The 53679-nt window shown below is 62.8% G+C and carries 44 protein-coding genes and 1 pseudogene; 15 read left to right on the forward strand and 30 right to left on the reverse strand.

The window, feature by feature from the left end; translation table 11 throughout:
• Nucleotides 1–74: 74 nt before the first annotated feature.
• From FS767_RS19970 to FS767_RS19985, 4 genes and pseudogenes are all read right to left on the reverse strand, one after another.
• Nucleotides 75–790: pseudogene (locus FS767_RS19970) on the reverse strand (transposase); the annotation flags it as partial.
• A 592-nt stretch (nucleotides 791–1382) separates the two neighbouring features.
• Nucleotides 1383–1796, reverse strand: a complete 414-nt coding sequence (arfB, locus tag FS767_RS19975; protein WP_058604619.1) for an alternative ribosome rescue aminoacyl-tRNA hydrolase ArfB — start codon at nucleotides 1794–1796, stop codon at nucleotides 1383–1385.
• A 436-nt stretch (nucleotides 1797–2232) separates the two neighbouring features.
• Complete coding sequence (locus tag FS767_RS19980) at nucleotides 2233–4143, reverse strand: AAA family ATPase (RefSeq protein ID WP_144967687.1); 1911 nt, start codon at nucleotides 4141–4143, stop codon at nucleotides 2233–2235.
• 101 nt (nucleotides 4144–4244) lie between these two features.
• Nucleotides 4245–5144, reverse strand: coding sequence for a helix-turn-helix domain-containing protein (locus FS767_RS19985; protein ID WP_144967689.1), 900 nt, complete (start codon nucleotides 5142–5144; stop codon nucleotides 4245–4247).
• 161 nt (nucleotides 5145–5305) lie between these two features.
• On the opposite strand from FS767_RS19985, the gene FS767_RS19990 reads away from it, so the two are divergent.
• The 4 genes from FS767_RS19990 to FS767_RS20005 all read left to right on the forward strand — a co-directional run bounded on the left by FS767_RS19990 (nucleotide 5306) and on the right by FS767_RS20005 (nucleotide 11169).
• Nucleotides 5306–6664 carry a glutamine synthetase family protein gene (locus FS767_RS19990; protein ID WP_144967691.1) on the forward strand — a complete coding sequence of 453 codons (1359 nt, stop codon included), beginning with the start codon at nucleotides 5306–5308 and terminating at the stop codon, nucleotides 6662–6664.
• A gap of 67 nt (nucleotides 6665–6731) precedes the next feature.
• Nucleotides 6732–7820, forward strand: a complete 1089-nt coding sequence (locus FS767_RS19995) for a polyamine ABC transporter substrate-binding protein (RefSeq protein WP_144967693.1) — start codon at nucleotides 6732–6734, stop codon at nucleotides 7818–7820.
• A gap of 13 nt (nucleotides 7821–7833) precedes the next feature.
• On the forward strand, nucleotides 7834–9129 hold the full coding sequence (locus tag FS767_RS20000) for an FAD-binding oxidoreductase (protein ID WP_144967695.1): 1296 nt from the start codon (nucleotides 7834–7836) through the stop codon (nucleotides 9127–9129).
• 120 nt (nucleotides 9130–9249) lie between these two features.
• The gene (locus FS767_RS20005) at nucleotides 9250–11169 is read left to right on the forward strand and encodes an acyltransferase family protein (protein ID WP_144967697.1); all 1920 of its coding nucleotides are present in this window, start codon (nucleotides 9250–9252) and stop codon (nucleotides 11167–11169) included.
• Between the two features lie 12 nt (nucleotides 11170–11181).
• Here the strand turns inward: FS767_RS20005 and FS767_RS20010 are convergent, their stop codons facing one another.
• A complete protein-coding gene (locus tag FS767_RS20010) occupies nucleotides 11182–12558 on the reverse strand; it encodes an L-serine ammonia-lyase (protein ID WP_144967699.1) in 1377 nt (458 codons plus the stop codon).
• 146 nt (nucleotides 12559–12704) lie between these two features.
• Here FS767_RS20010 and FS767_RS20015 point away from each other — a divergent pair, with 146 nt between their 5' ends.
• Complete coding sequence (locus FS767_RS20015; protein WP_144967701.1) at nucleotides 12705–13658, forward strand: LysR substrate-binding domain-containing protein; 954 nt, start codon at nucleotides 12705–12707, stop codon at nucleotides 13656–13658.
• A gap of 32 nt (nucleotides 13659–13690) precedes the next feature.
• Here FS767_RS20015 and FS767_RS20020 read toward each other — a convergent pair whose 3' ends face one another.
• From FS767_RS20020 to FS767_RS20075, 12 genes are all read right to left on the reverse strand, one after another.
• On the reverse strand, nucleotides 13691–15112 hold the full coding sequence (locus FS767_RS20020; protein ID WP_058604629.1) for an undecaprenyl-phosphate glucose phosphotransferase: 1422 nt from the start codon (nucleotides 15110–15112) through the stop codon (nucleotides 13691–13693).
• A gap of 174 nt (nucleotides 15113–15286) precedes the next feature.
• Nucleotides 15287–16045: a WecB/TagA/CpsF family glycosyltransferase gene (locus tag FS767_RS20025; protein ID WP_144967703.1), complete on the reverse strand. Its 759-nt coding sequence runs from the start codon at nucleotides 16043–16045 to the stop codon at nucleotides 15287–15289.
• The gene (locus FS767_RS20030; RefSeq protein WP_144967705.1) at nucleotides 16045–17232 is read right to left on the reverse strand and encodes a glycosyltransferase family 2 protein; all 1188 of its coding nucleotides are present in this window, start codon (nucleotides 17230–17232) and stop codon (nucleotides 16045–16047) included. Before FS767_RS20030 ends, FS767_RS20025 begins: the two co-directional genes overlap by 1 nt.
• Complete coding sequence (locus FS767_RS20035) at nucleotides 17229–18431, reverse strand: glycosyltransferase (protein WP_144967707.1); 1203 nt, start codon at nucleotides 18429–18431, stop codon at nucleotides 17229–17231. The genes FS767_RS20030 and FS767_RS20035 overlap by 4 nt, the downstream gene beginning before the upstream one ends.
• Nucleotides 18432–18480: 49 nt before the next feature.
• Entirely contained in the window at nucleotides 18481–19485 is a 1005-nt protein-coding gene (locus tag FS767_RS20040; protein WP_144967709.1) for a DUF535 family protein, read from the reverse strand.
• 9 nt (nucleotides 19486–19494) lie between these two features.
• Nucleotides 19495–20481: a glycosyltransferase family 2 protein gene (locus tag FS767_RS20045; protein WP_256674293.1), complete on the reverse strand. Its 987-nt coding sequence runs from the start codon at nucleotides 20479–20481 to the stop codon at nucleotides 19495–19497.
• Nucleotides 20478–21002 (reverse strand): serine O-acetyltransferase, encoded by a 525-nt coding sequence (locus FS767_RS20050; protein WP_058639225.1) that lies wholly within the window; start codon nucleotides 21000–21002, stop codon nucleotides 20478–20480. Before FS767_RS20050 ends, FS767_RS20045 begins: the two co-directional genes overlap by 4 nt.
• Before the next feature lie 6 nt (nucleotides 21003–21008).
• A complete protein-coding gene (locus FS767_RS20055) occupies nucleotides 21009–21962 on the reverse strand; it encodes a glycosyltransferase family 2 protein (protein ID WP_144967711.1) in 954 nt (317 codons plus the stop codon).
• The gene (locus tag FS767_RS20060; protein ID WP_027916342.1) at nucleotides 21955–22572 is read right to left on the reverse strand and encodes an acyltransferase; all 618 of its coding nucleotides are present in this window, start codon (nucleotides 22570–22572) and stop codon (nucleotides 21955–21957) included. Before FS767_RS20060 ends, FS767_RS20055 begins: the two co-directional genes overlap by 8 nt.
• A gap of 104 nt (nucleotides 22573–22676) precedes the next feature.
• Nucleotides 22677–24143 (reverse strand): FAD-dependent oxidoreductase, encoded by a 1467-nt coding sequence (locus tag FS767_RS20065; protein ID WP_144967713.1) that lies wholly within the window; start codon nucleotides 24141–24143, stop codon nucleotides 22677–22679.
• Nucleotides 24140–24352: a twin-arginine translocation signal domain-containing protein gene (locus FS767_RS20070; RefSeq protein WP_100852627.1), complete on the reverse strand. Its 213-nt coding sequence runs from the start codon at nucleotides 24350–24352 to the stop codon at nucleotides 24140–24142. Before FS767_RS20070 ends, FS767_RS20065 begins: the two co-directional genes overlap by 4 nt.
• A 40-nt stretch (nucleotides 24353–24392) precedes the next feature.
• Nucleotides 24393–25769: an oligosaccharide flippase family protein gene (locus FS767_RS20075; RefSeq protein WP_144967715.1), complete on the reverse strand. Its 1377-nt coding sequence runs from the start codon at nucleotides 25767–25769 to the stop codon at nucleotides 24393–24395.
• A gap of 95 nt (nucleotides 25770–25864) precedes the next feature.
• On the opposite strand from FS767_RS20075, the gene FS767_RS20080 reads away from it, so the two are divergent.
• The 3 genes from FS767_RS20080 to galE all read left to right on the forward strand — a co-directional run bounded on the left by FS767_RS20080 (nucleotide 25865) and on the right by galE (nucleotide 31078).
• Nucleotides 25865–27400: an O-antigen ligase gene (locus FS767_RS20080; protein ID WP_144967717.1), complete on the forward strand. Its 1536-nt coding sequence runs from the start codon at nucleotides 25865–25867 to the stop codon at nucleotides 27398–27400.
• Nucleotides 27397–29994: a cellulase family glycosylhydrolase gene (locus tag FS767_RS20085; RefSeq protein WP_144967719.1), complete on the forward strand. Its 2598-nt coding sequence runs from the start codon at nucleotides 27397–27399 to the stop codon at nucleotides 29992–29994. The genes FS767_RS20080 and FS767_RS20085 overlap by 4 nt, the downstream gene beginning before the upstream one ends.
• 106 nt (nucleotides 29995–30100) lie before the next feature.
• Entirely contained in the window at nucleotides 30101–31078 is a 978-nt protein-coding gene (galE, locus tag FS767_RS20090; protein WP_144967756.1) for a UDP-glucose 4-epimerase GalE, read from the forward strand.
• A 40-nt stretch (nucleotides 31079–31118) separates the two neighbouring features.
• Here galE and FS767_RS20095 read toward each other — a convergent pair whose 3' ends face one another.
• The 8 genes from FS767_RS20095 to FS767_RS20125 form a co-directional block, all read right to left on the reverse strand.
• A complete protein-coding gene (locus tag FS767_RS20095; RefSeq protein WP_144967721.1) occupies nucleotides 31119–31925 on the reverse strand; it encodes a CpsD/CapB family tyrosine-protein kinase in 807 nt (268 codons plus the stop codon).
• Between the two features lie 10 nt (nucleotides 31926–31935).
• On the reverse strand, nucleotides 31936–33498 hold the full coding sequence (locus FS767_RS20100) for a Wzz/FepE/Etk N-terminal domain-containing protein (protein WP_144967723.1): 1563 nt from the start codon (nucleotides 33496–33498) through the stop codon (nucleotides 31936–31938).
• Nucleotides 33499–33517: 19 nt separating this feature from the next.
• Entirely contained in the window at nucleotides 33518–34633 is a 1116-nt protein-coding gene (locus FS767_RS20105; protein ID WP_144967726.1) for a hypothetical protein, read from the reverse strand.
• A gap of 25 nt (nucleotides 34634–34658) precedes the next feature.
• Nucleotides 34659–35216, reverse strand: coding sequence for a polysaccharide biosynthesis/export family protein (locus tag FS767_RS20110; RefSeq protein WP_144967728.1), 558 nt, complete (start codon nucleotides 35214–35216; stop codon nucleotides 34659–34661).
• A 228-nt stretch (nucleotides 35217–35444) separates the two neighbouring features.
• Nucleotides 35445–35621: an EPS-associated small membrane protein EppA gene (gene eppA, locus FS767_RS22935; RefSeq protein WP_167339149.1), complete on the reverse strand. Its 177-nt coding sequence runs from the start codon at nucleotides 35619–35621 to the stop codon at nucleotides 35445–35447.
• A gap of 321 nt (nucleotides 35622–35942) precedes the next feature.
• Nucleotides 35943–37361 carry a short-chain fatty acid transporter gene (locus FS767_RS20115; protein WP_144967730.1) on the reverse strand — a complete coding sequence of 473 codons (1419 nt, stop codon included), beginning with the start codon at nucleotides 37359–37361 and terminating at the stop codon, nucleotides 35943–35945.
• A gap of 152 nt (nucleotides 37362–37513) precedes the next feature.
• Nucleotides 37514–38170: a CoA transferase subunit B gene (locus FS767_RS20120; RefSeq protein ID WP_023535443.1), complete on the reverse strand. Its 657-nt coding sequence runs from the start codon at nucleotides 38168–38170 to the stop codon at nucleotides 37514–37516.
• 33 nt (nucleotides 38171–38203) lie between these two features.
• A complete protein-coding gene (locus tag FS767_RS20125; protein ID WP_058604647.1) occupies nucleotides 38204–38902 on the reverse strand; it encodes a CoA transferase subunit A in 699 nt (232 codons plus the stop codon).
• A gap of 141 nt (nucleotides 38903–39043) precedes the next feature.
• Here FS767_RS20125 and FS767_RS20130 point away from each other — a divergent pair, with 141 nt between their 5' ends.
• The gene (locus tag FS767_RS20130; protein WP_144967732.1) at nucleotides 39044–39949 is read left to right on the forward strand and encodes a LysR family transcriptional regulator; all 906 of its coding nucleotides are present in this window, start codon (nucleotides 39044–39046) and stop codon (nucleotides 39947–39949) included.
• Nucleotides 39937–40758 (forward strand): aldo/keto reductase, encoded by an 822-nt coding sequence (locus tag FS767_RS20135; protein WP_144967734.1) that lies wholly within the window; start codon nucleotides 39937–39939, stop codon nucleotides 40756–40758. Before FS767_RS20130 ends, FS767_RS20135 begins: the two co-directional genes overlap by 13 nt.
• A 21-nt stretch (nucleotides 40759–40779) precedes the next feature.
• On the opposite strand, the gene FS767_RS20140 is transcribed toward FS767_RS20135, so the two are convergent.
• Genes FS767_RS20140 through lexA form a run of 4 tightly spaced genes read right to left on the reverse strand, consistent with a single transcriptional unit; the run spans nucleotide 40780 to nucleotide 46519 of the window.
• Nucleotides 40780–43860, reverse strand: a complete 3081-nt coding sequence (locus tag FS767_RS20140; protein ID WP_144967736.1) for an error-prone DNA polymerase — start codon at nucleotides 43858–43860, stop codon at nucleotides 40780–40782.
• The gene (locus FS767_RS20145; RefSeq protein WP_144967738.1) at nucleotides 43860–45275 is read right to left on the reverse strand and encodes a DNA polymerase Y family protein; all 1416 of its coding nucleotides are present in this window, start codon (nucleotides 45273–45275) and stop codon (nucleotides 43860–43862) included. Before FS767_RS20145 ends, FS767_RS20140 begins: the two co-directional genes overlap by 1 nt.
• 6 nt (nucleotides 45276–45281) lie before the next feature.
• Nucleotides 45282–45902, reverse strand: a complete 621-nt coding sequence (gene imuA, locus FS767_RS20150; RefSeq protein ID WP_144967740.1) for a translesion DNA synthesis-associated protein ImuA — start codon at nucleotides 45900–45902, stop codon at nucleotides 45282–45284.
• Complete coding sequence (gene lexA / locus FS767_RS20155; RefSeq protein ID WP_178102753.1) at nucleotides 45902–46519, reverse strand: transcriptional repressor LexA; 618 nt, start codon at nucleotides 46517–46519, stop codon at nucleotides 45902–45904. The genes imuA and lexA overlap by 1 nt, the downstream gene beginning before the upstream one ends.
• A 93-nt stretch (nucleotides 46520–46612) precedes the next feature.
• On the opposite strand from lexA, the gene FS767_RS20160 reads away from it, so the two are divergent.
• The 5 genes from FS767_RS20160 (at nucleotide 46613) to FS767_RS20180 (ending at nucleotide 53369) form a co-directional block, all read left to right on the forward strand.
• The gene (locus FS767_RS20160) at nucleotides 46613–47299 is read left to right on the forward strand and encodes an HAD family phosphatase (RefSeq protein WP_144967744.1); all 687 of its coding nucleotides are present in this window, start codon (nucleotides 46613–46615) and stop codon (nucleotides 47297–47299) included.
• Nucleotides 47283–47861, forward strand: coding sequence for a hypothetical protein (locus tag FS767_RS20165; RefSeq protein WP_144967746.1), 579 nt, complete (start codon nucleotides 47283–47285; stop codon nucleotides 47859–47861). Before FS767_RS20160 ends, FS767_RS20165 begins: the two co-directional genes overlap by 17 nt.
• 118 nt (nucleotides 47862–47979) lie before the next feature.
• Nucleotides 47980–50493 carry an excinuclease ABC subunit UvrA gene (gene uvrA, locus FS767_RS20170; RefSeq protein ID WP_144967748.1) on the forward strand — a complete coding sequence of 838 codons (2514 nt, stop codon included), beginning with the start codon at nucleotides 47980–47982 and terminating at the stop codon, nucleotides 50491–50493.
• A 75-nt stretch (nucleotides 50494–50568) separates the two neighbouring features.
• The gene (locus FS767_RS20175) at nucleotides 50569–52218 is read left to right on the forward strand and encodes an MFS transporter (RefSeq protein WP_144967750.1); all 1650 of its coding nucleotides are present in this window, start codon (nucleotides 50569–50571) and stop codon (nucleotides 52216–52218) included.
• Nucleotides 52215–53369 carry an HlyD family secretion protein gene (locus tag FS767_RS20180; protein WP_144967752.1) on the forward strand — a complete coding sequence of 385 codons (1155 nt, stop codon included), beginning with the start codon at nucleotides 52215–52217 and terminating at the stop codon, nucleotides 53367–53369. The genes FS767_RS20175 and FS767_RS20180 overlap by 4 nt, the downstream gene beginning before the upstream one ends.
• Nucleotides 53370–53443: 74 nt before the next feature.
• On the opposite strand, the gene FS767_RS23075 is transcribed toward FS767_RS20180, so the two are convergent.
• On the reverse strand, nucleotides 53444–53679 hold a 236-nt coding region (locus FS767_RS23075), incomplete at its 5' end, for a hypothetical protein (protein WP_218571738.1).

The following is a 53679-nucleotide window of genomic DNA, read 5'->3' on the forward strand; positions in this document are numbered from 1 at the left end:
CAAAAAGTTATGCAGCGATGGTCTCGCTGGCTTGCGGCATGCGGTGTCTGCGACGCCTTATTTCGTACAGTGCCTAAGTCTGCATCCGGCTTCTCTGATAAGGCCCAGCCCACTACTCTGCGTGCGTATAGATCCATGACAACTGCCAGATAATGCCATTTGCCCTGCGCCCCAACGTAAGTGATGTCTCCACACCACACCTGATTTGGCGCTTCGACATCAAACGCTCGGTTCAGGATATTCGGAATATCTGGCCGCTCTACCGTGGCCTTTTTGTAGGCGTGTGATCCCGGCTGCTTGCTGACCAGCGCCGGCTCACGCATCAGACTGCGCACCTTGAACCGCCCGATTTGCTCACCTTCTTCTCGCATCATTGCCTCGATGCTGCGGCTGCCAGGCGCACTTCACCTTTGAGTGAACAACTCATTTACTCGACTGCGCAATCGCAGTCGCTCAACGTCCGGAGTTCGCCGTTTATGACGATGTGCGTAGTAACTTGAGCGAGTGACTTCAAGAGCGCGGTAGCCTTTTTTTAGTATTGATTTCTCGCGTTCAAGGCGCGTGATTCGAGCTCCAACTCTTGGATTTTCTGCTGCTCTGGCGTCAACTCCTTGCTGGCCGGCGTGATACCGCCGCGCTCCTGCTGAAGCTGATTAACCCAGCGGCGCAGGGCTGACTCGACCAAGCCGAGCGAGAGGGCTGCTTCGGCATGACTGTAGCCTTGGTCGAGCACCAGACAGGCTGCTTCGCGCTTGAACTCAGTGGTAAAGGTACGGCGTTGCTTGGTCATCAGACACCTCTTTGGGCGAGCATTCTCGCCTAAATGAGTGTCCGGTTTCGTTAGACCACTACATAGACACGCTCATCACGGTGTGTAACAGAACACTTTGCAGCCCCCTATTGCGACTCAAGGCCGTATCAAGAGTGTGCGATACGCCTTTAAAGACAGGCCTGGTGCACGCCGATCCAAATAACCCATCCAATGGCATCAGTTTGGAGGTCAGCATTTGGTCGAACCAGCCCGAATGGTCAAAGGCTTCAAGCAAGACGAAGAGGTCGTAGTGCTTGGGATCTGGCGCCACTCAGTTTCTGAGTCACCGGATACGCTCGACCCCATTCGTCGAGCTGAAAATTTTGTGAGAATTACGCACAGATTGGTTCAAAAGGCGCTTCAATTAATAAGTGGAAAATCACGAATCTGGAGAAAATAATCGGTGGAAAATCACGATTTATTTTGTTTATTCAGCGGAAAAACCATAAATAATTCCACTAATTTATCGAAGGGATCGATTTGGCCTATGAAATACGAGGCTTTAGGCTTTCCACTTAAATCACGATTGGTGCAGTAGATAAGGCACATCGGAGAGCATCATGGATCCCGGCTAGAACTCCACCTTCCCTCTGCCCGCCTTGATACCGCTACGCCTGGCCTTCCCCTCCAGGCGGCGCGTTTTGGAACCGAGTGTCGGCTTGGTAGGCCGACGCTTCTTTTCAACCTTGCCTGCACTCACGATCAATTCGGTCAGACGCGTCAGCGCGTCAGCCCGGTTCTGCTCCTGGGTACGGTATTGCTGAGCCTTGATGATCAACACACCGTCCCCAGTGATGCGGCTGTCTCGCAATGCCAACAGTCGCCCTTTGTAGAACTCAGGCAATGAAGAAGCGGGAATGTCGAATCGCAAGTGCACGGCACTCGACACCTTGTTGACATTCTGCCCGCCTGCGCCTTGGGCGCGCACGTAGGTCAGTTCGACTTCAGCGTCCGGCAGTTGTACGGAATTGGAGATGGTCAGCATGAAGGGGCCCTTATGATTGACCGCATTATCACAGCAATGGCCGCGCGCCTGAATAACGGTACTTGATTATTCGATGGCTGGCCCTTGTGAAAGGTCAGTCGGGATCTGCCGCCAGGGCTCGTGCCACCTGCCCTTCCAGCGCTCAGTCTGTTTGAGCGCCACGAGAATATCCCTTGCTTGGATCAAGCTGCTCAAGTAGCCGGGCAAGATCGGAAACCAGCGCCAGCCCATTGAGGATTTCCATTTCAAACCAGAGGGTTTGCCAAGCTTCCAGCGCCGCCAGGTCCGGTGGGGTCTGCCAGGAACATTCAGTGGCGCTGACAAATCGATGCCATCGCCTGAAATCACCGCACGCCTCTACCGCGTTTGCCAGTAGGTCTGAACCCCTACACACCTTCACCTCCCTAGCAGCACTGATCCCCTGCTCCACCTGCTATCACCCCCGCCCCTGATCCTTCACCCAGTCGAGCATCCCACCCGGCACGATCAGCTCGTGTCGAGCCCTGGAACAGGCCGTGTACAGCCCCGCCAGCAGCCGGGCGCGCTCGTTGCGGTTGCCTGTCACCTGTTGCGGCACCATCAGCTCAGGCGACACCATCACCCGCGCGAACTCCATGTTCCTCACATCCCGGACCCGTCCCAGGAATAGCTTGGGCGCCTTGTCCCAGCGGTAGCGGCTCTTGGCCTTGGCAAAATGCTGCGAGGTATACCCCTTGCCCAGCATCGAAGCCACGGCGATGAACGCCTTGTCGTCCCCTTTGTGCTCGGCCAGTGCCTGCCAGCTGGCGTACCGGAACAGCATCGGGTGCCGCGGCCGGGTGCCGTGGCGGTACAGCTCGATGCAGTCTTCGACAAACAGCTCGAAGTCCTTGCGTGCCCCGTGCAGCATCACGAACGCAACGCCAAGGTGCGTCAGGCGCTGGAACCAACCGAACAGGCCCCACTCGTCCTCGACGATCAAGGCCGTTGGCTGCTCGGGCACGGTCACGCCGTCGAAGAAACTGACGCGCGTGTAATGCTCAGCACTGCCGCTGAACGCAGCCTGGATGGCAGCCGGATGCGCCTGAATCAACGGGTTGAGCACATTGTCCATGGCCGGCCCGACCCGCAACGAATGGTCGATGTAGCGTTGACGAATGAACCCACCATGATGGGCGCTCAGGCCATTGAGGTTCTGCAGCTCGTCACCCAGCGCAATCACCGATTGCGGGCTGCGGTCGAGCACTTCGAGCATGGGCGCTGACAATTCGTGGGCTTCGTCCACGATGACATGGGTATATCGCGCATCGATCAGGTAGCCGGTCAGGGCAAGCAATTTGACCCGGTGATAATCGCGCAGCGGCAACTGAACGTCCCTGGCCGGGGGGCGGATCAGCGCCTGCCAGTAAAGGCGCGCCTTTTCCAGCAGCACGTGCTGGTCCAGCGGCGTGATACCCGGTACGGACGACGGCAAATGGTGCAAGCCAATCTGCGCGTCGCCACTGTGGCAAAAGGCGCGTACCGCGCGTACGCACACGCCCACCACGTCGACGGCGGCCAGCGGCCCTACGTCGGGCAAGCCGAGCCAGCGCACGATCTGCGCCTCCTGCGGTCGCCAGGACTGCCGGGTGCGGTACGGGTCACGCAATCGCCAGCCGGTGCGGGTCAGGTCGCGGTTCAAGAGCTCATCGGCCAGCTGCCCGAATGTCATGGCCGTGTAGGCCTTGGCATCCTTTACCCGCGCCTGCAGCGCGCGCAGTTGCCCTTCGGTCAGGGCCAGCAGCAAGGTGCGCTGCGGATCGAGCAACCTGGCGAACTGATGAATCAGAAAGGTCTTGCCGGTGCCTGCAAAACCCTGCACAGCCACCGATTCGTCCACCCCGCTGAGAAACTCACGCAACAGACGGTTTTGCTGATCACTGAGTCTAAGATCGCTGGCCAGCGACGGCAGGTGTACGGCATGCAGGGGCGTGACGCGCTGACGGTACAGGTCGGCGAACTGGTAGTTCCACTGCCCCTGATCGTCCAGCAACTCGTCCGGCGAATGAGCAACCTCAGGCGACAACAGCGCAACGCCATTTTCGCCCAGCATGCCCAGGCCCATGGCGAACACTTCGCGGTCGAATTGCTGCTGCACCTGCGCCTGAAAACGCCCGGGCGCTGCCTGCTCGACCTGCTGGGCAATGCGCAGCACCTCGGCGAAGCGCCGCTCCTGGGCGTCGGCCGTGAGCGGCGCCCGTTGACTGGCCAGGCGCTGGACAAACAGCACGGCAGCCGCGTGCAGCACACTGGCAGAAGCAAGTGGATCGGCACAGGTGCCGGCGGCGAGGTTGTCGGCCTGGTCACTGGGCAAAGGCAGGTAGAACATCGGCACCTCAGGTGTTTATCAGGGCGGCACGATAGCAACTTTATCGCCCTGATGCAGGCACCAAGAACCCTTGGATCGTCATGCCGCAATGCGGGGGCTGCTCAACCCTTGGCGCGCCGCAGCGTGTCGCTGAGAAGTTCCTTGAACAAATGCCTGTAACTGTTTGAAAACCTTCCTAAATGCCAGAATGACCACCGCATCGCTATTTCGGCCACCGTGCCGCTGGCCCCATCGAGCAGATCCCGCCGGGCGCCATTCAGGCGTCTTAGCCGCAACCAGTGCGCAGGGGTCATCCCTGTGAAGGCCTTGAATGCCTGTTGCAATTGACGCAGCGAAACGCCTGCAACGCTGGCCAGCTCGACCAGGTTCAGGGTCTGTTCGGGGCAATCGGCGGCCCAGTCACTGACACGGCGCATGATGGCCCTTGCCTCCCCCCGCTGCCCCAGTGCCACGCCCTGCAGGCGCTGGCAGGCGTTATCCAGAATGAACAGGCAATCCTGCAGCAGTTGCTCGGCCAGGGCTTGCCCCTGTACACAACCCTGTGACTGCCCCAAGTGGGTCAGCGTGGCGCTGAGCCAACTGCCAAACAGCGCCGTTTGCCCGCTGCCCAGCGGCACCATGAACAGGCCATCAAGGCGTTCGAGGTCCAGCCCATGGCTGAGCAGGAAGGCCTGCTCGAACACCACGGCCACTTCCTGGTAGTGCTCAGGGGTGATCCAGATGTTGCCGGTATGCTCATTGAGCAGGTACAGGTTGTTCTCGCTTCGGTCGAAGCAGAAGGTCAGCGAGCCCGGAGGCGGTCGAAAGAATTGTTCCACACGGGTGTTGAGCCGCTCTTCGTACACCTGCAGCCCGTCCAGTCCCAGACAGCGAAGCTCGCCGCTGAAATGACCCGGCGACATTTGCCGGTAGTGCTGCTGCCAGCCAGGTGTGACGCGGGTCTGCTCGGTAACATCGTGAGTGTGGTAAGCCTGGACCTGCAAGGCATCTGCGGTATTCACGCGACATCCTTTGTGCACTCTTATGGTGCATTCGACAGCGTAGAAAGTGGATAGATCGTAGCCGGGACTGCGACCAAGATAGTCGCCAGCGCGTCGACTGGGAAGCCAATGCCTGTTCACCTGTGATGCCGCGCACTCACCGATAACCTCAAGAGGTCCGTATGAACGCCCCCTTCGATCAGCTGTCCGCCTGGCTGAAAGAGCACCGCATCACCGAGGTCGAATGCGTCATCAGCGACTTGACCGGCATCGCCCGCGGCAAGATCGCCCCTACCGCCAAGTTCCTGCACGAACGGGGCATGCGCCTGCCCGAGAGCGTACTGTTGCAGACCGTCACCGGCGACTATGTCGACGATGACATCTACTACAGCCTGCTCGATGCGGCCGACATCGACATGATCTGCCGGCCTGACCCCAGCGCGGTGTACCAAATCCCCTGGGCCATCGAGCCGACCGCCATCGTGATCCATGACACCTTCGACAAACAGGGCAACCCGATCGAGCTGTCACCTAGAAACGTTCTTAAGAAAGTGCTGCAACTGTATGCCGATAAAGGCTGGCAACCCATCGTGGCCCCTGAGATGGAGTTCTACCTCACCCAGCGCTGCGAAGACCCCGACCTGCCATTGCAGGTGCCGCTGGGCCGCTCCGGGCGTGCCGAGAGTGGGCGCCAGTCGTTCTCCATCGACGCGGCCAACGAGTTCGACCCTTTGTTCGAGGACGTCTACGACTGGTGCGAACTGCAGGGGCTGGACCTGGACACCCTGATTCATGAAGACGGCCCGGCGCAGATGGAGATCAATTTCCGCCACGGTGACGCGCTTGACCTGGCCGACCAGATCACGGTGTTCAAGCGCACCATGCGCGAAGCGGCCCTCAAGCACAACGTGGCGGCCACGTTCATGGCCAAGCCCATCACCGATGAACCCGGCAGTGCCATGCACCTGCACCAAAGCGTGCTCGACGTAGCCACGGGCAAGCCGGTGTTCGCCAACGATGACGGGAGCATGAGCCAGTTGTTCCTGCACCACATCGGCGGTCTGCAACGGTACATACCCAAGTTGCTGCCCATGTTCGCCCCCAACGTCAACTCGTTCCGCCGGTTCCTGCCGGACACCTCCGCCCCGGTCAACGTCGAGTGGGGCGAAGAGAACCGCACCGCAGGCCTGCGCGTTCCCACGTCCACGCCCGAGTCGATGCGCGTGGAAAACCGCTTGCCGGGCGCAGACGCCAACCCTTACCTGGCCATCGCTGCCAGTCTGCTGTGCGGCTATCTGGGCATGGTCGAGCAGATCGACCCCAGCGCGCCGGTCCAGGGCCGGGCTTACGAACGGCGCAACTTGCGCTTGCCGATCACCATCGAGGATGCGCTGCAGCACATGGAAGACTGCCAGACCGTGCAACAGTACCTGGGCAAGTCATTCGTGCAGGGCTACGTGGCGGTCAAGCGCGCCGAGCATGAGAACTACAAGCGCGTCATCAGCTCATGGGAGCGCGAGTTCCTGATGCTGAGCGTCTGATCCTGCAAGGGCCGCAGCGCGGCCCCTCAGCACCGCACACCCACAACAATGCCAACGAGGTGTCCTCATGCATTACCTGAAAGCCCTGATCCCTTCTGCATTCACCCTCTTGTTCGCGGCCACCAGCCAGGCAGCGCCGACGGTCAGCGTGTACAACTGGACCGACTATATCGGTGACACGACGCTGGCGGACTTTCAGGCCAGCACCGGTATCAAGGTGGTGTACGACGTGTTCGACTCCAATGAGACCCTCGAAGGCAAGCTGCTGGCAGGTCGCACCGGCTATGACGTGGTAGTGCCGTCCAACCATTTCCTGGCACGCCAGGCTCAGGCGGGTGCCTTCCTGCCGCTCGATCGCAGCAAGCTGACCAACTGGCAGCATCTGGACCCCAAGCTGCTCAAACTGCTGGAGCAGAACGATCCCGGTAACCGCTATGCAGTGCCCTACCTATGGGGGACCAACGGCATCGGCTACAACGTGGACAAGGTCAAGGCAGCCTTGGGCGTCGATCGGGTGGACTCCTGGGCGGTGCTGTTCGAGCCCGAAAACCTCAAGAAACTCAAGCAGTGCGGCGTGGCCTTCATGGACTCGCCCGATGAGCTGTTCCCGGCCATGCTCAACTACCTGGGCATGGACCCGCGCAGCGAGAACGCAGCGGATTATCCCAAGGCCGAGGCGCGCCTGCTGGCCCTGCGGCCCTATATCACCTACTTCCACTCCTCCAAGTACGTCTCGGACCTGGCCAACGGCAACATCTGCATCGCCTTTGGCTATTCGGGCGATGTGTTCCAAGCTGCCAATCGCGCGGCAGAGGCCAACAATGGTGTGAAGATCGCCTACAGCATCCCCAAGGAGGGCAGCAACCTGTGGTTCGACCTGCTGGCCATCCCCAAGGATGCCAACAACCCCGAGCAGGCCCTGGCTTTCATCAACTACCTGCTCGACCCACAGGTGATCGCCAAGGTCAGCGCGACGGTCGGTTATGCCAATGCCAACCCCGATGCCAAGGCATTCATGGAGCCGGCGTTGGTGAACAACCCCGAGGTCTACCCACCCCAGCAGGTGCTGGACAAGCTGTACATCTCCACGACACAAAGCCCGAAGATCATGCGCCTGATGACGCGCGCCTGGACCAAGATCAAGTCCAATCGCTGAGTGAGCCTTACCCATGCCTTTATCTGCCGAACATGCCGCGTCCTACTATGCGGCCACTGCCCGTGACACAACCCGCTATCCGTACCTCGACGGCGAAGTCGATGCTGATGTGTGCGTCGTCGGCGGTGGCCTGACAGGGGTCAACACCGCACTGGAACTCGCCGAGCGCGGCCTCTCGGTGGTGGTGCTCGAAAGCCGGCGCGTGGGCTGGGGTGCCAGCGGGCGCAATGGCGGCCAGCTGATCCGTGGCATCGGCCATGATGTCAACGGCTTCGCTCGATACGTGGGCGAGGACGGCGTGAGGTATCTGAAACAGGCAGGCATCGACTCGGTGACCCTGGTGGCTGAGCGCATCGCCCGCTACGGCATTGAATGCGACCTGCGCTGGGGCTTCTGCGAGCTGGCCAATACTCCCGCCCAGTTCGCTGCCTTTGCCGCCGAGCAGCAGGAGCTGGCGGCCTTGGGATACCAGCCTCACACCTACCGGGTGCCGGCAGAGCGCCTGCGCGAAGTGGTTGGCAGCGACCGTTATGCAGGCGGCATGGTGGACATGGGCTCAGGACATCTGCACCCATTGGATCTGGTGCAGGGCGAAGCCCGAGCGGCGCAGTCGCTGGGGGTGCAGATCTTTGAAAAGAGCCCGGTCATGCGCATCGACCATGGCTCCACCGTAACGGTGCATACCGCGCACGGCAAGGTGCGCGCTGCCAGCCTGGTACTGGGTTGCAATGCCCACCTTGAGGGCCTGGAGCCCAGGCTCAGCGGCAAGGTGCTGCCAGCGGGCAGCTACGTGGTCGTGACCGAGCCACTGGAGGAAACGGTCGCAATGTCGCTCATTCCCCAAGACATGGCCTTGTGTGATCAGAAAGTGGGGCTGGACTACTATCGCCTGACCGCCGACCGGCGCTTGCTGTTCGGCGGTGCCTGCCACTACTCCGGGCGCGATCCCCGCGATATCGCCGCGTACATGCGGCCCAAGGTGCAGCGGGTGTTCCCGCAGTTGGGCGAAGTGCGCATCGACTATCAATGGGGCGGCCTGATCGGCATCACGGCCAACCGCTTCCCACAGGTCGGGCAACTGCGTGATCACCCCAACGTCTACTATGCCCAAGGTTATTCGGGCCATGGGCTGAACGTCACACACTGGACGGCCAGGCTGCTTGCCCAGAGCATCGCGCTGGGGCAAAGCAAAGGGCTGGATGTGTTCAGCGCCGTGCCCCACCTCACGTTCCCCGGCGGCAGGGCGCTGCGCTCGCCCCTGCTGGCCCTTGGCATGTTGTGGTACCGGCTGCGCGAGGCCCTGGGGTGAAGACGTTCAGGTACAGGCCATGGGCCATGTGGTAGTCTGCGCCCCTTGAAATGCATGGTCGCGTCGATCATGCCAAAAGGAAGCGGGCCACCCGGCCCAGGCCAGATCAGGACCCCCCCCATGCTGTTTCACAAGAACATCAACGCCCTGCGGGCGTTGGCCGTCATCTCGGTTGTGCTGTACCACTTCAAGATCCCGGGGTTCTCGGCCGGGTTTCTCGGCGTGGATGTGTTCTTCGTGATTTCGGGCTACCTGATGACCCGGATCATCGTGAGCGGCCTGAACAAGCAGCAGTTCTCGCTGATCGGCTTCTACGCGGCCAGGGCCAAGCGAATCATTCCGGCCCTGCTGGGGTTGTGCATCGCCCTGGCCGTGTTCGGGTATTTCTTCCTGGCGACGGACGACTACCGGGAGTTGCTGCGCACCAGCAAGGAAAGCCTGCTGTTCACGTCCAACCATTACTTCGCCCGTGACGGCAGTTATTTCGATGCACCGCTTCAGGAAAACTGGCTGCTTCACACCTGGTCGCTGTCGGTGGAGTGGCAGTTCTACCTGATCTATCCCGTGATCCTGATGGGCCTGCACAAGGTGTGCGCACCGCCTACCTTCAAACGGCTCGTGCTGGCGCTTGGTGCCGGCTCGCTGGTGTTCTCGGCGCTCTACAGCCCAGGCCATCCGGTCGCATCGTTCTTCCTGCTGCCCACCCGGGCGTGGGAAATGCTGGCCGGTGGGCTGGTGTTCCTGTATCCGCTCGCGCTTTCGCCCAGGGCGGCGGCACTGTGCGAGGGCCTGGGCCTTGCACTGATTGCAGGCGCCCTGGCACTGCTGCCCCACGACGCTACCTGGCCGGGTTACCTGGCCCTGATACCGGTGATCGGCACCCTGCTGGTGATCCACGCCAATGCCAACAGCCTGTTCGCACGCAACCGCGCGCTGGCATTTCTGGGCAAGACGTCTTATTCGATCTACCTCTGGCATTGGCCATTGGTGGTGTTGCTCTATACCTGCGGGCTGCTGCAAGACTGGCGCGCGGTGACCTGTGCGGTGCTGTTGTCGGTTGCGCTGGGCGCGGCGTCCTATGGGTTGATCGAAAGCAGGACACGCGCCCTCAAGCGCCCGGTACTGGGCCTTGCCCGTTACGCAGGCATGGGCCTGGTGTGGGTGGCGGCGGCAGGGGCCGTGGCCTCGGCAATCAAGCACAACCCGCAACTGCGCTGGGCCCACGATGACGGCAAGCCGGAGTACGACAGCAAGCTGTACGCACAGCACTGCGACACCAACCCGTACGGGGCCGCACAGTGCGTATTGGGCACCGGCGATATCTCGGCCCTTCTGCTGGGCGACAGCCATGCCCAATCCACCGCTGCGGCCTTGATGCTGGAAAACCCCGGCGCGGCGATGGGCTGGGCACGGGCCGGCTGCCCTACCCTGATCGACTTCGAAATGGGCGACAAGGACGTCGAGCAGCACTGCAAAGCCTTCAACGCCGACAAGTTCGCCCAACTGGCCACGGACTACCCTGGCGTACCCTTGTTCCTGTTCAGCCGCGCAGCGCTGTATACCGACCAGCGCCGGCACAGTGGCTATAGCGTCTACTTCAACGGCGACAAGCACCAAAGCGGCCCGCAATTCGAACGGCAGTTCATCCAGACCTACACCCAAACGGTGTGCATGCTGGCACGCAATCGCCCGGTGTACATCGTCAAGCCGGTGCCGGAAATGCCCTTCAGTGTCTACAAGGGCCTGACCCTGCAGCACCGGCTTCTGGGCATGAACAGCGACATCGTCACGCCTGTGAGCGATTACCAGGCCCGCAACCGCCTGGCCCTGCAAGCCATCGAGACGGCGGCCGAACGCTGCCACGCAGGTATCGTCGACCCGGTGCCCTACTTGTGCCCGAACGGCAAGTGCATGGGTTCCAAGGACGGCAGGCCGCTGTATTTCGATGACAACCACTTGATTGACGCGGGCAACGAACAACTCAAGGGCTTGTTCAAACAGGCCATGCACAGCAGCCCGGGTTCGACTGCCCTGCGCTGAAGCGCAGGGTGCTCAACACTCCACGAACGCAACGGCCAGGCCGCCGCGAGAAGTTTCCTTGTAGTTGGCGTGCATGTCCGCACCGGTGTCGCGCATGGTGCGGATGACGCGGTCCAGGGAAATGAAGTGTTCCCCGTCACCGCGCAGCGCCATTTGCACGGCGTTGATCGCCTTGACCGCGGCGATGGCATTGCGCTCGATGCAGGGCACCTGAACAAGGCCGCCGACCGGGTCACAGGTCAGGCCCAGGTTGTGCTCCAGCGCAATTTCAGCGGCATTTTCCAGCTGCGGGGGCGTAGCGCCCAGCAGCTGCGCCAGGCCTGCGGCTGCCATCGAGCACGCTGAACCCACCTCGCCCTGGCAGCCAACCTCGGCGCCGGAAATCGAAGCATTCTTCTTGCACAGGATGCCCACGGCCGCAGCCGCCAGGAGGAAATCCACCACGTCGTCATCGCAGGCGCCGGGGTTGAATTTCATGAAGTAGTGCAACACGGCCGGGATGATGCCGGCCGCGCCATTGGTGGGTGCGGTGACCATGCGCCCACCGGCGGCATTCTCTTCATTGACGGCCAAGGCGAACAGGTTGACCCACTCCATGGCGCTCAAGGTAGAGCCGATGACATTGGGCTTGCCCAGCTCCTGCAAGCTGCGATGCAGCTTGGCCGCCCGGCGCTTGACCTGCAAGCCGCCCGGCAATACGCCCTCGTTGCGCAGCCCATTGTCGACGCACTCGCGCATCGCCGCCCAGATGCGCAACAGCCCGTCGCGCACCTGCACCTGGGGCCGCCACGCGCATTCGTTTGCCATCATCAACTGCGCAACGCTCAGGCCATGCTGGCTACACAGCGCCAGCAACTCGGCTGCGCTGTCGAACTCGTAAGGCAGCGTGACGGTTGGCGACAGGCCCACCGGCGCTGTAAGCTCGGCCTCCTCGACAATGAACCCGCCGCCTACCGAATAGTAGGTCTGGAGCAGCAGGCTGGCATGCTGGTCGAACGCCTCCAGGCGCATGGCGTTGGGGTGATAGGGCAGGTTTTCATCGAGCAGCAGTAGGTCGCGGGCGTAGTCGAACGCCACAGGATGGCTGCCGTCGAGCATCAGGCAATGCTCCTGCAGCACCTGGCCGATGCGCGCATCGATGGTGGCAGGGTCGATGCGGTCTGGCCATTGTCCCATCAGGCCCAGCAGGCAGGCTCGATCGGTCGCATGGCCCACGCCAGTGGCCGACAGCGAACCATACAGGCGTACTTCGACACGCTGGGTGCTGTTGAGCAAGCCTTGCTCGCGCAGCGCTTGGGCAAACGTGGCGGCGGCGCGCATGGGGCCCACCGTATGCGAACTGGAGGGGCCGATACCGATTTTGAAAAGGTCGAAAACACTGATAGCCATGCTAATACCTGACGGGCGGTTGCTGCTGCCAAAACACCCAACACTTGTAAACCTTGGGCGCACAGGCCCGTTTCGCGAGATACTGCGCGCCTGTGCTACAAATGACCAACGAAACTTCCTAAGCCAGCCTTTAGCAGGACTAAACCATGAGACGTCAACTGACAGGGCAATCCTTTGTCTGGCTGCACGTGTTCGCCTGTGCCGCCCGTCACCTGTCGTTCACTCGCTGTGCCGAAGAGCTGCATATCACCCCCGGGGCCGTAAGCCAGCAGATGCGCCAACTGGAGGAACGCCTGGGTTATCGGCTGTTCCTGCGCCGCGCCCGTGGCGTGGAACTGAGCGCCGAAGGCCAGCGCCTGGCTCAGACGGTGGCAGACGCCTATGGCAGCATCGAGGCGGAACTGGTGCGCCTGGATGCAGGTGAAATACGCGGCACCGTACGGGTGCGCTCGATCCCCTCGTTCCTGGCCAAGTGGCTGACCCCGCGGCTGTCACGTTTCCAGCAACGCTACCCCGACATCGAGCTGCGGCTGGTGGCCGAGGACAGCGCACAGGCCCTGACGCCTGGGGATTTTGACCTGGCGATCGACCTCAACGACGGCAGCTACCCCGGTATGCTGTCGACGCCGCTTCTGGCCGAGCAGATCTTCCCGGTCTGCTCCCCGGCCCTGCTGCGTGGGCGTCCCCCGCTGCACGGGCCAGCGGACTTGGTGCACTACCCGTTGCTGCACGACATCACGGCCTGGCGAGGCAGCTCGGAATATGCCGAATGGGAGTTCTACCTGGAAGGCATCGGTGCGCCGGCGCAAGCCGTACGGCGTGGCCACACCTTCAACCGCAACCACCTGACCATCGAGGCGGCCATTGCGGGCCTTGGCGTGGCCATTGCCCGGCGTACCCTGCTCAATGACGAACTGGAGCGTGGCGCGCTGATCGTGCCATTCGGGGTCGCCATCCCCAACCACAAACGCTACGTGGTGCACTACCCGCCTGGCGGGTTGAACCAGCCAGGGGCGCGTGCGGTACACGACTGGCTGGTGGCAGAAGCGCAGGCGTTTCGCGAATTGCATCCCCTGTCTGGCGCACCGCAAGATCTCTAGCGCGAAGCACCGGGCATTTATGGGATGGGTCGCTAATACGCCTGCTTGCCGGTAAAGGCGTTGAGGGTGCGCACCAAGATCACGAAATCCAACCACAGGGACCAATTGTTGATGTACTCGATGTCGGAATCCACACGCTGGATCATCTGCTCGATGTCCTTGGTCTCACCCCTGAAACCCCGCACCTGCGCAAGGCCGGTCATGCCAGGCTTGATATTGTGGCGTGCGAAATAGTCGACGATGTCCTGGGAGTACAAGGTGTCATGCTGCAATGCATGGGGCCTGGGGCCAACCAGTGACATCTCGCCCGTCAGCACATTGAACAACTGCGGCAGCTCATCGAGGCTGGTGCGCCGGATGAAGGCGCCGACCCGGGTCAGGCGCGGGTCGTTTTTCTGTGCCTGCTTGATCTGCCCGGCTTCGGGCTGGTGAACATGCATGCTGCGAAATTTCCAGATCCGAAACGATTCCCCGGTCCAGCCCGTGCGTTCCTGGCGGAAGAACACCGGGCCTGGGCTGTCGAGCTTGATCGCCAGGGCCACGGCCAGCAACACCGGCGATGCGCACAGCAGAATCAGTGCCGCCAGGACGCGATCCTCGAGGTTCTTCAGGAACAGGCTCATGCCGGTCAACGGGGTTTCAGACAGGGTCAGGACAGGAATACCGGCGATTTCGCGCACGCTGTGGTTGATCAGGCGCAGGGAGAAAATGTCGGGCACCCAGTTCACTGCGATGCACTTGTCGAGCAGTTTGAAATAGACGTCGCTGATGACTTGCGAGCCTCCCAGTGGCGTCACCAGGTAGACCGTGCGGATGCCATGCTGGGCAACGATGCCGTCCAAATCGCTGATATGCCCCAGCACCGGCAGGCGCTGCTTGCCGTGCTCGACGTCGTCGCCGTGCGGCGCGGCTTCTGCGGTCAACACGCAGCCTACCACCCGTTCCCCGAACCAGGGGTTGCTGCTGATTTTCTGATAGAGGAAATTAGCCAGGTCACCGTCGCCGATGATCAGGGCGTTCTCCAGGCGGGCGTGGGCGGTAAAGCGTTTTTGCAGTTCACGCACGGCAAAATGCAGGAACAGCTGGGCGATGTAGCCGATGACGAACAATTCCACCACCAACAGCCGTGAATAGGTTTCGCTCTGCTTGGTCAGAAAGGCCATGACCACCAGAAAGCAGAACGTCGCCGACCACGCCTTGAACAGCCGGAACGCCTTGATCGACAGCCCGACGTTGGTGCGATAGATGGCGTAGTGATCGTAGATGACCGCCAGCGCCCCGATCAGCAACAGCAACATGATGACGTAGTCGGACGTGATGTAGCCGAACTGGTCGTAGATCAGGTACCAGGCAATGCCGGTCACCGCCACGCCATCCAGACCGGCTTGCACGGCGTTGCTGACGCTGCTTCTGCGCTGAAGCAAAGACCGGCTGCTTCGGGGTTCGAACACCATTTCAGACCTCATCGATGGGTACATGGCCAGGGCCTGTAATCGCCCCTTGATACTGAAGGACAGCGTTGGCGAAGCCGGTACAGCAGCAGGCGCGCGCGGGTGTCTGTAGCGGTGATATCACTGTAGCAGCCCGTCCTTGGCTGCGCGGTGCCTTCGGGCGACCGCGCCATGTCGTCAGCCGCCAGGATGCAGCGCTCGCCCTGTCCGGGCGAACCGCCGGGCGCGTAACAGGAACAGCGGGTTGCCCACCACGTAGCGCATGAACAGCCGCCGGGGCTCGCACAGCAAGCGGTACAACCACTCTGCACCCAGGCGCCTGACCCAGGCCGGTGCGCGACGGACCTTGCCGCCCATGAAGTCCAGCACGGCGCCGCCGCAGACGATCGTGCACACAAGGCCCGTGCCTTTGAGCGCAGCCGCCACGGCCTCCTGCTTGGGCATGCCCATGCCTAGCAGGATCAGATCCGGCCGATGCTCGGTCGCCAGGTGCAGGTAGGTCGACACGCCGGCGAAGCCGTCATGCACCGAAACCGGCGTGACGCCATAGGTGGCAACGCAGCACTGCACAGCCTGCCCCAGATAAGGCTGGCGGGTGCCCCAGAACGCCACGCGGCGCCCTGCGTAGGCGTGCACCAGCCGAGGAATGAAATCCGTCCCGTTCATGTTCAACCCTGGCGCCAACCCCAGCTGACGGTACAGCATCGCCATGCCCGAGCCATCGCGCAGCAGCACATCGGCGCCCAGCAGCGCTTCGCCATAGGCCTCATCGCGAACGACCAGGTTCATGGCATGGGCATTGACGAAGCCCAGCACGGTCGGGGCTACAGGGGCAGCCAAGGCGTGCAGCAGGCGCTCAGCAGCCTCGCTATCCTCGACCACCTGCAGCTGGTCGATCACCGCGCGCCACCGCGCTGGCCACTGCTTTGCGGCCATCAATCGTCCTCCCGGCGGGAGCGCACCCACTCCACCTGGCGCTTGATCAGGAAGCCCACGTACACCGGCACCTTGCGCAAGGCGTAGAACGGCGCATACAGCAGCACCGAGAACGGGATCACGTCGCGGCAGAATCGGGCCCAGGCCAGCAGCACGGCAAGCGCCAGTAGCAGCAATGCACTCAGGGCCATCCAGGCAGGTGTCGCCACGCCTGTCACGGCGTAGGCCACCCAGGTAAGGGCGTTGAGCCCCAACAACATCAGCACCAGCAGGGCCAGCGGAGGCACCAGCACGTCCAGGGTCAAACCGGCCAAGGCCACGTTGCGCTGGCTGAAGGCAGCCCAGGCGCGACGGGGCGCATCGGCCAGCATCAGCCCCAGGTGCCCGTGCTCCCAACGCGTGCGCTGGCTGTTAAGGCCTTGCTCACTGGTCGGGAACTGACTGGTGACCACCGCCTGCGGGCAGAACAACGGCGGTGTGCCCCGCTGGCAGAGGTCCAGGCCCAATTTCACGTCTTCGACCAGATGCCCGTTGGCCAAGTCCACGGCGGCCAAGTCCTGCCACGGGAACGCCATGCCCGAGCCCATGAGCTGGCAGGGCAAGCCCACCCGTGCCCAGCCACGGGGCCGGACCAGGTTCTTGACCCGCCAGGCGAACTCGGCCACCTGCACCTTGAGACCAGCACCTGCCGGCGCCTTCATGAGATACAGCGCCTGCACCGGCCGGCCGCTCTGCGCGCAGCGAAGGGCCAATTGTTCGAGCGCCCCTTGCTCAGCACGGCAATCGGCATCGACGATGATCACCACCTGGGGCGGGTTGGCGGCCAGGTGATGCATGCCGAAGTCCAGCGCATAGCCTTTACCCCGGCGCAGGGCATCCTGACGCACGACCACTTCAGCGCCGCCCTCCTCGGCCCGCCGCGCTGTGTCGTCGCTGCAGTTGTCGGCCACGACCAGCAGGCGGTCACCGGCTTGCAGTTGCGGCACCAGGCTCGCGAGCGTGGCGGCGATGATGCTGGCCTCGTCATGGGCCGGGACCAGCACGGCAACCTGCGGGCGCGCCCGGGCAGCGACGGGTTGCGCACGAGCGGGAAGGTAGGCCAGCAACACCTGCCCCAGCAGCACCAGCACCGGAACCGAAACAAGGAACGCCAGCCCCCACAATAAGAACGTCAATACAGTGATCATGCCGTTGCCTTGAAATACTCGGCCAGCCGGGCCGCCTCAGTGTCCACATCATGCCGCTCCAAGACCCGCGCATGGCCGGCTTCGCCCATCTGCTGCAGCGCCTCGACCGGCTGCTGGAGGCAGTCAGCCATGGCTTCGGTCAATTGTTCGACGTCCCCCGCTGGCACCAGCCAGCCATTCTCGCCAGGGCGCACCAGTTCGGGGATACCTGCCACATAGGTGCTCAGCACAGGACGACGCAGCGCCATGGCCTCCATCAAGACCACAGGCAACCCTTCGGCAAAGCTGGGCAGCACCAGGGCACGCGCCGCAAGCATGTGCTCGCGCACCTGCTCACTGCCGATCCAGCCGGTGATGCGCACCTGTTGCTGCAAGCCATGATGGGCGATCAACCGCTCTATCTCGCCGCGCATCTCGCCATCACCGGCCAGCACCAGCTCGAAGGCTATGGAACGCGCCGCCAGCCGGGACGCGGCCTCCAGCAGCAGCAACTGGCCTTTCTGCTCGCACAGGCGGCCCACGCAAACCAGTCTCGGGGCCTGTGGTATCGCCACGCTGGGCACCTCATGAAACGCGCGTTCCAGACCGCAATGCACCACCTTGACCTTCGGCCAGTTGGCGTGCGCCACCCAGCGATACAGCTGGCTGCGTCCGTAGGCACTGACAGCCGCTACGAACGCTGCACGGTCGACCTTCTCGCCCAGGTGCAGGAACTGCGGCTTGTCGAACTCCTCCGGTCCGTGGACGGTGAAACTGAACGGCGGCCCACCCAGTGCGTGGACGAGCATGACGACTTCAGCGGAGTTGGTGCCAAAGTGGGCATGAACGTGGGAAGCCCCGCTTTGTTGCAGCCAGAGCAGTACCTGGCAGGCTTCGGCCAGGTATACCAGGTGATACGGCCAGGCGCGGTCCGCTCTGTATCCCATGCGCAAGGCCAGGCTAAGGGTTTGCCAGAAACGCCGTGGTTGTGCCCGCAGCACGCGCCAGAGCGGTTTGAGCAAACCCGACAGCCCATGCTGCAGCACATACACCGTTTTGGCTTTCTCGCAGACATCCTCAGGGTCCTGCAACTGGGCGTCCCATCCGCGCAGGGCGATGCGCTGAACCGTAATGCCCAGGCGTTCAATCGCCAGGATTTCGCGCCGTATGAAACTGTGACTCACCTTCGGGTACTGATTGACGAAGTAAGCAATACGCATACGAATCCAGATCCAAACCCGCTTGATGACACACCACGCCCGACAAGCCTTATGTACGGCCTTCTGTCAGGGGCGGAGCGTCCACTGCCGATGCATGCCCAGCGCATGCATCCCCTTGTAGTTCTTGTAGTTCATGGTTGCCGGCAGCGCCTGCCAAAGCCTTGTGCAGGCGCGTGAAAACACCGTCGAGCAAAGCCTGCCGGCGGCGGTACATGGCCCGTTTCTTGGCGGGAATGTCCGATTCGGCGCGCTGTGCAGCCACCAGGGGTAGCTCGAAAAAACCGTTGCAGGGTGCCGGCTGGCCGCCGTGCTCCTGCCAGATAGCATCGTAGTCGGCCGCCAGTTCACGGCCGGTATCGGTGCCAAAATAGGGATGACGGTGGTGCCTGCAGCCGTCGCTGACGGCCAGTATGCGATCGACCGAGAGCGAGCGCGCCAGGCACTTGAGCGCTTCGAGCACCAGGCTGCGCGGGCGCAGGCCTTCGAAATGCTTGGTAAGGTCGCGGTAGATGGCCAGGGACGTTTCACTGTCGATGCCTTTGTGGATGCCTTGCACCGCGCCGATGAAAAGCGTCAACCTGCTCTCGTCATTCCACAGGGTGAAGGCCAGTGACGCGACCCGCAGGTCGCCCTGAAACAGGTTCAGGACCAACTCGCCTTCGCGCTTGAACCAGATCGGCCGGTCCAGTACCAGGCTGCAGGCCGGTGAATGGTCCCCCAAATCGCACAACACGCGGCGCTCATCGCGGCCTGTGACCAGCAGCACCGGCGCTTTAGCTGTCACCACTTCGAAATGCGAGGCCACGGCATCGAGCCGTTGGGCCACGTTCCAGCCGCTGCTGATGTAGGGCCATTGCACCATGCCCAGCGCGTCGTCCCCTACGCGCTGCCGCCATTGGGGGCCCAGTGCAGTCCTCATGCGCCCCATGAAATGCTCGAGCGCGTGGCGATGGCTCACCATCAGCACGGCCAGCGCGCACTTGCTCTTCACGGCCCGCGGGGTGAAACCGGGTTGCAACGTCGATAGGCTGCTCACGAGGCGGACAAGCATCATGGGGTCATCTCACTTGTACTCGATCAGCGCTGATTTGCCGGGCAACAGCCGCTGGCGCCAGAATTTCAGTTGCCCCACTGCCTCTGGGAACTTGCCCAGTACCAGAAACAAGGCCTGCAACCTGCGTTGCCGGGGCACCAGGCCGCCGCGCCTGGCTAGCCGTAGGACTTGCAGTGGGTACAGCAACAAGAGCGCCAGCCCCCCTACCCCGAACATCAGGCATGCCGCCAGTGTCAGCAGCGGGATCCCCAGCCCCCAGACCCAGGCACGGCGGGACTCACGCACCCAGTGCCGCTCGGGTGCAGCACCATGCAACCAGGCGCCTTCGGCATAGGCGTAGCCGGCGCGCATGCTGCGTCGCCACCATTGGCCGAAGCGCGTCATGGCTGCATCGTGCAGGGTCATTTCGGCGTCCAGGCGCCATATTTTCCAGCCCGCGGCTCGCAAACGTACACACAGCTCCGGCTCCTCGCCGGCAATCAGCCCCGCCCGGAAGCCGCCTACGCTGGCGAATGCCTGGGCACGCATCAATGCGTCACCGCCACAGGCCTCGGTTTGGCCGACCGGGGTGTCCCACTCCAGGTCGCACAACTGGTTGTAGACGCTGTGCTGGGCAAAGCGCTCACGCCTCCGCCCGCAAACGACCGCAACCTCTGCGTGCTTTTGCAAGAAGGCGTGGGCGGTGGGCAGCCACTGGGCGTCGATCTCGCAGTCGCCATCAACGAACTGCACCATGTCCAGACCGGGCTGCAACTGGTGCAGCCTGGCGAAGCCTTCATTGCGCGCGCGGGCGGCAGTGAATGGGATACTCAAGTCCAGGGCCAGGACGTGTACACCCAACTGATGCGCGAGCTGAACCGAGCCATCGGTGGAGCCGGAATCCACGTACACCACCGTATCGACACGGCTCACCAGCGCGCGCAGGCAGCGCGCCAGGCGCTGGCCTTCGTTGCGACCAATCACCACGACGCCAATGCTCTCCAGGTGTGCGCTCACGGCATCACCTGCGTCGCAGGGCTGCGTCTGGGCTTGACCACCGCCGGCACGCCCACGGCAATGCTGTTGTCCGGCACATCGACCAGCACGACGGCATTAGCGCCAATCACCACATTGTTGCCAATGCGTATATCGCCCAGAATCTTGGCGCCGGTACCAATGTCCACATTGTTGCCGAACACGGGCGCCACAGGCCGATCAACCTGCTTGAGCCCTACCACCACGCCGTTGCGAATGCGACAGTCGTCACCGAACCGGGCGTAGCCGCTGACGATGATGCCGCCGAAGTGATCGATGACGAAATTGCGGCCCACCAGCGCCTCGCAAGGCAGTTCGACCCCGGTCAGGATCTGTACCAGCTTGAACAACACCTTGTAGACCAGCGAACAGAGCTTGCGCAGTGGCGCAGGCTTTACGCCATAGCGCCAGCGGCCGAACCGGTAGACCAACATCACCCAGAACCCCTGGGCTCCCCAGTCGCCACCGTGGGCCCGCAGATCGGCACGAATATTCTCGAACATGGCGCGCTACCTTGTCGGCTGGGTGGCGTAGCGGGTTTTGAACAGCAATGCCCACGTGGTGCGGCTGTGGAGCCAGCAGGCCTTCAAGGCCTCCCGCCCGCGCCGCTTGATCATCGCCTTGAGCGCCAGTATCACGTCACCCAGGCTCACCAGCCCCATATGCAGGGCAAGGCCCGCGCGGCCGTGGTGCTTGCGAAAGTACAGCAGCTCGCTTTCGATCTGGTAAGCGGATATCTGCCGGCTCGCGGCTTCGAGCTGGGCCACCGACTTGGAGCTCTCGCCGCCGATATGCACCACCGTGGTGTGCGGGTAGAACACCACTTTCCAGCCCGCGGCCTTGACACGCTTGCAGTGGTCGACCTCTTCGTAATACAGAAAGAAACGGGGGTCGAACAGCCCCACCTGGTCAAGGACTTCGCGGCGCACCAGGTAGAAACATCCAGGCAGCCAATCGCATTCGCGCACCGAGCCATGGTCCCAGTTCATGTCGTCGACGCGCTGTACGCCGGGGACGAAGCGTTCGAGCCCGGTGCGGGCGAGAAACACGTTGAGCGGCGTCGGAAAATACCGGCAGCTCGGTTGCAGGCTGCCATCGCGACCTTCGAGCCGAACACCGAGCACGCCACATTCTGGATGCGCGTGCATGTAGTCCAGCGTTTTGTGCAGCGCGTCCTGGGCCATGAAAGCGTCAGTGTTGAGCAGCAGGGCGTACTGGCCTTGCAGGTGCGCTAGCAACTGGTTGTTGGCACGACCAAACCCTACGTTCTTCGGGTTGCTGAGCACCACTGCCTGAGGGCAGACCTGGGTCAGGCGTGCAAGTGAGTCGTCGGCCGAGGCGTTGTCCACCACCAGGTAGCGCGCCAGATGCTCGCTGCCGGCGCTGCGCAAGGCATCGAACATGGGCTGCAGCAAACCGGCCGTGTTGAAATTGACCACCATCACATCCACCGGCTTAGCCATTGTCGCTGTCCCCGAAGAAGTACTGGCGCCGCTGGGCCATCAGCATGGGCTCCACCTGCGGGTCGAAGGCGCCCTTGCGCTGCTTGACGATGTCGATCCAGGGATAGGCTTCGCAGCGAGCTTCCACCCGTTTGATCAGCGCATCGGTGGTGCAGATGAAGGCCGCGGGGTTACCCCCGTAGACGGTGCCAGGCGGCACGTCCTTGGTCACCACGGCCCCGGCGGCCACGACGGAGTCCGGGCCGATGGTCACGCGCGGCATGACGATTGCGCCGTGACCGATGAAACAGTTGTCCTTGATGTCGATGAAGCCGACCGAGTCCAGGTGCTTGCCGAATCGGTGCTCGATCAGCAGCACGACGCCGTCATGGCCGATGAGGGTGCAATCGGACAGGCCCACGCTGTTGCCGATGCGCACCAGCGATGGATCGGTCACGTTGCAACCCTGGTTGATGTAGACGTTGGTGCCCACCGAGTGAAAACCGCCCCAGCGGGCCAGGTAGGTGCCCCATTCCAGCCCCGCAGGGTTGCACATCTTCTTGTACAAACCGCGTGCCCGCCCCGTGCGGTGGGCATACTGCATTACGGCTCTGCGTATCCATCCCATCATGCTGCCTGGCCTCGCAATCGATGCAACCTGAGTTATCCCTGGGCGCCGCCGGTCTCATTCTTGTGTGTGCTGACCGCCGCACCCCTTTTCCTAAAGCTGGTGGATCACGCCGCGGCGCTCCTCTGGGCGCTCATGCGGGCATCGAGGTGCTCGGCCAGGCGCACGGCGAATTGCAACAGTGGCATGGTCGGGTTGGAGGCACCGCCGGTGGCAAAGATGCTGCTGCCGGCTGCATACAGGTTGTCGGTGCCGAACACCTTGCAGTCGCGGTCCACCACGCCATGACGGGCGTCGGCGGCCATGCGCGTGGTGCCCATGTGGTGGGCGTGCGGCGACAGCCTGAGCGGTACCGAGGTGTCGTAGACGAAGTCGTTGAGTTTGACGAACCCCAGGTTCTGCTTGGCCCACTGGGTTGCAAGCTCGGTGCCGATGCACTTGATCGTGTGCCGGTCCTGCTCGTCGAGTACCCAGTTGACGTTGACCTTGGCCACGCCCAGCGCATCCTTCTCGTCGAGCAAGGAGATCCGGCTGTGCAGGCTTGGGAACTGTTCGATCATGGTGCTGATGATGCCATCGCCTGGGCAGCTGAAGCTGGCGACGAAGGCCACCTTGCTGGCCACGCCCATGTCACAGGCCAAGGTTTCCAAAAAGTACTTGACCTCGGCGGTACGGCCGTAGGTTTGCACATCGGCCAGCAGGGCCGCGCGCACATTGCCCTTGCCGATCTTGAAATGCTCGATGAAGGCGTCGGTGGTGTAGTACTCGCGCGGATCGGGATCGAGCCCCGACTTGAGGATGAACGTGCCCATGTCGATGTTCAGGTGCTCCATGAAACACCGGCCCACCAAGCCGTCCTTGCTGATCACCCCGGCCGCTGCCAGGGAGGTGCTGTTGAGCAGTTGCCGCGCGTTCTCGATGGCGCCTGCGGCGAGGATGAAATGCCGCGCGACCTGACGCTGGCGGTTGCCGGCGTAGTCCGACAGCAGCACCGCTGCCAGCCGGCCAGAGGCGGGGTCGAATTCCAGGTCTACGCAGTTGCAATTGATGAATACGTCCAGTCCTGGGGTTTGTTCCAGGGCGATGGCGTACTTTTGGGCAAATCGGGTTGGGGTACTGAGCAGGAAGCGGTCCGGTTCGAACTCGTCGCCGTCCAGGCCCGTGTTGATGGCGTGAAAGTCCGCACCGGCGGGCAGATCGACGATGTCCATGGCGGCGGGCAGGTAGCGCGCGATTTCGGCGTAGGCAATGGGCCAGCCTGGCAGGTCGCCTGGCGGTGCGATGGAAAAATCGGACGGGGTAAAGGGTCGGCAGCGGCCTGCCCAATGGTTTGAAGTACCGCCCAGGTAACGCAGCCGGGTCTGTTCGGCATACAGTTGCAGCCCACTGGAGGTGCAGGCGTACAGCTCCTGGGAGCGAGGTGCATAGTCATGCCCACCCCCCTCTGCCAGCAGCACGCTCCAGCCAGCCGCCGCCAGGCGCAACCCAAGCGTGATGCCGGCCGGGCCGGCGCCGATGATGCACACGTCGTAGCTGTCGCGCAGCGTCTTGTGTTCCTGAAAATCGGTGATCATGCCGACGGGCTCTTGAAATACTGGGACGGCAATACCCAGCCATTAATGACCACGAACGCCTCGCTGGTGTCAGCGGTGTGCCGTGGCAGCGTTTGGCCGGCGACCGCCGTCATCGGACCCAGCACGGCGCCTGTCGCCCCTACCACCGCGCACCCCTTGAGAAACCCTCTGCGACCTACCTGTGACGCACACACGCTCTGCTTGCCCATGATCACCTGGCCATCCTCACAAAATTCCGACAGGTAGTGCTCAGATCCACTCGAACAAAGCGGTCAGCCCAGCCCCGCACAGCGCCCCGGCCACAAGGGCCGGCAGCACTGCAAGCTCGCGCTTGAGGCTGAACATACCCAGTTTGCTGTTCACGTAAACGATTAACACCAGGGTCGGCAGCGTGTGCAGGGCAACGCCCCAGATCGCCCAGTCCACCCCACCGAAATACAGCAGTACCGGCAGCAACCCCCACAACGACACCAGGCGGATGATGTTGTCCATGGCCTGGTACTTGGTCAGTCCCAAGGCGATCCAGACCTGATGGGCCAATGTATAGCGCAATGTGAGGAAGGACAGCGAGAGAATTGCGAGCATCGGCCCTGCTTCACGGTACCGCTCGTCGTACATCCAGCCAATCAGCAGCGGGCTGGCGGTCAGAAACCCCCCGCAGGTGAACAGCACCAGCAGGTCCACCAACAGCCGGAAACGGTGATACAGGGCCACCAGACGTTCGCGATCGTCAGCACGCGCCGCCTCGCTGAACGCTGGCAGCGCCACGGCGCCGACCACCTTCATGATGGCCATCTGCACTGCACCGAGGATCAACACGGCGATGGAGTACACCCCCAGCTGCGCCGCCGTCATGCTGGCACCGAACCAGATACGGTCACCGTACATGGCCAGCACCCCGACCATCGAAGACAGCAGGATCCAACGCCCGAACACGATCAGCTCGTTCAGGGCGGCGCGGTCCCAGTGCAAGCGGTTGCCAGGGCCCTCCAGCGCAGTGTGGCCCAGTACCGTCCAGGCCAGGGCAGACACCAGGCCAGCGCTGACCAGCGCCCAGATGGAATGGGTCAGGTAGCCCACCACAAGCATTACCAGCAGGCCCGCGACTTGGGACGCCAGGTCGACCAGCACCACGCGCTTTTGTTGGAAGGTTCGCACTGCCACGTCTATCTTGGTGGACTGAAAACCCCAGATCACGGCAGACAGGCCGGTGATGGCCAGTACCGCCGGCAACACGGGGGCCGCATACGTCGCGTCCGCAGGCCATAGCTCAGCTACCTGCGCCAGCCACGCGCCCAGGGCCAGCAGCAAGGTCAAGGCGAACAGGATGAAGCCGCGAATGATCTGCACGGTCCAGGCCGTGTTGAGGAAAACCGGGTCGTCACCCCGGTGGCTCTGGATGATGTTCTGGCGCAGGCCCACATCGGAGAGCAAGTGAAGCAGTACCGAAACCGTGGTGGCGATGACCATGACCCCGAACATCTCGGGGACCAGGATACGCGCCATGATCAGGTTGCCGCCCAGGCGCATCAGTTGGGAAGCCACTTGCGAGACCAGGTTCCATGAACCCGCCCGCAAGGCTCGCGAGCGCAGGCTCGCGGTGGCTGACACCTCAATCGACGGCATGGGTTCAATCTCTGACTGAATGGCTAAAAGTCACTATAGTTTCAATTAGCCATGATGCTAGCCGTGGCCCACCGAAAGGAAGGTGTAAATAGCTGATGCCTGAACATTTTCGCGCGTTGATCGTCATCCTGTTCCTGGCCAGCGTGATATTCGTGCTGGCTCGGCGTCCTGCCACCGACCTGATCCCGCTGCGCGATTTCAAGCGCCGGCGCAACCTGTGGTTTTTGCTGACGGTACTGGCGTTCGTCTCCCACAGCTTCTGGCTGTACCTGGCGGCAGGCGGGCTTATCCTGTACCTGGCTGGGCGCCGTGAGCATAACCCCATGGCGCTGTTCTACCTGCTGCTGTTCCTGATCCCACCGGCGGCGGCGCAGGTACCGGGGTTCGGCGTGGTCAACTACCTGGTCGACCTCAACCACATCCGCCTGTTGACGCTGTGCGTGCTGCTACCGGCCGCACTGACCCTGCGTCGGCAGCCGGACACGCTGCGCTTCGGTCGCACCTGGCCAGATCGCCTGCTGGCAGCGAGCCTGGTGTTGATGAGTGTGCTCTATTTGCGCGAAACCACGCCCACCGACACCCTGCGCCAGACGCTGTACCTGTATGTCGATGTGTTCCTGCCCTACTACGTGGCCAGCCGTGGGTTGCGCCAGGTCAGCGACTTCAAGGACGCCATGCTGGCCTTCGTGCTGGTCGGTTTCCTGCTGGCGTTGATCGGCGTCGCCGAATACGTACGCCACTGGTTGCTGTACAGCGCCCTGATCGACGCCATGGGTGTGCCCTGGAGCCTGTCAGGCTACCTGAGCCGCGGCGGTGCCCTGCGGGCCAGCGTTACCACGGGCCAGGCCATCGTGCTGGGTTATGTGATGAGCGTCGCCATTGGTCTGTTCCTGTTCGTGCAAGGTTACCTGCGCCGTCCGTTGCACCGCTGGATGGGCGCGTTGTTGCTGGCTGCCGGTCTGTTCGCGCCGCTCTCACGCGGGCCCTGGATCGGCGCTGCGGTGATCGTGGTGGTATTCGTGGCACTGGGCAGGGGTGCCGTGCGGCGCCTGGCCCTGCTGGCTACGGCGGGGGTGCTCGCACTGCCGCTGCTGGGCGTGATACCCGGTGGCGATAAAGTGCTGGACCTGCTGCCGTTCATTGGCAACCTTGAAAAAGAGAACATCACCTACCGCGAGCGGCTCATGGACAATGCCTGGATCGTCATTCAGCGCAATCCGCTGTTCGGCTCGTTCGATTTTCGCAACACGCCCGAAATGCAGTCGATGATCCAGGGAGAAGGCATCATCGATATCGTCAATTCCTACATCAATTTGGCCCTGCACGTCGGCTTGGTCGGGCTTGGATTGTTCGTGGCCTTTTTTGCCGTGGTGCTGCGCGGCCTCTACAAGGCCATGCGCAGCTTCGACGACAAGGATGACGAACGTCGCCAGCTTGGCCGGGTGTTGCTGGCGACATTGATCGGCATCCTGGTGATCATCTTCACCGTCAGCAGCATCACGTTCATCCCGGTGGTGTACTGGTCCATCGCCGGATTGGCTGTGGCCTACACCCACATGGTCCGCCGGCAGCACGCGCTCGCTACGCCCGTTTACGACATCCCCTCTGCGCAACCCAGGAGCCTTTCATGACCCTGTCTGCCATGCGTGCCCTGCTGAACCTGACCGCCCTGTGCGCCCTGGCCTTGCCCATCAACGTTCAGGCCGAGGCGTGGCAGGTCAGCATCGATGAGCAGAACGGCCTGCCGGTGGTGACACAGGGTGGCGGGCCGGTGATGAGCGCCAAGTTCGACTTCTGGGCGCAGGACTGGAGCTGGACGGGTTTCCAGACGGCCTTGAGCGTCGATGCCCCGGCACGCTACACCTTGCAGGGGCAGAACAAGGCCCTGGATTTCGAGCTCAAGGCGGCGATCACCCAGGTGCAACCGCAAACCATGACCTGGGACTTCGACCTTGATGCCCATAGCCGCCAGCGCGATGTGATTGGCGGCGGCATGGTGTTCCAGTTCGACCCGGCGCAGATCGCAGGGGCCATGGGTGCCCCGCAACTGCTGGCCGGTAACCGCGGGTGGTCCTGGGGCGGTGCCAAGCAGGGCCGGCTTGTAGAGATGCGTTTCGACCCACCCTTGGCCAAGGTCTACTTCGAGCGCGGCAACCCCTCGGAGCTGCGCGCCTTCTTCTACAAAGACGACATAGCCCCCGGCAAGCAACAGCTCAAGGCCACGCTGAACGTGACTGGGGACATCGCACTGGCGCCCACGCCGACCGAGCGCTTCGGCCTGGTGGACCCAACGGTCTGGCCACTGGACCAGTTGGACTGGCGCATATCACCGGTGGACCTGTCGTTTCTCAATGCGCAGCAAAAACCCGCCGGCAAACACGGCTTCGTCAAGGCGTCCGGTGAACAGCTGGTGTTCGAGGACAACACGCCCGCGCGGTTCTGGGGCACCAACCTGTCGGCCTACGCCCTGTTCAAGAGCCCTGACGAGGAGATTGTCCAGCAGGCCAAACGCCTGTCGGCGCTGGGCTTCAACCTTGTACGGCTGCACCATCACGACTCGCCCTGGGTGAGCCCCAATGTATTTGGTGACGGTACGCTGGTACGCAACACCCAACAGGTGGACGCCGAGTCCATGCGCAAGCTTGACCTCTGGATCAAGGCGTTGAAGGACGAGGGCATCTACATCTGGCTGGACCTGCACGTGCAACGCGCCCTGACCGCCCAGGACGGTATCGATGACTTTGGCGAACTGGCCAAGGGCGAAGCGCGGGTCGACCTGAAGGGCTACGCCTACGTCAACGCCAGCATCCAGCAGGCGATGAAACGCTTTGCTACTCAGTACCTGGGCCATGTAAACCCTCTGACGGGCCTGGCTTACAAAGATGACCCCGCCATCGCGGCTATCCTGCTCACCAACGAGAACGACATCACCCAGCACTACGGCAACGCCCTGCTCCCGGACAAGGATGTGCCCCGCCACAGTCAGCGTTACATGGCCGCTGCCAAGGCGTTCGCCAGCCAGCACGACCTGCCTGCGGACCTGACCTGGCGGGCCTGGCAGCCTGGCCCCTCCAAGCTGTTTCTCAACGACCTCGAGCAGCGCTTCAATGCCGACATGATCGCGCACCTGCGCGCCTTGGGGGTAAGAGTGCCGATCGCCACTACCAGCACCTGGGGAGGTAATGGCCTGAGTGCCCTGCCCGCCCTCACGGTGGGTGATGTCATCGATGCCCACAGCTACGGTGCCAGCGGCCAGCTGGAGAAGAACCCGCTGACTAGCGATGGTTTGATCGACTGGCTGGCCGCCGCCCAGGTCGTGGGCAAGCCGTTGACGGTCAGCGAATGGAACGCCGAGCCATTCCCATTGCCTGACCGGCACTCCCTGCCGCTGTATATCGCCGGCACCGCCAGCCACCAGGGTTGGGACGCCATGCTGCAGTACGCCTACAGTCAACAGGCGTTCAACCCCGGCTGGCGCACGGCAGACAACTGGCATGCCTACAATGATCCGGCATTGCTTGCCACCCTGCCGGCTGCGGCGCTGATGTATCGGCGCGGGGACGTTCAACCCGCCAGTACCCACTACGTATTCGCGCCCAGCCCCGATACCTTGTTCAATCAGGAGATCACCCCGCGTACTTCGGCGCTGCTGCGCACGGCGGTAGGTCTGGGCCAGCTGCAGATCGCCTTGCCTGCCACGCCCGAGTTGCCCTGGCTCAAAGCTGCTGCCATCGCCGACGGAGCTACCGTGCTGCACGATCCTGCCCAGGCTTTGCTGCCGGCAGACGCGACTGAGTCGGTGAGCGATACCGGCGAGCTCAAGCGCAACTGGCAGTCGGGCCTCTACACCATCGACACGCCGCTCACCCAAGCGATGACGGGCTGGCTGGGCGGGCGCACGATCACGTTGGGTAATGTCCAGGTGCAGGCGAGCACGCCCTACGCCAGTGTCGCCGTGCAAAGCCTCGACGGGGCCGTGCTAGGCCAGTCGCGCAGCATGCTGGTGTCCCTGGGCACGCGAGCGGTGCCCCAGCCTGAGCAAAACACGCGCTTTCATGTCGAGCCGCTCAAGGCCGAGCTGAGCCTCAAGGCGCCTGCTGGGTTGAAACTGTTCGCCCGCGATGCCCAGGCGCAGCTCAAACCCCTGCCCGCTAGCTACCGAGATGGGCGTTATCACATCATCCTGGACGGCACCTACATGTCCAATTGGCTGTTCTTGAAATAGGGCAGATGGCCATCTACGCTCAGGGCACCTGTTAGCCGAGCATCCCGCCTGCATGTTCCAGGGACGGTTCACGGTGTCTGTCGACAGCGGCTTCGTGGAGGTGTGGATGAGGTACCTGGTGGTGGGGGGCTCGGGCTACATTGGCTCGCACATGGTCGGCTATCTGTTGGCTGCCGGGCATTCAGTGGTTGTAGCGGACCTGGTATCGCCAGGGCCGGGCATTCAGTGGGCCCGATTGGATATCGCCGATGAAGCTGCGCTCAACGTGCTGTTCGGCATGTGCACGTTCGACGCGGTGTTTCATTTTGCCTCGTTCATCCAGGTGGGCGAATCGGTCAGCGCACCGGGCAAGTATTACCAGAACAACGTCGCTGCTACCCTGTCGCTGCTGCAGGCGATGGTCAACGCAGGTATCAAGTGCCTGATTTTCTCCTCCACGGCGGCTGTGTACGGGGATCCGCAGTACGTGCCCATCGACGAGGCCCATCCCAAGTCGCCGATCAACCCGTATGGGCTGAGCAAGTGGATGGTGGAGCAGATTCTTGAGGACTTCGATCGGGCCTATGGGCTCAAGTCGGTGTGCCTGCGCTATTTCAATGCCGCAGGCGCCGACCCAGCCGGATTGCTCGGCGAGCGCCATGAGCCGGAGACACACCTGATTCCGCTCATTCTCCAGGCCGCCTCGGGCCGGCGCGAGGCAGTCACGGTGTTCGGCCGGGACTACCCCACTCCCGACGGCACGTGCATCCGCGATTACGTCCATGTGACTGATCTGGCCTGCGCCCATGCACTGGCCGTGGACTACCTGCTCGAAGGCGGTGAGCGTGCAGTGTTCAACCTGGGCAATGGCCAGGGGTTCTCGGTGCAGGAGGTCATTGATGCGGCCAGGACCGTGACGGGCCGCCCCATCACCGCGCTGGATGCACCGCGCCGCGCAGGCGACCCGCCTCGACTGGTGGCCGATGCCAGCAAGGCCATGCAGGTGCTGGGTTGGCGGCCTGTGCACGCGGAGCTGGAAGTGATCGTGGCCCACGCCTGGCAATGGGAGCGACAGTACCCGTGGCCTGCGATGTCGTGGCGTTGAGCGTCTGCCAGGGGCTGCGTGGTGGCGCACCTGAGCGCGCTCAGTAGTAGGGCTGCGGTTTTTCGTCGGCCTTGTTCAGGACGGTGCCAATCAGGTTCGCCGTGCCCAGGTGGTGCAGGCAGTCCTCGATCTCTTTTTTGGTGTTCATGCCGTTGGCCACCACCAACAGCACGCAGTCGAACCTGGGCAGCACGGTGATCGCATCGTCGGAGCTCAGCAGCGGTGGCAAGTCGAAGATGCAGATACGCGAGGCATAGCGATTGCGCAGGTCGCTGACCAGGTGGGTGACCTTGGGTGAGCACAATACTTCGGTCGACATGGGGACCGGCACCCGCGTCGGCAGTACGACGAAGCGAGGCAATGTCGGGTTCACCAGGCACTCCTGCAATGGCGCCTGGTCATCGAGAAACTCGTTCAACGAGCAGTCCATGGGTAGCCCTAGGCTTCTGCCGACGCGGGGGCGCCGCAGGTCGAAATCCACCAGCAAGGCCGTGCGGGTGGTGTAGTGGGCAATGCTCATGGCCAGGTTGATAGCCAGTACTGTCTTGCCCGCTTCGGGGGTGGGGGACGTAATGGCCAGGGTGCGCCAGCCATTTTCCTCCATGGTCCTGAGCACCTGGGTGCGCAGCAGGTCAATGGGCCCGTTCATGCTGGAGTTCTTGTTGTAGGCAACAATGCGATGACGTTCCAAGTGGTCGGCCTTGAGCGCCACCACCTTGGTATTGACGTAGTCGAACTGCCCCGGGACTTCGGCAAGCGCGGTGCCCGGTGCCGGGGTCACGGCCTGGGGCGTACCTGGAGTGACCGGGTGAAGGGTATTGCCATATGCCGGTGTATTCCTGTCCATCACTGCTTTCCTATGCAAACCTGGAGGTGAGCTTGAGCAACAGCACATCCAGCGGCATGTAGAAGAGGTGTACCAGCCCTACCAGGATAGCCACCAGACACAACGCTGCCAGAATCAGGCCGTTGCGCCAGCGCTTGCGCCTGGCCACGTCGGCGCGGGTGTCGATGTAAGGCAGCGCCACCAGCACGCGCCTGCCCAGCAGGCTCTCAAGGGCGCCCACGCCCCGCACCCGCTGGTTGAGCATCTCCAGCAACATGACCAGCGCTCCGCCACCTGCCGGCGCCAGCACCAGCCCCAGTGCCGCAATTTTCTTGCGGTTGGGCTTGATAGGCTTCTCGGGCATCAAGGGCGGTTCGAGCAGTACAAAACGCTCAGCCTTGTTTTCCTGCTCAAGGCTCTCGGTGATCTTGGCGCCCATTTCCTTGGCCCGGATTTCCTCGTATTTCTTGCGCGCGTTGTCATGGTCGCGCATCAGCGTCACCAGGCCGCGCTCGACCTGCGGCGCTTCGAGAATCTCGGCTTCGTACCCTTCCATCTTGCGGGTCAATTCGCGTTTCTGCTCGGCCAGCGAGGCAATGCGCACCTGTGCGGCGCTCATCTTGGCCCGTACGCGTGCCGCATCCAGGCTAACCGTCGAGGCCACGCTACCGGTCTGGCCACTGGCCTCCAGCGCCTGAATCTTGCGTTTGACCGCGGCCACGTCGGGGTGCGCTTCCTTGTAGCGGGTCAGCAAGCGGGCGTATTCGGCCTTCAGGCTGGCCAGGTCCTGAGGCTGATCCGCGCCCGCTGGACGCGCGCCCTCCCCGGCTTTGGTACCAAGGCCGGCATTGGCGGCGGACAGCTCGAGCTCCAGGTAGCGCAGTTCCTCCTGGGCCGCCTTGTAGTCGCGGTCTACCTCGCGGAACTCGAGTTCTGCGCGCGAAAGCATGTTCATGCGCAGCGTCTGATGCTCAGGCAACGCGTTGGCATGGGCCTGCTTGAAGTCGGCCAACTGGTTCTCCAAGCTGGCCAGTTCTGCCCCCAGCTTGTTCGCCTCCTGGGTCAGAAACTCGGTGGTCTCGTTGGCCCGCTCCGTGCGCTGCTTGAGGTTTTCGTTGAGAAACAGTGTCACCAGTTCATCGGCGACTTCTTTGGCCAGCTCTGGTTGACGATGTTCGAAGGACACGTTGAAGGCCACCGTCGCCTCGCCGCGCCCACGCACGAAAGTGGTCAACGTCTGGACCGCGATGGCGTTGCGCATCTGGTCGATCTTGTCGCTTTCGCTCAAGCGCTTGTCAGCAAACAGACCGTACTTGTCGATGATGCGCAGTAGGTTTTCCCGCGTCATCACCCGCTGGCGAATAACCTCGATGCGCTCGTCGGCAAAGCTGGTGGTGTTGGTCGACACCAGTTCGGGGGAGATCTGCTGGGACTCCACCAGAATCGTGCCTGTGGACTGGTAGATCGGTGGCACCATCAACGCCACGGCGATGGTGGCGGCTAGGATAACGGCTGCGCTGACCCCCAACACCACGGCCCGGTCCTTGATAATGGCGATGTAATCTCTGAGGGAGAGCTCGTAATCGGACTTCATGGGGCCACCTGCAAGCGGTTCAGATGTCGGGATAGCGGTATGTCAGGGTCAAGCCAACGATCGTGGCGGTCGCATCGCCGTCAAGGTCCTGCTTGCGCTCCTTGTAGGTCAGCGCCAGGCGCACATCCCAATACGGGGACAATTGGCGGCTGGCCCAGAGGCTGTAGATCTGCAAGGTATTGGGTATCTGGCCCTTACTGTCCTGCCAGGCGGCGTCGGCGCCTACCCGGGTCAAGGGGTCGAGGGCATAGCTCCAGACCCCACGCACCTGATCGAGCTGGGCGAAGCCGCCTTGGGCACTGGCCACGGTGCTGCGCTCGACCGTCAGGCTGGCATCGCTGCGTGCCCCGGTGTACAGCAGCGCCACGCCGCCCTCCCCGCGCCGGCCCCCTTTGCTGCCCGACACCTTGTTGACGCCCAGGTGCGCATCGGCGCTCAGTGACTCGGAGAACTGGTACTTGATGCCCACTGCCGGGCTGTAGCTGTTGGAGGACGTGGCGGTCAGGTCGTCATCGGGTTCATAACGCCGAGCACCGAAGCGGGTATAAACATCGGCGCGCTCGCTCCAGGCATAGGTCCAGGTCAGGGTATTGGCCAGCTCGTCGTAGCCGGTGAGGCTGTTGATATCGTAACGGGCGCGGTTATAGGTCGTTTCGTTGCTCAGGGTACTGCGTTCGGTGATCGCCTGGCGCCAGTTACCCGTCAAGGTGTAGAGCTTCTGCGTGCCATCGGTGGTGACAACGCCCGTATCGAGAACGGTCCCCGACAGCGTCGAGGTTTCGTTGTAGCGTGCCAGGAGCCCGAACTGCCCTCGTTCGGTGGTGCGTTGCCAGCCCAAGCTGATGTCCGGGTCTTCGCGGTCATCGACGACGTTGGTGTCGGATGAGCGCAGAATGTCCAGGCCCAGACCCAACCGGAGTTCATCTGGGCCGAAGCTGCCGATCAGGGTGTAGTCAGGTGCGATCAGGGTACGTGTCACCCCTTTTTCGCCCGACGATAGCAACAGCGGGTTGCTGTCGTGTTCGACCGAAGTGGGTACCACCACCGTTGACTGCCAGGTAGCGGCCTGGGTTGTGTGCGCAAGCGGCAAGACCACAATTGCCGCGGCAATGCGTGTTGTTCTTGGAAGAGGCATCAAGTCTACTTATTAAAAGGCATGATCAAGGAACGACCAGCGTGTCACCGGCCTGAAGTTGGATATTGGTCGACATGTCGCGGCCCGTCACCAGGTCCTTGTAGCGCACGGGCAAGATTCGTTGGGACGTGCCAGTGCCACGCACGACCATTATTTCGCTTTCATCGGCAAACTTGTCCAACCCACCCGACATGCTCAACGCCTGCAGGACGGCCGTGGGGCCTGACATTTGCACGGGGCCGGGCTTTATGACCTTGCCTTGGACATACACCAAGTTGCCCGCGTTACTCTTGACCACCACGCTGACGTTCGGGTCGGGCAAGAACTTTTCAAGTTTGCTGGCCACTTGTTTTTCAACCGAGGCCACATCCAGCCCTGCAACATCTATGCGGCCCGCCAGTGGGAACGTGATGCTGCCATCGGGGAGCACGGTTGCCTCCTGCTTGAGGCTGTCCTCCTGCCATACCGAGACCATCACCACATCGCCGGGATTGAGGCGGTAGGCCGATTCCGAGGGCGCGGCAGCGCACTGCCCCGACCACATTGCAACCAGGCCAACGACGGCGAACAATGAACGCACCATGAGGGTCCCTCCGGCCAAATGGCCCGACTAGAGCACTGAAGAGAACAACACACCAACTCTCGCTCCACTTCGCAGTTACCACCGCAAGCGCCACGCTCTGCCGGCCGCTTGGCGGCACGTCGAACCCTGTTGCCCAGGCTTCGAGAGGGTAATGGCAATATAGCAACGGTTGACGAATTCACAAGCCAACTCAAGCGGTCTTACCTGAGTGACTGTAACAGCGGTCTTTCAAATCTTTCTTCGATTGGCCACGGCGACAAAACCCACGACTGCAAATGCGAAGAACCAACCCGCGGTTGCAACAGGAATGATACTGCTCTGGTTGATATACGAATCAGCCGCGCGGGCGGCACCGCTTAGCAGCACCAACAAAAAGATCGATTTCACAATCAGAGTCGTGCGCATACGCCGTCCTTTCAACCAGGATAATCAATGAGTAAGTGGCGCGATGATGCGGGGTGTGTTGCGGCATTGACTTGAGCTTATGGGCACTCTGACATTACGTCAATGAACCGACACCATAATAAATCTCAATGGGCTTAGTCCAGATAAGTCAAAAAAACGTCGCTTGAGTTGTGCAGGTGGTGGGAATGTGGCCTGGTGAATTCAAGGGGGTGGGAGCCTGTTGCTATTCGCGCGCCAAGGGGCGACTGAGAGAAAGCACCTTGACCACAGCCCTGCACCTCACCCTAAAGCAAGACGCAGTGCTGTGGTCATAAGCAGCCGCTACGGCATGACCGGGGGCGTGTATTGCAGCGTGGTGCCCAAGGCCCACAGCAGGAACAGCACCAGGGGGACGTGCACGAGCAACTGCACGAAAGAAAATCCGATCAGGTCGCGCGCCTTCAGGCCCAGCACGCCCAGCAACGGCAACATGTAGAACGGGTTGATCAGGTTGGGCAAGGCTTCGGCTGCGTTGTAGATCTGCACGGCCCAGCCGAGGTGGTACTGCAGGTCGTTGGCCACCAGCATCACGTAGGGCGCCTCGATGATCCACTTGCCGCCGCCTGACGGGATGAAGAAGCCCAGTACTGCCGAATAAACACCCATCAACAGGGCATAGGTATCGTGGGTGGCAATTTGGGTAAAGAACAGCGAGATGTGATGGGCAAGCGTCTGTTCGTCGACCCCTTTGACCTGGGTGAGGATCGCGGCAATGGAGCCGTACAACGGGAACTGGATCAGCACGCCGGTGGTGGTGGGCACGGCACGGGCCACGGCGTCGAGGAAGCTGCGCGGCCGCCAGTGCAGCAGTGCGCCAAGCATGATGAACAGCAGGTTGTAGGTGTTCAGGCCGGAGATGGCCGTAATGGCGGGTTTACTCGCGAACTCCTGATACAGCCAGCCTGCGGCCAGCGCAACGAGCAACAAAATCAGCACTGGGCTGTGCTCCAGCCACTCGCCGGGGCGTGTACGCGCAGGTGCCGGCGGGGCGGTGAAGCTTGGGTCCACGCCACAGGCCTCGGCGCTGCGCGCACTGTTGGGGCCCGGCGCCGTGGCATAGGCGATGACCAGCGATACCACGACCAGTGCTGCCAACATCACGCCTGACTGCCAGAGGAAGATGGTTTCGGTGAATGGAATGACGCCGGTGATCGACAGGATCGAGGGCGGAAGGCTGGCCGGATTGGCCTGCAACTGAGCCGCCGAAGAGGACAGCCCCAGCGCCCAAACGGCACCTAATCCCAGGTAGGCCGCCGCACCGGCAGCCCTGTAGTCCATCTTGAGGTCGGTACGACGCGCCAGCGCGCGCACCAGCAGGCCACCGAAGACCAGGGACAAGCCCCAGTTGAGCAGTGACGCCAGCATCGAGATCAGGGCTACCCACGCAACGGCCGAACGACCGTTGCGCGGAATGCGGGCCAGACGATCGATCAGCCGCGCGGCAGGCGGCGAACTGGCGACCACATAGCCGCCGATGACCACGAATGCCATCTGCATGGTGAACGGGATCAGGCTCCAGAATCCATCCCCGAAGGCCTTGGCGGTGTCCAGGGGCTTGGCGCCCATGGCCAACGCGCCCAGGCACACCAGCAGCACTGCCAAGGCGGCGAATACCCAGGAGTCGGGGAACCAGCGCTCTGCCCAGTTGGAACAACGCAGGGCAAAGCGTGCAGAGCGGCTGTCTTGTAGTTCAGCGGCCACGGAAGCGTCCTTTTATTGGTTTTATAGGTAGATGAAAGGCCGCGCATAAACGCGCGAACCCTGCGCCAACCAACCCGCCCGCCAGGTACCGTGGTGAAGGCGGCAACCTGGACGAGCGGGTTCGTCGCAGCAGGGCGAAATTACATGTGGCGTTAGAAGGTCATTTCCTTCACATCATCGGCCACGATGAGCTTGCCGGCCGTCTTGGCGACGATTTCTTCGACGCTCACACCGGGCGCGGTTTCGCGCAGAATGAACGCACCGTCCTCAATCTCAAGATAAGCCAGGTCGGTGAGCACCTTGCGGATGCAGCCCGCGCCGGTCAACGGCAGGCTGCACTGGGGCAGCAGCTTGGACTCTCCGTCCTTGGAGGCGTGGGTCATGGTGACGATGATGTTTTCCGCACCGGCCACAAGGTCCATGGCGCCCCCCATGCCTTTGACCAGCTTGCCCGGGATCATCCAGGAAGCGATGTTGCCCTGTACGTCCACTTCGAAGGCACCGAGCACGGTCAGGTCGACGTGACCGCCGCGGATCATGGCGAACGACTGCGCCGAGTCGAAGATCGATGCGCCAATGCGGGCGGTGACGGTCTGTTTGCCCGCGTTGATCATGTCAGCATCAAGGGTCGCTTCGGTGGGGAATTCCCCCATGCCCAACAGGCCGTTTTCCGACTGGAGCATCACGTCCATGTCGGCCGGCACATAATTGGCGACCAAGGTGGGTATACCGATACCCAAGTTGACGTAGTAGCCGTCCTTGAGTTCACGTGCAACGCGTTGGGCCATCTGTTCGCGGGTCAGTGCCATGGTCAGGATCTCTTTGTTGTTCTGTAGGGGCGCTCAGGCCTTGACGGTGCGTTTTTCGATGCGCTTCTCGAAGGTGCCGACGATGACGCGGTCCACGAAGATGCCTGGGGTATGGATTTCACTGGGCAGCAGCACGCCAGGCTCGACGATTTCCTCGACTTCGACCACGGTGATCTTGCCGGCTGTAGCGGCCAGAGGGTTGAAGTTCTGGGCGGTGTTGCGATAGATCACGTTGCCGTAATGGTCAGCCTTCCAGCCTTTGACGATGGCAAAGTCCCCGGTGATGGCTTCTTCGAGGATGTACTTGCGACCATTGAATTCCCGCACTTCCTTACCCTCGGCGACCGGGGTGCCATAACCGGTGGCAGTGAAGAATGCAGGAATGCCCGCTCCGCCAGCGCGCATTTTTTCGGCCAGGGTGCCTTGGGGCGTGAGCTCGACCTCAAGCTCACCGCTAAGCAGCTGGCGCTCGAATTCGGCGTTTTCCCCCACGTAGGAAGCGACCATCTTGCGAATCTGGTGGTCTTCGAGCAGCACGCCAAGGCCGAAGCCATCGACGCCGCAGTTGTTGGAGACCACGGTCAGGCCCTTGACGCCGCGACGCTTGATCTCGGCGATCAGGTTTTCAGGTATGCCGCACAGGCCGAACCCCCCGGCCAATACCGTCATGCCGTCGGTCAGCCCTTCCAGGGCCTGTTCGTACGTAGCTACGCGTTTGTCCAATCCGGCCATGCTGGTTCGCCTTTTGTAGTTGTTGAGCCGACGGGGCGTCGGTGAGCGTGTGGGGGTATCTTCTCCCCTGTTCACTGATTTGTTAATTTTGTTTTTATGATCGATTGATAAACACTTCAAATCAAAGCATAGGCGATTCCCATGAATGTGAAGCAACTGCGCGCCTTCGTCGCCGTGGCCAAGTTCCAGAGCTTTGCCCAGGCCGGCGAGCACCTGCACATCTCACAGCCCGCACTGAGTCTGACCATCAAGGCGCTGGAGGAGAACCTGGGCGGCGCCCTGCTCAGCCGCACCACACGTAGCGTCAGCCTGACGGCAGAAGGCGAGGTACTGCTGCCGCTGGCCCGTCGCCTGCTGGCTGACTGGGACGACACCGAGGAAATGCTGCGCCAGCGCTTCACCCTGCAACTGGGCCGGGTGGCCATGGCGGCAATGCCCTCCTTTGCCGGCAACCTGTTACCAGGGGCCCTCAAGCTTTTTCGTCAGTGCTACCCCAAGGTCAACGTGACCGTGCACGACGTCATCAATGAACAGGTACAGGAACTGGTCAGGCATCGGCGCGTCGAACTGGGCATCGGCTTTGAGCCAGACAATGTCGAGGGCTTGCACTTTCACCCGCTGTACCTCGACCGGTTCGTTGCAGTCGTGCCGGCTGACTCGCCCTTGGCCCGGCTTGCGCAAATCAGTTGGGCGCAGCTTCTTGCCGAGGATTTCGTTGCGCTGCAGCGTCCTTCTGCCGTGCGCCTGTTGCTCGAGCAGAACGTGGCGGTGCAGCACGGCAAACTGGCTGTGGCTTTCGAAAGCCATCAGCTTGCAACCGTTGGCCGCATGGTCGCGAGCGGTCTAGGCGTCAGCGCGGTACCGGCGCTGTGCATTACCCAGATGCAGGAGCTGGGGGCCCGCTGTATCCCCCTGGTCGAGCCTGCCGTTGAACGGCGCATTGGCGTGATAGCCCTGCGCGAGCACACATTGTCCACGGCAGCCCAGGCGCTGCTGGATGTTCTACTGAACAATACCCACCCACCGGAGGTAACATGCGTGACGTGAAATTGGCAGGCGCCAACGTGCCGAGCATTGGCCAGGGTACGTGGTACATGGGCGAAGACCCGAGCCGTCGGGCGGCCGAAGTCGCCGCCTTGCAACAAGGCATCGACCTGGGCATGCGCCTGATCGACACCGCCGAGATGTATGCCGAGGGTGGCGCGGAACAGGTGGTGGGCCAGGCCATCGCCGGGCGTCGGGACGAGGTATTTCTGGTGAGCAAGGTGTACCCCCACAACGCCAGCCAGCACGGCACGCAGGCCGCCTGCGAGCGCAGCCTCAAGCGCCTGGGTACCGACTGCATCGATCTGTACCTGCTGCACTGGCGCGGCCAGTACCCGTTGCACGAAACCGTGGACGCTTTCGAGCGGCTGCGCGAGGCTGGCAAGATCAAGCGTTGGGGCGTGTCCAACTTCGACGTGGATGACCTTCGCGAATTGGACAACGCCGATTGTGCCACCAACCAGGTGCTCTACAACCCTGCACAACGAGGGATCGAATTCGACCTGCTGCCCTGGTCGGTGCAGCATGGATTGCCCATCATGGCCTATTGCCCCCTGGCCCAGGCAGGGCGTTTGCTGCAACACCCCGTGCTCGAGCAAATCGCCAACGACCATGGTGCTACCCCGGCCCAGGTCTGCCTGGCCTGGGTTACGCGCCACAACGGCGTCATCGCGATTCCAAAAGCTGTGAGGCCCGAGCATGTCAGGCTCAATGCCGAGGCAACGCGTTTGAACTTGACCGCCGATGACCTGAACGCCATCGACCAGGCATTCGAGGCGCCTACCCGCAAGCAGCGCCTGGCGATGGTGTAAGCGAGGCTGTGCTGCGGGGGGTCAGTGGAAATCCCGGCTGCGTACGTCCAGCCCCTGCAGCAGCACGCTGACATCCTCCAGGCGTCTGGCCACCAGGTGGCGCACGCCATTTTCCTGTTCCAGGCGGCCACTGACCTTCATCAGCCGGGCGCCGACCAGCGCACGCCGCTGCCGTTCGGCCAGGTCCCGCCACACCACCACGTTGACCATGCCGAACTCATCCTCGAGCGTGACGAAGGTCACACCACTGGCGGTCTGTGGCCGCTGCCTGCCCACCACCAGCCCGGCCATGGCGATGGCGTCGCCGTGCTCGACACCTTGCAGCTCGCCGGAACTGCGACACCCCAGTGCCCGCAGACGGGATCGCAGCAAGGTCAATGGGTGCGGCCCCAAGGTCGTGCCCAAAGTCTGGTAGTCGGCCACCAGGTCCTCGCCGACGGTAGGCGCCGGCAGGTCGACCGGCTGCTCGGGGGCCGCCTGCACGTCGGCGAACAAAGGTAGCTGCGCCTGTACCGCCGCCACTTCCCAGCGTGCCTGGTGCCGGTGCCTGGCCAGCGCGACCAGGGCGCCTGCATCCGCCAGACGAGCCCGGGCGCGCTCATCCAGGGCCGCGCGCAGGCACAGGTCCTCGACGTCTCGCCAAGGCTGCATCGCCCTTGCCTGTTCGAGCCGGCGCACATCGGCTTCGGCCAGGCCGCGGACCAAGCGCAAGCCCATGCGGATTGCCAGTTCACCCCCAGGCCCTGGCTCAAGCGTGCAGTCCCACTGGCTGTGACATACGTCCACCGGCCTTACCTCAATGCCCTGGCGGCGAGCCTCCTGGAGCAGTTGGTCGGGGCTGTAGAACCCCATCGGCCAGCTGTTGACCAGCGCGCAGGTGAAGATGGCCGGTTCGTGGCACTTCAACCAACTGCTGGCATAACACAGCAGTGCAAAACTGGCGGCGTGGGATTCGGGGAATCCGTAGCTGCCAAAGCCTTTGATCTGTTCGAAGATGCGTTCGGCGAACGCCAGTTCGTAGCCATTGCGCTGCATGCCGTCGAGCAACCGCTCGCGGTGCGGCTCCAGCCCGCCGTGGCGTTTCCACGCGGCCATGCTGCGGCGCAGTTGGTCGGCCTCACCGGGGCTGTAGTCCGCCGCGACCATGGCCAACTCCATCACCTGCTCCTGGAACAGCGGCACGCCAAGGGTGCGCTCGAACACCGCCTTGAGCTTGGGCGATGGGTACGTCACCGGTTCCTGCTTCAGGCGCCTGCGCAAGTAAGGATGGACCATGTCGCCCTGGATGGGACCAGGGCGCACGATGGCGACCTCGATGACCAGGTCGTAGAAGGTTCTGGGCTGCAGGCGCGGCAACATGGCCATTTGCGCCCTGGATTCGATCTGGAACACGCCCATGGTCTCGGCGCGGCTGATCATGGCGTACGTGGCCGGGTCTTCGGCAGGGACGGTGGCCAGGGTCAAGTGTCGCCCACGGTGCTGCTGTACCAGCGCAAAGCAGCGACGCAGTGCACTTAGCATGCCCAGTGCCAGCACATCGACCTTGAGCAGGCCAACCATGTCCAGGTCATCCTTGTCCCACTGGATCACGGTACGCTCGGCCATGGCCGCGTTTTCCACGGGCACCAGCTGATCGAGGGGTTGTTGCGAGATGACGAAGCCACCTGGGTGTTGCGACAAGTGCCGGGGAAAACCGATCAGCTCACCGGCCAGCACCAGGATGCGCCGCAGCACCGGGCTGCCTGCATCGAACCCCGCCTCGTTCAGACGCTGCTCATCGGGGATGCGGTCGCTCCAGCGGCCGCAGCACTTGGCCAGGGCGTCCACCTGGTCGGCTGGCAGCCCCAATGCGCGAGCCACATCGCGTACCGCCCCACTGGCGTGGTAGGTGTTGACCACCGCTGTCAACGCCGCGCGGTGTCGACCATAGCGTCTGAAGACATACTGGATGACTTCCTCGCGCCGATCATGCTCGAAGTCCACATCGATATCCGGCGGCTCGTTGCGCTCGCGTGACAAAAAGCGCTCGAACAGCAAGCGATGCTTCATGGGGTCCAGCTCGGTGATCCCCAGCACGAAGCACACCACGGAGTTGGCTGCAGAGCCGCGCCCCTGGCACAGGATGTGCTGCTCACGGGCAAAGGCCACGATGTCGTGGACGGTGAGGAAGTAACTCTCGTAGCCCAGTTCGCTGATCAAGGCCAGCTCCCGATCGAGGGCTTGGCGGACTTGGGTGCTCGGGCCCTGGGGCCAGCGCAGCGGCAACCCTTGTTCGCACAGCTGACGCAACCAACTGGCAGGGGTATGCCCGTCGGGCACCAGTTCTTCGGGATAGCGGTAGCGCAGCTCGGCGAGGTCGAAACGGCACTGCTCGGCTATCACCAAGGTCTGGGCCAGCAAGTCGCCAGGATACAACTCGGCCAGTTGGGCAGGGGTACGCAAATGACGTTCGCCGTTGGCGTACAGGAAGCGCCCTGCCTCAGCCACTTGGCACCGTCGGCCAATGGCCGTCATGCAGTCTTGCAGGGCGCGCCGACCGCGCACGTGCATGTGAACGTCCCCGCACGCCACCGCCTGCACACCCAAGGCCGTCGCCAATGCGCGCAGACGCACCAGGCGCTGGTCGTCATCGACACCGCGGTGAAGATGCACGGCCAGCCAGAGGCGGTGCTCGAAGACTTCCCTCAACCACTCGCCCACCGCCTGATCGGCAATATCATCAGGCACCCATAATGCCAACAGGCCCGCGCTGTGCGCAGGCAGGTCCTCGCGAAATAGCTGGTAGTTCCCCTTGGACGCCCGACGCCGCGCACGGGTGATCAAGGCGCAAAGGTTCTGGTAGCCCTGCAGGTCTTGCACCAGCAGCACCAGCTTGGGCCCGTCCTGCAGTTGCACTTCGCTGCCGACGATCAGCCGTACACCCTGCTCTTTCGCCGCTTGCCATGCGCGCACGATGCCAGCCAACGTGCATTCGTCGGTAATGGCCAGGGCTTGGTAGCCTTGCTCGCGAGCCCGGCGGAACAACTCATCGGCGCTTGAAGCCCCGCGCTGGAAACTGAAGTTGCTCAGGCAATGCAACTCGGCGTAGCCAACGCCGCTCATTAGAACCAGCCCTGCAGCCACAGCGGGCCGCCTTGGCCGAGGTCGCGGTAGGCCCACCCACGCAGGCCCTCACGGGTTTCGATGCGATAGTAATCACGGCGCACGTCCGCGCCGTCCCACCAACCGGACTCGATGCGCTCGGCCTGCCCCTGAACCTGGTACGCCTGCTCTTCGAGCACCGTGGGGGTTGCCAGCAGCCAGCCAGGACGGCTTCCGGGTGCAACGCACAGGCTGGACCACTGGCCGATTTCATTGGCCTGCCATGCTTGTTCAGGACGATGGTCCGCCAAGGCACTGAGCCCCGTCACGGCCTGGTCACCCAGGCGTGCACGCAAGCGTTCGCGCAGTTGCTCCCACGGTTGGGCCTGCTGGGCACGCGGGTCGAACAACGCTTTGTGTTGAGGTACGAACGGTGGCAAATCCTCGGCCACCAGGCGCAGGTTACGCACCGGCGCCTTCAGGCGCACCAGTTCCAGCCTGCCACGGGCCAATTCCAGCAACATGGCCGGGTCGCGTTCTGCAGCCAACAATCCAACGTCGAGCTGGGTGTCAGGGCCCTGCGCGTGCTCCATGTACACCTTGAAACGCTGGACACCACAGTCGCGCCCCGCCAGGAACGCGGCCAGGTCGGTCAGCAGGCGACGTAATGGGAACAACAGCGCCTGATGCGACTCCACATCGAAGTTCAGCTCCAACCGCGCGTCGAAACGATCGGGCGGTTCGAAGAACGCAAGGCCCAGGTTGCGCATGCCCAGCAACTGATCCAGGTGCAACTGCACCTGGGGAGCAAAGCGCCTGGCCAATGCATCACGCGGCAGCGCCAGCACATGATTGAGCTGGCGCAACCCCATGCGGCTGAAGGCCTGGGCATCCTCCGGTCGCAGGCCGATCCGGTCGATGGGCATTTCGGCCAACGCCGCACGGGTCGAAGCGGCATCCTCCAACGCCAACCCATCGTGAGCATTGGCCAGCATGCGCGCAGCCGCCGGGTTGCTGGCCAGGACGATGCGCTGACGCAGGCCCAGCGCAGACAGTTCCTGGCGCAGGCGCGCCTGCAATACTGGCCACGGCCCGAACAACTGCAGGCTGGACCCTACCTCCAGCAACAAGGTTCGCGGGTAGTGCAAGCTGACCTGGGCACTGAAACGGTAGGCCCAGGCGGCCAGCAACTGCTGCAATGCATCGATGCGCCTGGGGTCGACTTCAAGGCAGGTGAAGCCGTCAGCCAGGGCACGGGCTGCCGTCAGGGTTTGGCCGGCGCGAAGCCCCAGGGCGGCGGCCGCTGGGTTGACCGATTGCAGGACCCGGCGCTGACGGGGACCACCCAGCAGCACCAGGGGTGCGTCACGGTCGTCGCGCTCGCGCAGCAGGCTGTCCAGCGCAAGCTGCGGAAATAGAATGCAGGCCCACAACATGATCCATCATCCCTGCCTTGAACACGCGATCGGTTGGGCCGGCGGCATGCCGCCACGGCATTTGAGCACCCGCCACTGGGGTGGGCGTACGTCGATGGCCAGGCGCAATGCCGCAGGCGACGGATTGTGCATGGCCGCTTGCCCGCGGCAGGCGAACGCCAGGGCCTGCCCGGTTTCCGCCGCGACCTGCAAGCGGCGCAAGGCGCGGTCGTCGGCGCGTTCTGGCCAGCACACCACAGCGGCACAACTGCCCGAACGCAGGCATTGCTCGGCGGCCCACAGGGTGTCGGTGGTGCCCGCGTCGACCTGGAACAGCCAGCGCAAGTCGATGCCCGCCGCCTGCCAGGCGGGTGCAAAAGGGATGAAGGGAGGTGATACCAACACCACGCGTGCGCCCTCGCCGCTCAGGCGCGCCAGGGTGGGCCAGAGCAGTTGCAGTTCGCCGCTGCCAGGGCGGGCGAGCAACAATTCGCTGAGCGCCGCCGCCGGCCAGCCGCCTTCGGGCAGGCGTTCGTCCAGGCTGGCATGCCCGGTCGGTTGCAGGCCCTGTGGCCGGGCCTGGGCTTGACGGCCGCGCCACACCCGACGCTGGTCGAGCAGCCTGTCCAGATCGACGACCGCGCCCATCAGTCGCGCCGCACCAGGCCACAGAAGATGCCTTCGATGAAGAGATCCTGGCCCGGCCCTACGTCAATCGGCGCATAAGCCGGGTTGCGCGGCAGCAGCCGATAGCCCTCGCCCAGGCGCTGGAGGCGCTTGATGGTCACCTCGCCGTCCAGTCGAGCGACCACGATCTGCCCGTCCCGCGCATCGCCCTGCTGGCGGATGCCGACCAGGTCACCGTCGAGGATGCCGTCACCTATCATCGAGTCCCCACGCACCTTGAGCAGGTAATCGGGGGTGCGGCGAAACAGACTGGGGTCGAGCAGCAATTGCTCGTGGATGTCCAGGTCCGGCCCGATCGGCGCACCGGCCGCTACCTGCCCGAGGACCGGCAGTTCCAGCATTTCAGGCCGGCGTAACGGCCTTGCCAGGCGAATACTGCGGGCCTGATTGGGGGTGACGTCGATGTAGCCTGCCTGGCACAGCGCGGTGATGTGCTTGCGGGCCACGCTGCGTGAGGCAAAACCAAAGCGCGTGGCGATATCGGCCAGGCTAGGCGGTTGGCCTTGTTCGGTGATGCGCTCGCGAATGAAATCGAAAATGGCGCGGCGCTTGGGGGTTAGAGTGTCCATGGAGCACATTTGTACTCTTTCCGGAGCACGCTGACCAGCCCCCTTCGTCGTCGTCATTGGTTATCATCGTCTGGCCACCCCGTACCTGACTGGGAAATCCTGATGTTCAATGCTTTGCTGTTCGACCTCGATGGCACCCTCACAGACACCGATACCCTCCATTTACAGGCTTTTCGCCAGCTACTGCATGAGTACGATGGCCGCGAATTGAGCCAGGACCAGTTCGATGCCCAGATCAGTGGCCGGGCCAATGGCGAACTGTTCGCCGAGTTGTTCGAAGGCGCCAGTGCCTCGCAGTGCCAGGCACTGGCTGAGCGCAAGGAAGCGCTTTTCCGTGAAATGTCGCCAAAGCTCGAGCCGCTGCCTGGGCTTATTCGCCTGCTCGATCACGCCAGCACCCACGGCGTAGGCATGTGCGTGGTAACCAACGCCCCACGGCTCAATGCCGAACACATGCTCGCAGGCCTGAAGTTGAGCGACAGGTTCGACCACGTGGTGATTGCCGATGAACTGGCCAAGCCCAAACCCGACCCGCTTCCCTACCTGACCGGCCTGCAGCGGCTACAGGCCCATGCCGACCAGGCGTTGGCTTTCGAAGACTCGCTGCCGGGCGTTCGGGCAGCCAACGCTGCCGGGATCTTCACAGTCGGCCTTGCCACCACCCAGACGCCACAACGTTTGATCGAGGCAGGTGCGCGCCTGGTCATCGATAACTTCGAAGATGCGCGCCTATGGGCGCTATTGGGCACGGACAGGGCGCCGGCGGGAAGCGATGAAACAGCAGGCTGAACTTCACCTGCGCAGCCCGCTTTTGTTTCGCTGCGTAGCGCTGGGGCTGGGACTGGGCATGGTCGCAGTGTGCAGCCTGGCGATGTATGCCATCTGGGTGGATGTGCTGCCGGTCTTTGGCCGCCTGTACCGCAATGCCCCGGTCGTCGAGACTTCGTTCAAGGCGTTCTTCATGATCGGTGTGATTCCGTTGACGCCCATCGTGGTCCTGGCCGCCATTATCGGCCTTTTTACCGGCCGTAAGTTCGACCCGCCGCGGGGGTCCAGGCTTGACCGTTTCCAGCTCCGCTCCTTTCAGGTCACCCTCATGGCGATGTGCATCGCGGCCCCGGTGATGATTGCAGTGAGCACGGCAACGCTCATGATCAAGGACTATCGGCCGTGCGCCCAATTGCGTCTCTCCGGATCGAGCGGCCACATGTTCTGGGTCAACGATGATCGGGTGTGTTTCACCCCGGATGCCTATATCAATGATCATTGGCCCTGCAAAACGGTGGGCGACCGGCAGGTGTGCGTCCAGGTCGATGGCCACGCTCCGCTCAGCTCGCAGGCTGCCCGGTAGAACCTCCTGGCCGCTTGAAGCGTCCTACAGCGTGCGATCTCCATTGGACCGCAGGCCACACACGTGATCGATTGCCTGCTATGTCTTCCCGACCCAACTGCCAAGCAAGGACAGCCACATGCCAAGCGACACACCTGCCTTCAGCGGTTTCATTCGTGTACGGGGTGCGCGCGAGCACAACCTGAAGAATGTCGATGTCGATGTACCGCGCGACGCATTGGTGGTGTTTACCGGCGTGTCGGGTTCCGGCAAGTCGTCCTTGGCTTTCTCAACACTGTATGCCGAGGCCCAGCGCCGCTATTTCGAATCGGTGGCGCCTTACGCTCGGCGCCTGATCGATCAAGTGGGTGTGCCCGACGTGGACGCCATCGAAGGCTTGCCGCCAGCGGTGGCGCTGCAGCAACAGCGTGGCAGCCCGAGTGCGCGGTCTTCGGTGGGCAGTGTCACCACGCTATCGAGCTCCATCCGCATGCTGTACTCGCGCGCAGGCCAGTACCCTGCCAACCAGCCGATGCTGTATGCCGAGGATTTCTCGGCCAACACGCCTCAAGGCGCCTGCCCCGCGTGCCATGGGCTCGGCCGGGTCTACGAGGTCACCGAGGCGACCATGGTCCCCGACCCCTCGCTGAGCATCCGGGAACGGGCAGTGGCTGCCTGGCCCATGGCCTGGCAAGGGCAGAACCTGCGGGACATTCTGGTCACCCTGGGCTATGACGTGGATGTACCCTGGCGCGACCTGCCCCAGAAGCAGCGTGACTGGATTCTCTACACCGAAGAAACACCCACCGTGCCGGTCTACGCGGGCCTTACGCCTGCCCAGGCACGCGCTGCCCTCAAGCGCAAGGCAGAGCCCAGCTACCAAGGCACCTTCACCGGCGCCCGGCGCTATGTGCTGAATACGTTCATGCACTCGCAAAGCGCGCAGATGCGCAAGCGCGTGTCCCGCTACATGCGCCCAAGTCCTTGCCCCACGTGTCAGGGCAAACGTCTCAAGCCCGAGGCATTGAGTGTCACCTTTGCAGGTTTGGACATCGCAGCGCTGTCGCAACTGCCCCTGCAGGCCTTGGCCGAGGTACTGCGCAAGGTGGCAGCAGCCGAGTACCTGACCCAGGACGATGACCTGACCGTTGAAAAACGCCTGGCCGCGCAACGCATCGCCAGTGAGCTGCTGGTGCGCATCGACACGCTGCTCGAGCTCGGCCTGGGTTACCTGGCGCTCGAGCGCAGTACCCCTACCCTGTCCTCGGGCGAGCTGCAACGCCTGCGCCTGGCCACGCAGCTCAATTCGCAGCTCTTTGGCGTGGTCTATGTACTGGACGAGCCTTCCGCCGGCCTGCACCCCGCTGACAGTGAAGCCTTGTTCGAAGCCCTGCAGCGCCTCAAGCAGGCGGGCAATTCGGTGTACGTGGTCGAACACGACCTGGACACCATGCGCCGTGCGGACTGGCTGGTGGACGTAGGGCCGGCCGCCGGCGAGCACGGGGGTAAGGTTCTCTACAGCGGCCCGCCGGCTGACCTGGCCCTGGTCGAGCAATCGTGTACGGCCCGCTATCTGTTCCAGGTACAGGACAAGACACCCCGCCCATTACGCGAGCCCCAGGCCTGGCTACACCTGGAAGGCATAACCCGTAACAACCTCGACAACCTCAGCGCAGCGTTCCCGCTGGGCTGCTTCACGGCGGTGACCGGCATCTCGGGCTCCGGCAAATCGAGCCTGGTCAGCCAGGCCCTGCTGGAATTGGTGGGCGCACACCTGGGCCACGCCGAGGCTCCACAGGATGCCCAGGAGCCTGACCTGGAAGACGAGCCAGAGCAGGTGAGCACGGGCCGCGTCAGCGCAGGCCTTGAGCACATCAAGCGGCTGGTGCAGGTAGACCAGAAACCGATCGGCCGCACGCCTCGCTCCAACTTGGCCACCTACACCGGTCTGTTCGATCATGTGCGCAAATTGTTCGCCAGTACCGAACAGGCCAAGGCCCAGGGTTTCGATGCCGGGCGTTTCTCCTTCAACGTTGCCAAGGGCCGATGCCCTACGTGCGAGGGCGAAGGGTTTGTCAGTGTCGAATTGCTGTTCATGCCAAGCGTGTTCGCGCCTTGCCCGACTTGCCACGGGGCCCGCTACAATCCAGAGACCCTCGCGGTTGTCTGGCGTGGCATGAATATCGCCGAGGTGCTGCACCTGACCGTGGAACAGGCGCTGAGCGTGTTTGAGGATCAACCATCGGCGCGGCGTTCGCTTCAGGTGCTGCAAGACATAGGCTTGGGCTATCTGCGCCTGGGCCAGCCGGCAACGGAGTTGTCAGGGGGCGAAGCGCAGCGGATCAAGCTGGCCACCGAGCTGCAACGCCAGGCGCGCGGCGCCACCTTGTATGTGCTCGATGAGCCCACCAACGGCCTGCATCCACAAGATGTCGACCGCTTGCTGGTGCAGCTCAACCGCCTGGTGGACAACGGCCACAGCGTGGTGGTGGTCGAACATGACATGCGCGTGGTCGCCCAGTGCGATTGGGTGATTGACATCGGCCCTGGTGCGGGCGATGCCGGCGGCAAGGTGGTCGCCAGCGGCACGCCCGAGCAGGTAGCCACGACTGAGCACAGCCGTACAGCACCCTTCCTGGCACGGGCCTTGTAGCAGCGCTGGATGACGTCGACGCGAGCGCATGCGGCCAAGAAACGGCCGCTTTCAACTCCTTAGATAGGCTGGTTCATGGACAAGTACGCACCCCGCCAGTGGTTGCCCCACGAGAAACCGACCCTGCCAGGTTCGCCGTCCACGCCCCTGCACAGCCCAGCCAAGCGCTTGGCCTATGGCCTGGTCGGTTTGCTGGTCGCCATCACCGGCGGGCTTGGCAACGCGCTGGTGACCGCAAACCTTGTGTTTCTGCAAGGTGCACTGGGCGCGACCACGGCGGAAATGGCCTGGCTGCCAGCGGCCTATGTGATGACCAACGTTTCCATGAACCTGTTGCTGGTCAAGTTTCGCCAGCAATTTGGCTTGCGTGCCTTCACCGAAGTGTTCCTGGTGCTCTATGCCCTGGTGACCTTCGCCCACCTGCTGGTCAACGACCTCAACTCGGCCATTGCCGTGCGGGCCGCCCACGGCATGGTGGGCGCCGCGCTGACCTCGCTCGGCCTGTACTACATGATCCAGGCCTTTCCTGCGCAGTGGCGGCTCAAGGCCATGGTCCTGGGCCTTGGCGCTTCCCAGCTGGCCTTGCCGCTGGCACGGATATTTTCAGAAGACCTGCTGCTGATCGCCGAATGGCGGGGGCTTTACTTGTTCGAACTGGGGCTGGCGCTGACAGCCCTGGGCTGCGTACTTCTGCTCAAACTGCCACCTGGTGACCGCTTCAAGACCTTCGAGCCCTTGGATTTTTTAACCTTCGCCCTGATGGCCAGCGGCACGGCGCTGCTTTGCGCTGCCTTGTCGCTTGGCCGCATCGACTGGTGGCTGGATGCGCCATGGATCGGCATGGCGCTGGCAGGCTCGATCGTCCTGATCCTCAGTGGACTGGCGATCGAGCACAACCGCGAGAACCCCTTGCTGATGACGCGGTGGCTGGGCAGCGGCGCCATTATCCGCCTGGGGCTGTGCGTGATCCTCATCCGTATGGTCACCTCCGAACAATCCACCGGCGCAGTCGGCTTTCTGCAGATGCTCAACATGTCCAGCGAACAGATGCGTTCGCTGTACTGGATCATGCTGCTCGGTGCGGTCGCCGGGTTGGCGACCAGCGCCCTGACCATCAGCCCCAACCACCTGATCCTACCGTTGCTGATCTCCCTGCTGGCCATGGCGGTAGGCGCCTTCATGGACAGCACGTCGAGCAACTTGACCCGCCCTGCGCAGATGTACCTGAGCCAGTTTCTATTGGCGTTCGGCAGTACGTTCTTCCTGGGCCCCTCCATGGCCCTGGGCATCGGCCATGTGCGGGCCAATCCGCAGAACCTGGTGAGCTTCTCGGTGCTGTTCGGCATCTGCAATAACCTCGGTGGCCTGATCGGCGCAGCGCTGCTGGGCACGTTCCAGATCTGGCGGGAAAAATTTCACTCAAGTCACCTCATGGACCACTTGGGCAGCGTGGAACCGCTGGTCACCGCCCGGGTTCAAAGTGGTGGTGCAAGCGTCGGGCGCCTGATCGCCGACCCTGCCCTGCGTACTGAAGTGGGCATGCGCCAACTGGCCAGCGCGGCCACCCGAGAAGCCAATGTGCTGGCCTACAACGATGTCTTCATGCTCATTGGCGCTATCGCTATTCTCACCATGATCTGGATCTGCATACGCGGCACCTGGCTCTGGTACAGCAAACGTCAGGCCCGCCTGACCGACCCATCCCTTGGCGCACCGACACGATGACCGAAGAATCCCGCACCACCACCACGACCGCCATCGCCGAAGCGCCGGAAGGCACACCGCCACCCAGCGAGCCGACCTCACCTGGACGCACCCGCAAGGTGCGCATACTGTCTGCCATCACATTCGGCTGTGTCGCTCTGGTCGGCGTGCTGGTGGTGCTGTATGCGTGGCGGCTGCCACCTTTCAGCAGCGCCATCGAAAGTACGGAAAACGCCATGGTTCGCGGGCAGGTCACGATCATCGGTCCGCAATTGAGTGGTTACATCGTCGAGGTGCCTGTGCAGGACTTCCAGCACGTCAAGGCAGGCCAGTTACTGGTCAAGCTCGATGACCGCATCTACACCCAGCGCCTGGCCCAGGCCATCGCCCAGCAGCAGCAACAAGAGGCGGCGCTGGCCAACAATGCCCAGCAGCGCAAGAGCGCCGAAGCGACCATCGCCCAGCGCCAGGCTGCCATCAATGACGCCGCCGCGCAGTTGACCAAAGCCAAGGCCGATCTGTCGCGTAACCAGGCGCTGATCAGCGATGGGTCAGTTTCACGACGCGAACTGGATGTTACCCGCGCCAGCGAAGCGGCAGCGGCGGCGAGCCTTGCCCAGGCCAAGGCCGCGCTTGAGATCGCCCGGCAGGATCGCGAGTCGGTGATCGTCAACCGCGCGGCGCTGCTGGCTGCGGTCGAGAACGCCAAGGCAGCCGTGGCCCTGGCCCGTATCGACTTGGACAACACCCGCGTCACTGCGCCCAGGGACGGGCAGCTGGGGCAGATCGGGACGCGCCTGGGCGCCTATGTCAACTCAGGTGCCCAGCTGATGGCGCTGGTGCCCGATACTTTATGGATCATCGCCAACATGAAAGAAACGCAGATGGCCGACGTGCGCATCGGTCAGCCGGCCAGTTTCACGGTGGATGCCTTGAACCATTTGAAGCTGTACGGGCACATCGAACAGATCTCCCCTGCTACGGGCTCGGAGTTTGCGTTGCTTCAGGCGGACAACGCGACCGGCAACTTCGTCAAGATCGCCCAGCGGATACCGGTGCGTATCACGGTGGATGCGGGGCAGCCAGAAGCTGCGCGGCTGCGGCCGGGTATGTCGGTGGTGGTCAGCATCGATACGGGGGAGCAGCGGTCCTGTGTTGGATCTGGGTGCTAGCGGATTGATGAGTGGTGTGCCCTTTGGGCGGGTCACGTATTAGCGAGAATGGACTTTGGGTATTACCCTACACTCTATAGATCAGTCTCTTTCATCAGGGTGTGACTGCATTCTAATACTGAAGCGACCCACCACTTCGTGTAGGAGCGGCCTTGTGCCGCGATGGCCGCGCAGCGGCCCCAGTATTTGAATTGCAACATATGAACTCGGGCCGCTGCGCGGCCATCGCGGCACAAGGCCGCTCCTTGTATCTCGACTTTTGCCTCTTTGCAGGCCAAAGTTCTCGACTGATCATCGAGGGAAAGCCTTG

Origin of the sequence: Pseudomonas sp. DE0010 (assembly GCF_007680745.1) — a bacterium.
In the GTDB taxonomy this organism is placed as follows: Bacteria; Pseudomonadota; Gammaproteobacteria; order Pseudomonadales; family Pseudomonadaceae; genus Aquipseudomonas; species Aquipseudomonas parafulva_B.

Excerpts from the sequence above, each read along its gene's own strand:
- arfB (WP_058604619.1), bottom strand. The coding sequence starts at position 1,796 with ATGCTGACCATCTCCAATTCCGTACAACTGCCGGACGCTGAAGTCGAA.
- FS767_RS19980 (WP_144967687.1), bottom strand. The coding sequence starts at position 4,143 with ATGTTCTACCTGCCTTTGCCCAGTGACCAGGCCGACAACCTCGCCGCC.
- FS767_RS19990 (WP_144967691.1), top strand. The coding sequence starts at position 5,306 with ATGAACGCCCCCTTCGATCAGCTGTCCGCCTGGCTGAAAGAGCACCGC.
- FS767_RS19995 (WP_144967693.1), top strand. The coding sequence starts at position 6,732 with ATGCATTACCTGAAAGCCCTGATCCCTTCTGCATTCACCCTCTTGTTC.
- FS767_RS20000 (WP_144967695.1), top strand. The coding sequence starts at position 7,834 with ATGCCTTTATCTGCCGAACATGCCGCGTCCTACTATGCGGCCACTGCC.
- FS767_RS20005 (WP_144967697.1), top strand. The coding sequence starts at position 9,250 with ATGCTGTTTCACAAGAACATCAACGCCCTGCGGGCGTTGGCCGTCATC.
- FS767_RS20010 (WP_144967699.1), bottom strand. The coding sequence starts at position 12,558 with ATGGCTATCAGTGTTTTCGACCTTTTCAAAATCGGTATCGGCCCCTCC.
- FS767_RS20015 (WP_144967701.1), top strand. The coding sequence starts at position 12,705 with ATGAGACGTCAACTGACAGGGCAATCCTTTGTCTGGCTGCACGTGTTC.
- FS767_RS20020 (WP_058604629.1), bottom strand. The coding sequence starts at position 15,112 with ATGGTGTTCGAACCCCGAAGCAGCCGGTCTTTGCTTCAGCGCAGAAGC.
- FS767_RS20025 (WP_144967703.1), bottom strand. The coding sequence starts at position 16,045 with ATGGCCGCAAAGCAGTGGCCAGCGCGGTGGCGCGCGGTGATCGACCAG.
- FS767_RS20030 (WP_144967705.1), bottom strand. The coding sequence starts at position 17,232 with ATGATCACTGTATTGACGTTCTTATTGTGGGGGCTGGCGTTCCTTGTT.
- FS767_RS20035 (WP_144967707.1), bottom strand. The coding sequence starts at position 18,431 with ATGCGTATTGCTTACTTCGTCAATCAGTACCCGAAGGTGAGTCACAGT.
- FS767_RS20040 (WP_144967709.1), bottom strand. The coding sequence starts at position 19,485 with ATGATGCTTGTCCGCCTCGTGAGCAGCCTATCGACGTTGCAACCCGGT.
- FS767_RS20050 (WP_058639225.1), bottom strand. The coding sequence starts at position 21,002 with ATGTTCGAGAATATTCGTGCCGATCTGCGGGCCCACGGTGGCGACTGG.
- FS767_RS20055 (WP_144967711.1), bottom strand. The coding sequence starts at position 21,962 with ATGGCTAAGCCGGTGGATGTGATGGTGGTCAATTTCAACACGGCCGGT.
- FS767_RS20060 (WP_027916342.1), bottom strand. The coding sequence starts at position 22,572 with ATGATGGGATGGATACGCAGAGCCGTAATGCAGTATGCCCACCGCACG.
- FS767_RS20065 (WP_144967713.1), bottom strand. The coding sequence starts at position 24,143 with ATGATCACCGATTTTCAGGAACACAAGACGCTGCGCGACAGCTACGAC.
- FS767_RS20070 (WP_100852627.1), bottom strand. The coding sequence starts at position 24,352 with ATGGGCAAGCAGAGCGTGTGTGCGTCACAGGTAGGTCGCAGAGGGTTT.
- FS767_RS20075 (WP_144967715.1), bottom strand. The coding sequence starts at position 25,769 with ATGCCGTCGATTGAGGTGTCAGCCACCGCGAGCCTGCGCTCGCGAGCC.
- FS767_RS20080 (WP_144967717.1), top strand. The coding sequence starts at position 25,865 with ATGCCTGAACATTTTCGCGCGTTGATCGTCATCCTGTTCCTGGCCAGC.
- FS767_RS20085 (WP_144967719.1), top strand. The coding sequence starts at position 27,397 with ATGACCCTGTCTGCCATGCGTGCCCTGCTGAACCTGACCGCCCTGTGC.
- galE (WP_144967756.1), top strand. The coding sequence starts at position 30,101 with ATGAGGTACCTGGTGGTGGGGGGCTCGGGCTACATTGGCTCGCACATG.
- FS767_RS20095 (WP_144967721.1), bottom strand. The coding sequence starts at position 31,925 with ATGGACAGGAATACACCGGCATATGGCAATACCCTTCACCCGGTCACT.
- FS767_RS20100 (WP_144967723.1), bottom strand. The coding sequence starts at position 33,498 with ATGAAGTCCGATTACGAGCTCTCCCTCAGAGATTACATCGCCATTATC.
- FS767_RS20105 (WP_144967726.1), bottom strand. The coding sequence starts at position 34,633 with ATGCCTCTTCCAAGAACAACACGCATTGCCGCGGCAATTGTGGTCTTG.
- FS767_RS20110 (WP_144967728.1), bottom strand. The coding sequence starts at position 35,216 with ATGGTGCGTTCATTGTTCGCCGTCGTTGGCCTGGTTGCAATGTGGTCG.
- eppA (WP_167339149.1), bottom strand. The coding sequence starts at position 35,621 with ATGCGCACGACTCTGATTGTGAAATCGATCTTTTTGTTGGTGCTGCTA.
- FS767_RS20120 (WP_023535443.1), bottom strand. The coding sequence starts at position 38,170 with ATGGCACTGACCCGCGAACAGATGGCCCAACGCGTTGCACGTGAACTC.
- FS767_RS20125 (WP_058604647.1), bottom strand. The coding sequence starts at position 38,902 with ATGGCCGGATTGGACAAACGCGTAGCTACGTACGAACAGGCCCTGGAA.
- FS767_RS20130 (WP_144967732.1), top strand. The coding sequence starts at position 39,044 with ATGAATGTGAAGCAACTGCGCGCCTTCGTCGCCGTGGCCAAGTTCCAG.
- FS767_RS20135 (WP_144967734.1), top strand. The coding sequence starts at position 39,937 with ATGCGTGACGTGAAATTGGCAGGCGCCAACGTGCCGAGCATTGGCCAG.
- FS767_RS20140 (WP_144967736.1), bottom strand. The coding sequence starts at position 43,860 with ATGAGCGGCGTTGGCTACGCCGAGTTGCATTGCCTGAGCAACTTCAGT.
- FS767_RS20145 (WP_144967738.1), bottom strand. The coding sequence starts at position 45,275 with ATGTTGTGGGCCTGCATTCTATTTCCGCAGCTTGCGCTGGACAGCCTG.
- imuA (WP_144967740.1), bottom strand. The coding sequence starts at position 45,902 with ATGGGCGCGGTCGTCGATCTGGACAGGCTGCTCGACCAGCGTCGGGTG.
- lexA (WP_178102753.1), bottom strand. The coding sequence starts at position 46,519 with ATGTGCTCCATGGACACTCTAACCCCCAAGCGCCGCGCCATTTTCGAT.
- FS767_RS20160 (WP_144967744.1), top strand. The coding sequence starts at position 46,613 with ATGTTCAATGCTTTGCTGTTCGACCTCGATGGCACCCTCACAGACACC.
- FS767_RS20165 (WP_144967746.1), top strand. The coding sequence starts at position 47,283 with ATGAAACAGCAGGCTGAACTTCACCTGCGCAGCCCGCTTTTGTTTCGC.
- uvrA (WP_144967748.1), top strand. The coding sequence starts at position 47,980 with ATGCCAAGCGACACACCTGCCTTCAGCGGTTTCATTCGTGTACGGGGT.
- FS767_RS20175 (WP_144967750.1), top strand. The coding sequence starts at position 50,569 with ATGGACAAGTACGCACCCCGCCAGTGGTTGCCCCACGAGAAACCGACC.
- FS767_RS20180 (WP_144967752.1), top strand. The coding sequence starts at position 52,215 with ATGACCGAAGAATCCCGCACCACCACCACGACCGCCATCGCCGAAGCG.